This is a genomic window from Rhodococcus yunnanensis NBRC 103083, assembly GCF_001895005.1.
GTDB classification, from domain to species: Bacteria; Actinomycetota; Actinomycetes; order Mycobacteriales; family Mycobacteriaceae; genus Rhodococcoides; species Rhodococcoides yunnanense.
The window spans coordinates 115,343-173,013 of the sequence record NZ_BCXH01000001.1 but is presented as its reverse complement, the minus strand read 5'-3'; the positions used below and the strand labels follow the sequence as shown (position 1 = coordinate 173,013).

Annotated in this window: 52 protein-coding genes (2 of these 52 running past the window's edge); 19 read left to right on the top strand and 33 right to left on the bottom strand. The window is 61.9% G+C overall.

Going from position 1 to position 57,671, the window contains the following annotated elements; genetic code table 11:
* The 6 genes from RY1_RS00840 to RY1_RS00815 form a co-directional block, all read right to left on the bottom strand.
* Positions 1 to 45, bottom strand: the beginning of a protein-coding gene (locus tag RY1_RS00840) for an ABC transporter substrate-binding protein (RefSeq protein ID WP_072801635.1). Its footprint begins 1,542 nt before the window's first position; the window shows 45 of its 1,587 coding nt (coding positions 1-45); the start codon lies at positions 43 to 45; its stop codon lies beyond the left edge, outside the window.
* Between the two features lie 50 nt (positions 46 to 95).
* Complete coding sequence (locus RY1_RS00835) at positions 96 to 1,553, bottom strand: ABC transporter substrate-binding protein (protein ID WP_306305343.1); 1,458 nt, start codon at positions 1,551 to 1,553, stop codon at positions 96 to 98.
* 207 nt (positions 1,554 to 1,760) lie between these two features.
* The gene (locus RY1_RS00830; protein WP_072801634.1) at positions 1,761 to 2,663 is read right to left on the bottom strand and encodes an ABC transporter permease; all 903 of its coding nucleotides are present in this window, start codon (positions 2,661 to 2,663) and stop codon (positions 1,761 to 1,763) included.
* Positions 2,660 to 3,634, bottom strand: a complete 975-nt coding sequence (locus tag RY1_RS00825) for an ABC transporter permease (protein ID WP_245819446.1) — start codon at positions 3,632 to 3,634, stop codon at positions 2,660 to 2,662. Before RY1_RS00825 ends, RY1_RS00830 begins: the two co-directional genes overlap by 4 nt.
* A gap of 312 nt (positions 3,635 to 3,946) precedes the next feature.
* Complete coding sequence (locus tag RY1_RS00820; protein WP_072801632.1) at positions 3,947 to 5,146, bottom strand: serine hydrolase domain-containing protein; 1,200 nt, start codon at positions 5,144 to 5,146, stop codon at positions 3,947 to 3,949.
* Positions 5,146 to 5,916, bottom strand: coding sequence for an SDR family NAD(P)-dependent oxidoreductase (locus RY1_RS00815; protein WP_072801631.1), 771 nt, complete (start codon positions 5,914 to 5,916; stop codon positions 5,146 to 5,148). The genes RY1_RS00820 and RY1_RS00815 overlap by 1 nt, the downstream gene beginning before the upstream one ends.
* A 214-nt stretch (positions 5,917 to 6,130) precedes the next feature.
* On the opposite strand from RY1_RS00815, the gene RY1_RS00810 reads away from it, so the two are divergent.
* From RY1_RS00810 to RY1_RS00790, 5 genes are all read left to right on the top strand, one after another.
* Positions 6,131 to 7,090 (top strand): PDR/VanB family oxidoreductase, encoded by a 960-nt coding sequence (locus RY1_RS00810; protein WP_072801630.1) that lies wholly within the window; start codon positions 6,131 to 6,133, stop codon positions 7,088 to 7,090.
* Between the two features lie 152 nt (positions 7,091 to 7,242).
* On the top strand, positions 7,243 to 8,508 hold the full coding sequence (locus RY1_RS00805) for a cytochrome P450 (RefSeq protein ID WP_072801629.1): 1,266 nt from the start codon (positions 7,243 to 7,245) through the stop codon (positions 8,506 to 8,508).
* 77 nt (positions 8,509 to 8,585) lie between these two features.
* Entirely contained in the window at positions 8,586 to 9,320 is a 735-nt protein-coding gene (locus RY1_RS00800; protein ID WP_072801628.1) for a FadR/GntR family transcriptional regulator, read from the top strand.
* 101 nt (positions 9,321 to 9,421) lie between these two features.
* Positions 9,422 to 10,135: an SDR family oxidoreductase gene (locus RY1_RS00795; RefSeq protein ID WP_072801627.1), complete on the top strand. Its 714-nt coding sequence runs from the start codon at positions 9,422 to 9,424 to the stop codon at positions 10,133 to 10,135.
* On the top strand, positions 10,132 to 10,920 hold the full coding sequence (locus RY1_RS00790) for a crotonase/enoyl-CoA hydratase family protein (protein WP_072801626.1): 789 nt from the start codon (positions 10,132 to 10,134) through the stop codon (positions 10,918 to 10,920). Before RY1_RS00795 ends, RY1_RS00790 begins: the two co-directional genes overlap by 4 nt.
* Before the next feature lie 69 nt (positions 10,921 to 10,989).
* Here RY1_RS00790 and RY1_RS00785 read toward each other — a convergent pair whose 3' ends face one another.
* A complete protein-coding gene (locus tag RY1_RS00785; RefSeq protein ID WP_084727072.1) occupies positions 10,990 to 11,982 on the bottom strand; it encodes an SMP-30/gluconolactonase/LRE family protein in 993 nt (330 codons plus the stop codon).
* A gap of 402 nt (positions 11,983 to 12,384) precedes the next feature.
* On the opposite strand from RY1_RS00785, the gene RY1_RS00780 reads away from it, so the two are divergent.
* From RY1_RS00780 to RY1_RS00770, 3 genes are read left to right on the top strand one after another with little or no spacing between them, the layout of a single operon-like run.
* Positions 12,385 to 12,684, top strand: coding sequence for a 2Fe-2S iron-sulfur cluster-binding protein (locus tag RY1_RS00780; protein WP_072801624.1), 300 nt, complete (start codon positions 12,385 to 12,387; stop codon positions 12,682 to 12,684).
* A complete protein-coding gene (locus RY1_RS00775; protein ID WP_072801623.1) occupies positions 12,681 to 13,958 on the top strand; it encodes an NAD(P)/FAD-dependent oxidoreductase in 1,278 nt (425 codons plus the stop codon). The genes RY1_RS00780 and RY1_RS00775 overlap by 4 nt, the downstream gene beginning before the upstream one ends.
* Entirely contained in the window at positions 13,955 to 14,491 is a 537-nt protein-coding gene (locus RY1_RS00770; protein WP_072801622.1) for an HtaA domain-containing protein, read from the top strand. Before RY1_RS00775 ends, RY1_RS00770 begins: the two co-directional genes overlap by 4 nt.
* Before the next feature lie 161 nt (positions 14,492 to 14,652).
* Here RY1_RS00770 and RY1_RS00765 read toward each other — a convergent pair whose 3' ends face one another.
* The 5 genes from RY1_RS00765 to RY1_RS00745 all read right to left on the bottom strand — a co-directional run bounded on the left by RY1_RS00765 (position 14,653) and on the right by RY1_RS00745 (position 20,607).
* Positions 14,653 to 15,873, bottom strand: a complete 1,221-nt coding sequence (locus RY1_RS00765; RefSeq protein ID WP_072801621.1) for an ABC transporter substrate-binding protein — start codon at positions 15,871 to 15,873, stop codon at positions 14,653 to 14,655.
* 100 nt (positions 15,874 to 15,973) lie between these two features.
* Positions 15,974 to 16,699: an ABC transporter ATP-binding protein gene (locus RY1_RS00760; RefSeq protein ID WP_072801620.1), complete on the bottom strand. Its 726-nt coding sequence runs from the start codon at positions 16,697 to 16,699 to the stop codon at positions 15,974 to 15,976.
* Positions 16,696 to 18,492 (bottom strand): branched-chain amino acid ABC transporter ATP-binding protein/permease, encoded by a 1,797-nt coding sequence (locus RY1_RS00755; RefSeq protein ID WP_072802205.1) that lies wholly within the window; start codon positions 18,490 to 18,492, stop codon positions 16,696 to 16,698. The genes RY1_RS00760 and RY1_RS00755 overlap by 4 nt, the downstream gene beginning before the upstream one ends.
* A gap of 2 nt (positions 18,493 to 18,494) precedes the next feature.
* Positions 18,495 to 19,364, bottom strand: coding sequence for a branched-chain amino acid ABC transporter permease (locus RY1_RS00750; protein ID WP_072801619.1), 870 nt, complete (start codon positions 19,362 to 19,364; stop codon positions 18,495 to 18,497).
* A 13-nt stretch (positions 19,365 to 19,377) separates the two neighbouring features.
* Entirely contained in the window at positions 19,378 to 20,607 is a 1,230-nt protein-coding gene (locus RY1_RS00745; protein WP_072801618.1) for an ABC transporter substrate-binding protein, read from the bottom strand.
* Positions 20,608 to 20,811: 204 nt separating this feature from the next.
* Here RY1_RS00745 and RY1_RS00740 point away from each other — a divergent pair, with 204 nt between their 5' ends.
* Positions 20,812 to 21,942: a helix-turn-helix domain-containing protein gene (locus RY1_RS00740; protein WP_169914534.1), complete on the top strand. Its 1,131-nt coding sequence runs from the start codon at positions 20,812 to 20,814 to the stop codon at positions 21,940 to 21,942.
* Positions 21,943 to 22,043: 101 nt separating this feature from the next.
* On the top strand, positions 22,044 to 23,681 hold the full coding sequence (locus RY1_RS00735; protein ID WP_072801616.1) for a flavin-containing monooxygenase: 1,638 nt from the start codon (positions 22,044 to 22,046) through the stop codon (positions 23,679 to 23,681).
* A 124-nt stretch (positions 23,682 to 23,805) separates the two neighbouring features.
* On the opposite strand, the gene RY1_RS00730 is transcribed toward RY1_RS00735, so the two are convergent.
* The 10 genes from RY1_RS00730 to RY1_RS00685 form a co-directional block, all read right to left on the bottom strand.
* Positions 23,806 to 24,579, bottom strand: coding sequence for a hypothetical protein (locus RY1_RS00730; protein WP_072801615.1), 774 nt, complete (start codon positions 24,577 to 24,579; stop codon positions 23,806 to 23,808).
* A 45-nt stretch (positions 24,580 to 24,624) separates the two neighbouring features.
* Positions 24,625 to 25,539, bottom strand: a complete 915-nt coding sequence (locus RY1_RS00725) for an SDR family NAD(P)-dependent oxidoreductase (RefSeq protein ID WP_169914532.1) — start codon at positions 25,537 to 25,539, stop codon at positions 24,625 to 24,627.
* A gap of 139 nt (positions 25,540 to 25,678) precedes the next feature.
* Positions 25,679 to 26,671, bottom strand: a complete 993-nt coding sequence (locus RY1_RS00720) for a phosphotriesterase family protein (protein ID WP_072801613.1) — start codon at positions 26,669 to 26,671, stop codon at positions 25,679 to 25,681.
* Complete coding sequence (locus tag RY1_RS00715; RefSeq protein WP_072801612.1) at positions 26,668 to 27,645, bottom strand: oxygenase MpaB family protein; 978 nt, start codon at positions 27,643 to 27,645, stop codon at positions 26,668 to 26,670. The genes RY1_RS00720 and RY1_RS00715 overlap by 4 nt, the downstream gene beginning before the upstream one ends.
* A 10-nt stretch (positions 27,646 to 27,655) precedes the next feature.
* Entirely contained in the window at positions 27,656 to 28,453 is a 798-nt protein-coding gene (locus RY1_RS00710) for a coniferyl-alcohol dehydrogenase (RefSeq protein WP_072802204.1), read from the bottom strand.
* Between the two features lie 37 nt (positions 28,454 to 28,490).
* Positions 28,491 to 29,444, bottom strand: a complete 954-nt coding sequence (locus RY1_RS00705; RefSeq protein ID WP_072801611.1) for a C-terminal binding protein — start codon at positions 29,442 to 29,444, stop codon at positions 28,491 to 28,493.
* A 54-nt stretch (positions 29,445 to 29,498) separates the two neighbouring features.
* Positions 29,499 to 30,317 (bottom strand): HpcH/HpaI aldolase family protein, encoded by an 819-nt coding sequence (locus RY1_RS00700; protein WP_072801610.1) that lies wholly within the window; start codon positions 30,315 to 30,317, stop codon positions 29,499 to 29,501.
* Positions 30,314 to 31,543 carry an NAD(P)/FAD-dependent oxidoreductase gene (locus RY1_RS00695; RefSeq protein ID WP_072801609.1) on the bottom strand — a complete coding sequence of 410 codons (1,230 nt, stop codon included), beginning with the start codon at positions 31,541 to 31,543 and terminating at the stop codon, positions 30,314 to 30,316. Before RY1_RS00695 ends, RY1_RS00700 begins: the two co-directional genes overlap by 4 nt.
* Positions 31,543 to 31,734: a ferredoxin gene (locus RY1_RS00690; RefSeq protein ID WP_072801608.1), complete on the bottom strand. Its 192-nt coding sequence runs from the start codon at positions 31,732 to 31,734 to the stop codon at positions 31,543 to 31,545. Before RY1_RS00690 ends, RY1_RS00695 begins: the two co-directional genes overlap by 1 nt.
* Positions 31,731 to 33,029 (bottom strand): cytochrome P450, encoded by a 1,299-nt coding sequence (locus tag RY1_RS00685; RefSeq protein WP_072801607.1) that lies wholly within the window; start codon positions 33,027 to 33,029, stop codon positions 31,731 to 31,733. The genes RY1_RS00690 and RY1_RS00685 overlap by 4 nt, the downstream gene beginning before the upstream one ends.
* 133 nt (positions 33,030 to 33,162) lie before the next feature.
* On the opposite strand from RY1_RS00685, the gene RY1_RS00680 reads away from it, so the two are divergent.
* The 3 genes from RY1_RS00680 to RY1_RS00670 all read left to right on the top strand — a co-directional run bounded on the left by RY1_RS00680 (position 33,163) and on the right by RY1_RS00670 (position 37,913).
* A complete protein-coding gene (locus RY1_RS00680; RefSeq protein WP_072801606.1) occupies positions 33,163 to 33,756 on the top strand; it encodes a TetR/AcrR family transcriptional regulator in 594 nt (197 codons plus the stop codon).
* A 678-nt stretch (positions 33,757 to 34,434) separates the two neighbouring features.
* Positions 34,435 to 35,454 (top strand): porin PorA family protein, encoded by a 1,020-nt coding sequence (locus RY1_RS00675; protein WP_139279687.1) that lies wholly within the window; start codon positions 34,435 to 34,437, stop codon positions 35,452 to 35,454.
* 206 nt (positions 35,455 to 35,660) lie between these two features.
* Positions 35,661 to 37,913, top strand: coding sequence for an MMPL family transporter (locus tag RY1_RS00670; RefSeq protein ID WP_072801604.1), 2,253 nt, complete (start codon positions 35,661 to 35,663; stop codon positions 37,911 to 37,913).
* Positions 37,914 to 37,994: 81 nt separating this feature from the next.
* Here RY1_RS00670 and RY1_RS00665 read toward each other — a convergent pair whose 3' ends face one another.
* Positions 37,995 to 38,984, bottom strand: a complete 990-nt coding sequence (locus RY1_RS00665) for a helix-turn-helix domain-containing protein (RefSeq protein ID WP_072801603.1) — start codon at positions 38,982 to 38,984, stop codon at positions 37,995 to 37,997.
* Between the two features lie 131 nt (positions 38,985 to 39,115).
* Here RY1_RS00665 and RY1_RS00660 point away from each other — a divergent pair, with 131 nt between their 5' ends.
* The gene (locus RY1_RS00660; RefSeq protein ID WP_072801602.1) at positions 39,116 to 40,069 is read left to right on the top strand and encodes an alpha/beta hydrolase; all 954 of its coding nucleotides are present in this window, start codon (positions 39,116 to 39,118) and stop codon (positions 40,067 to 40,069) included.
* 180 nt (positions 40,070 to 40,249) lie between these two features.
* Entirely contained in the window at positions 40,250 to 41,167 is a 918-nt protein-coding gene (locus RY1_RS00655) for an SMP-30/gluconolactonase/LRE family protein (protein ID WP_218019761.1), read from the top strand.
* 222 nt (positions 41,168 to 41,389) lie between these two features.
* On the opposite strand, the gene RY1_RS00650 is transcribed toward RY1_RS00655, so the two are convergent.
* A complete protein-coding gene (locus RY1_RS00650; protein WP_072801601.1) occupies positions 41,390 to 43,186 on the bottom strand; it encodes a flavin-containing monooxygenase in 1,797 nt (598 codons plus the stop codon).
* 400 nt (positions 43,187 to 43,586) lie between these two features.
* Here RY1_RS00650 and RY1_RS00645 point away from each other — a divergent pair, with 400 nt between their 5' ends.
* Positions 43,587 to 44,585 carry an NAD(P)H-dependent flavin oxidoreductase gene (locus RY1_RS00645; RefSeq protein ID WP_072801600.1) on the top strand — a complete coding sequence of 333 codons (999 nt, stop codon included), beginning with the start codon at positions 43,587 to 43,589 and terminating at the stop codon, positions 44,583 to 44,585.
* Between the two features lie 105 nt (positions 44,586 to 44,690).
* Here the strand turns inward: RY1_RS00645 and RY1_RS00640 are convergent, their stop codons facing one another.
* Positions 44,691 to 45,746: a phosphotransferase gene (locus RY1_RS00640; RefSeq protein ID WP_072802202.1), complete on the bottom strand. Its 1,056-nt coding sequence runs from the start codon at positions 45,744 to 45,746 to the stop codon at positions 44,691 to 44,693.
* A gap of 288 nt (positions 45,747 to 46,034) precedes the next feature.
* Between RY1_RS00640 and RY1_RS00635 the strand changes: the two genes are divergently transcribed.
* The gene (locus tag RY1_RS00635) at positions 46,035 to 47,165 is read left to right on the top strand and encodes a TIGR03857 family LLM class F420-dependent oxidoreductase (protein WP_084727157.1); all 1,131 of its coding nucleotides are present in this window, start codon (positions 46,035 to 46,037) and stop codon (positions 47,163 to 47,165) included.
* A 66-nt stretch (positions 47,166 to 47,231) separates the two neighbouring features.
* On the opposite strand, the gene RY1_RS00630 is transcribed toward RY1_RS00635, so the two are convergent.
* The 6 genes from RY1_RS00630 to RY1_RS00605 form a co-directional block, all read right to left on the bottom strand.
* Entirely contained in the window at positions 47,232 to 47,801 is a 570-nt protein-coding gene (locus RY1_RS00630; protein ID WP_072801598.1) for an NADPH-dependent FMN reductase, read from the bottom strand.
* A gap of 72 nt (positions 47,802 to 47,873) precedes the next feature.
* On the bottom strand, positions 47,874 to 49,166 hold the full coding sequence (locus RY1_RS00625; protein WP_084727054.1) for an MFS transporter: 1,293 nt from the start codon (positions 49,164 to 49,166) through the stop codon (positions 47,874 to 47,876).
* Positions 49,167 to 49,196: 30 nt separating this feature from the next.
* Positions 49,197 to 50,375, bottom strand: coding sequence for a flavin reductase (locus RY1_RS00620; protein ID WP_139279686.1), 1,179 nt, complete (start codon positions 50,373 to 50,375; stop codon positions 49,197 to 49,199).
* The gene (locus tag RY1_RS00615) at positions 50,372 to 51,361 is read right to left on the bottom strand and encodes a dipeptidase (protein ID WP_072801596.1); all 990 of its coding nucleotides are present in this window, start codon (positions 51,359 to 51,361) and stop codon (positions 50,372 to 50,374) included. The genes RY1_RS00620 and RY1_RS00615 overlap by 4 nt, the downstream gene beginning before the upstream one ends.
* Positions 51,358 to 52,551: an LLM class flavin-dependent oxidoreductase gene (locus RY1_RS00610; RefSeq protein WP_072801595.1), complete on the bottom strand. Its 1,194-nt coding sequence runs from the start codon at positions 52,549 to 52,551 to the stop codon at positions 51,358 to 51,360. Before RY1_RS00610 ends, RY1_RS00615 begins: the two co-directional genes overlap by 4 nt.
* Positions 52,548 to 53,387, bottom strand: a complete 840-nt coding sequence (locus tag RY1_RS00605; RefSeq protein ID WP_169914530.1) for an alpha/beta fold hydrolase — start codon at positions 53,385 to 53,387, stop codon at positions 52,548 to 52,550. Before RY1_RS00605 ends, RY1_RS00610 begins: the two co-directional genes overlap by 4 nt.
* 398 nt (positions 53,388 to 53,785) lie before the next feature.
* On the opposite strand from RY1_RS00605, the gene RY1_RS00600 reads away from it, so the two are divergent.
* Positions 53,786 to 55,267 (top strand): PucR family transcriptional regulator, encoded by a 1,482-nt coding sequence (locus RY1_RS00600; RefSeq protein ID WP_072801593.1) that lies wholly within the window; start codon positions 53,786 to 53,788, stop codon positions 55,265 to 55,267.
* A 28-nt stretch (positions 55,268 to 55,295) separates the two neighbouring features.
* On the opposite strand, the gene pxpA is transcribed toward RY1_RS00600, so the two are convergent.
* Positions 55,296 to 56,021, bottom strand: coding sequence for a 5-oxoprolinase subunit PxpA (gene pxpA / locus RY1_RS00595; protein WP_072801592.1), 726 nt, complete (start codon positions 56,019 to 56,021; stop codon positions 55,296 to 55,298).
* Entirely contained in the window at positions 56,021 to 57,505 is a 1,485-nt protein-coding gene (locus RY1_RS00590; RefSeq protein ID WP_245819444.1) for an amidase, read from the bottom strand. The genes pxpA and RY1_RS00590 overlap by 1 nt, the downstream gene beginning before the upstream one ends.
* A gap of 145 nt (positions 57,506 to 57,650) precedes the next feature.
* On the opposite strand from RY1_RS00590, the gene RY1_RS00585 reads away from it, so the two are divergent.
* Positions 57,651 to 57,671 carry the start of a FadR/GntR family transcriptional regulator gene (locus RY1_RS00585; protein ID WP_072801590.1) on the top strand. The gene runs 759 nt beyond the window's last position, so the window shows 21 of its 780 coding nt (coding positions 1-21); it begins with the start codon at positions 57,651 to 57,653; its stop codon lies off the right edge, out of view.

Below are 57,671 nucleotides of genomic sequence, written 5' to 3'. Positions count from 1 at the left end.
CGCGGCCGCGACCAAGACGATCAGGGGTCCAATACGTCGAGACACGGTCGACCTTTCGAGACTCGGGAACAGTGATTCAGTCGATTGCAGAAGTTCTACTTCTGGGTGATCCACAGCTCTTCGGGCAGCAAGGACCCGTATCCGTACAGCTGTATTCCGTGCACGTTCGTGTTGGCGATCGTCGCCGGCGGAACGCGTGAGTACCACACACCGACGACGGTATCGACGAACCGCTGCTGGACGATGTCGTAGGCGGCTTTACGCTCTTCTTGGGATTCGGACACGCGTCCTGCATCGAGGGCGTCGGTCAGCTCCTGGTCGTCGACGCCAGTGAAGTTCTGCAACGCAGCACCGTTGAACATGTTCCACAGATCGGAGTCCGGATCCTGAACCATGGCGGCCGTGACCATCATGTCGAAGTCATGAGCAGCCTGAATCTGCTGACCCGCGGTCGATTCCACGACATCTACCTTGACGTCGACGTTGTCGAAAGCACTGAGCTGGGCCTGCACTGCCTCTGCGGCAGGTTTGACGGCTTGGAACGCGGTGAAGGTGAACGAGACCGGTTTGCCCTCGGCAGCGAGCTCGTCGAACAACCGCTGCGCTTCTTCCTTGTCGGTGTTCTGCAACGAGATGTCGCTGTAGAACGGTGACGACTCGGGGAACAGAGTCTGCGGAATCTCGGCCTTGCCGTTCGTGATTGCCACGTTCAACGCGTCGACGTCGACCGCCAGAGCTACTGCGCGTCGGGCACGCTCGTCGTCGAACGGGGCACGCCGGAAGTTGAATGCGAGGTACTGGCCACCGCCCATCGGAGCGATGTCCGTCGTCAGATCAGCGTCCTCTGCCTTGGCGAGGGTCTCCCAACTGGTTTCCACCGTCAGGTCGACGCCGCCGGTGGTGAGGGTGTTGTACCGCTGGTTCGTGTCGGCCGACGAGCGAAGGGTGAGGGTGTCCAGATACGGTTTCGGCGCGTCCCAGTAGGTCGGGTTCTTGGCGAGCTCGATGGTGTTCTGACGGGTCCAGCTGGTCAGTGTGAACGGGCCTGCGCCGATCGGAGCCGCGTCGAACGCAGCTCGATCCTGTGCCAACGCGGCCGGTGAGGCGATCCAGTTCAGGATGCTGCTCGACACGATCTGGCCGAAGTGCGGATTCGGTTCGACGAGAGTGACCTTCAGGGTCGTCGGGTCGAGAACAGTGTTGTCGGCGATCTGGACGGCATAGCGCTGCGACGTCGTTCCCAGACCTGGTTCACGCGTGCGGTCCCAGTTGAATTTCACCGCGGCAGCATCGAGTGGGCTTCCGTCGGAGAACTTCAGATCCGGCTGCAGTTTCAGAGTGAACGTCTTGCCGCCGTCGGTGGTCGAAAAGTCCTCGGCCATCTTGTATTCGATCTCGAAGGTCTCGGTGTCGTTGACCATCAACGTGCCGTACAGCGCGTTTCCGAGGAAGCCGTAGTTGGCCCAGTTGTTCGCCAGTGCCGCCGGGTCGAGACTGCGGGGTTCACTGACCTGGTAGATACGTCCTACCCCACCGGCGACGGGATCGCCCACATCCGCACCGGAGCCCGATGTCGAACTACCTGCAGTTCCTCCTCCGGCACCGCCACACGCTGTCAGTACAAGTGTTGCCGAAACGACTGCGGTGAGTAAGAGCATCAAGCGTTTGTGGCGAAACATGAAAACCTTTCGGATGAGGTCCGAATTCGCGCGACAGCGGGAATAGGGATTGTTCGGCTGAATGGACTGCACATTCGAAAATCAGTCCTGCATCGTTCGATCGAACTTCGAACGCAGGTGGTCACCGACCTGATTGAGCGCAAATACCGTGAAGAAGATTGCCACGGCGGGTACGAATACCAAGTGCGGGTAGTCCGCAATCGCGTCTTTCCCATCACCGATCATTCCTCCCCAGCTGGGCTGCGGCGGTGGGATTCCCAACCCGAGGAAACTGAGCGATCCTTCCGCGACGATCAATCCGGCCATGATGATCGGCAAGTACGCGGACAGCGGCGCAATGACGTTGGGCAAGATCTCCTTGAACAATATCCGCGAATGACCTGCACCCATATTGCGCGCTGCTCTGACGAATTCACGAGAAGACCATGCCATCGTGTTGGCTCGAGCGAGGCGAATGAACCCTGGAATCACCACCAGGGTGAGGCCGAAGAGGATTGTACTGATGCTCGGCGTCAGAATCGATGACAGCGCCAGCAGCAGGATCAGCGGGGGGAACGCGAGCATTGCATCCGCCAGCAGTGTCACGAACCACCCGAAGCGCTTGCCGAAGTATCCGCCGACGAGGCCGACGAACGACCCGATGACAAAACCGATCAGTCCGGCACAAGCGCCGACCACCAGCGAGACGCGAGCACCGTAGATGATCCGGGACATCATCGACCGACCGAGCGTGTCGGTACCGAGTAGCAGGTCGAACGACCCGAACGACGGCGAGAGTCTCGGTGCAGCAACGGGTGTCACATACGACGCCAAGGGCAGGACATTGGCCAGCAACGCTGCCCCGACGATGGCCACCAACCAGCCGATCGACAACCATACGAGAATGGAGCGCTTCTTCTTGACCGGCGCGACGAGAGCTGCGGCGGGCTTGGGCTCGCCGACGTCCTCGGCACCGGTTCGGTCATGAATTATGGTGTCGGTCATGCTCCTGCCACTTTTCTGACTCTCGGGTCGATCAGTCCGTAACTGAGGTCGACGAAGGTGTTGATGGCGACGTACACGATCGCGATGAAGACCACGATTCCCTGAACCATGATCACGTCGCGAGCGGTGATCGACGAGGAGATGAGTTGCCCCAAACCAGGTAGCCCGAACAATGATTCGACGATCACGGTGCCACCGATCAGGCGGCCGAGGCTGATTCCTGCAACCGTGATCAAGGAGAAGGACGACGGCCGGAGCGCGTGCCGGAACATGACGTATGTCGGCGACATTCCCTTGGCGCGTGCCGAGGCGATGTAGTCCTCACGGAGCGTGCTGATCAGGTCGTTACGCAGGAGTCGGTGGAACCCTGCAATTTCCGCCAACGCGATGGCAAGCGCAGGCAGAAATGCGCTCTGCAGGTTCGGCCCTATTCCTTCGCTGATCGGCGCCCAGCCCGATACAGGGTAGAGCTGCAATTTGATTGCCAGAAAGTAGATCAAGATCGGACCTGCGATGAATGCGGGGACGGACAGGAACACCGCAGAAAACGCGTTCATGACTCGGTCGACCGTGCCGCCCGGACGCGACGCCGATGCCACTGCCATGAGAACTGCCACCGCGAGTGCAATGATGAGTCCCATCGCAGCCAGCTGCACGGTGACCGGAAGACGTTCGATGATGGCCGTCGTCACCGACTGGCCCGTCAACGGCGACGTGCCGAAATCACCCTGTACCGCAGCAACGATCCAGTTGTAGAACTGCGTCCACAACGGGACATCGAGTCCCATCTTCGATTCGAGCGCAGCAACCGCGTCCGGGGTTGCGTTCTCTCCCAGAATGACTTGAGCAACCGAACCAGGCGCGAAGCTCAACAGGACGACAACGGCGAGTGCAACCAAGAGAACGACCAGTAGACCGCGGCCCAGATGTTTCGAGACGTTGAGAATCATCCAACTCCGCTTTCGTGTCATACATGGACAGCAGAAAGCCGCGAAGCGCCCGGCTGTCGTGAAGTGCGAACAAGCCCATCAATTAAGACGATGGAAATGATTGAGATGTTTGTCGCTATTGCACGATTATGGCGTACGTCACCCGACTTCGTCTACCCGGAAAGCGAACGCTCGGAACTAAGTGTCCGAATTGTTGCTTTTGAGAATCTGCGAATTAAGCTGAGGCTTACCTGAACACCGTGGGCGAGGTCGAATCTCGTTGGCTAGGCAAGGCGTCCACATAACGGGTTCGGGCAGCGACGATTTCGCCTGCTACGGACTGTTCACGAAGGCTTATGATCGCTGTTGCTGACTGCTGTGCGATTCGACGATGCGCTCGACTGCGGCGACGATCGCGGCGAATGGATGTTCACCCATGACGCTGCCATCGGTGAACAACCGGTTATGCGTGAGTCCGACGGCGTAGCCCTTGTCGATGTCAGCGAATCCGATCGAGTTACCGAGGCCTGCGTGGCACAGCACGCCTGGTCCGTCACCGAACACTGTTCCGCCATGCCAGAATCCGCCTGCTCCGAGTGGCGGCGACCATCGGTTTCCTCCGACGAGAACCATATCCGGAATCTCGCTCATGTCTCGCGGGCGCAACAGATCACGCACGCGGGCCGGCGAGAGCAGACGTCGTCCGCCCAACTCTCCCTCGCCCGCAAGAAGTGCGAACAAGCGGACGACGGCGGACGCCGAGGCGATCCCGCCGGTACCAGGCAGGCAACCCTGCCACACGTCGTGACGGTTGTGCACCGGCGCATCGAGTCCTATGGCAGCGGGTTTGGCCGCAACGCTGACCTCGGTCGCGCCCTCGACTGCCACTCCCCCTGGGCCCTCGAGGTCGGAGACGAGAACCCCGACACGCGGAATGTCCTCGGGACGGATCCCCATCCAGAAGTCGTCGATCCCGATCGGGGCGAAGATCTCTTCTCGGACGAATCGTCCGAAGGGACGCCCCTGTGGATCTGTGCGGCGCACGACCTCGCCGACCAACCAACCGAAGACGATGGCCTGATAGGCATTGACCGTCCCGGGTTCGAAGTAGGGCCGGAAGTCCTCGATCTGGTCGATCATCCAGTCCCAGTCGCACATCAGCTCCGGCGTGACGGTCGGCGGCATCTGAGGGATACCCGACTGGTGAGCGAGGACGTGGCCGAGTGTGATTCGGTCCTTGCCGTGTCGCGCGAACTCGGGCCAGTACGCAGCAATCGGCTCGTCGGGATCGATCAGGCCACGTTCGATCTGAACGTGCGCGGACACCGCGGTCGCCGCCTTCGTGACCGAGAAGATCGGAAACAACGTGCGCGCGTCGACCTGCCTGCCACCGGGGTCGGCGATTCCCGCGCTCGCCTCGGCGACAAGATCGCCGCCGACCGTCACGGCCACCTGAATTCCGCGCTCACCCAGCTCGATCGAGCGGCCGAGCGCGTCACGAAGAAGCGCCGACGAGGAGGATCTGGACGTCTCCTCTTTCTGCGTCGACGCCATCAGTCCCTCAGGCTGAGTCCGCCGTCGACGTTCCACGACTGCCCATTGACCCACTCGCCGTCGTCGGACAGCAGATATGTGACGATCGCGGCGATGTCCGACGGTGCACCGAGTCTCGGGCTACGGATCCGGCTCATGATCTCCGCGTGCAGCTCGTGATGGTTCATGCGTTTCTGCGTCTCGCCGATGACCATTCCCGGCATGACGCTGTTGCAGCGAACTCCCTCGCGGCCCCACACAGTTGCCACATGGCGGCTGAGGGCGTTCACACCCGCTTTGGACGCCGAGTAGGCGACTCGATTGTTGAGCCCGTTGAAGGCAGCGCCGGACGAGGTGTTCACGATCGAGCCTCCACCGGACTCGAGCATCAGAGGCAACGCGACTTTGATAGTGCGTGCATATCCGAGCAGATTGACGTCGAGAACCCTCTTCCAGATCTCCATGTCGGTGTCGATGGCGGTCAGGTCGTTCTTGAACACAGCGGGCGTCATTTCTGCGCCGACGTTGAAAAGGCCGTCCACGCCGCCGAGGAATCCAGCGGATTCGGTGATGAAGGCCTCGACCGAACGGTCGTCGGACAGGTCGAACTCGATTGCGGTCGCTTTGCCGCCCGCGGCGACGAGACGATCGGCAGTCTCACGAGCGCGTTCGAGGTTGACGTCACCGATGGCGACGGCTGCGCCCGCCTCCGTCAGTCGCTCCGCCGTCGCGGCGCCGATACCGGTCGCTCCGCCTGCCACGATCACTCTCTTGCCGGTCAGACCCTGCATTTTTCCTCCATGTTTCGTCCGCCGCACGACTGCCGCGACTCGATGCTCACAAATAAACTAGACTTCCGGTATCGAAATTAGATCGACGTTCGGACTCGGCCTCACGCTTCCAGGAGTACCGTAGCGCTGCGATTCCAATCATTTCTATCATCAAAATATTACGAGCACCTCGGATGTCCCGATTCGACATGTGTCCCGAAGGAAGGAAGAACACGTGGCCTCGACCGAAACCCGCTACGACACGCTTCGAGTGACACAGGCAGAACTCGTCGCGGACGCGATCGTCCTGGCACGTTTCGAATCCCCGACTGCAGCTCCCTTGCCGCCGTGGGAACCCGGTTCGCATATCGAGATCGTGCTCCCTTCCGGGCTTGTACGCCACTATTCACTGTGCAGCGATCCCGATGACCCCTCGCACTACGAGATTGCCGTGCTGCGTGAACCTGCTGGACGTGGCGGTTCGGCAGAATTCCATGATGGCGTGAGCGTGGGATCGGACATCTCGGTGGGTCTGCCTCGTAACAACTTCACCCTGGAGCCCGCCACCGAGTATTTGTTCATCGCCGGCGGGGTGGGAATCACCCCGATGCTTCCGATGATTCGCCGCGCAGATGCCACGGGAACTCCATGGCGCCTGGTGTACGGCGGACGCACACGAGCCTCCATGGCGTTTCTCGACTCCGTCGTGGCCCTCGGTTCCGATCGCGTCAGCGTGTTCGCCGACGACGTCGAGGGGCGTCCGAATTTCGCTGCGGAAATGGGACGACTGGGCGCAGGCGCCGCCGTGTACGCGTGCGGTCCGACGCCGATGCTCGATCTGTTGACCGAGCTGCACATCACCCAGGGCGTTGCCGCAGAACTGCACATCGAGCGTTTCGTCGGTGAGTCGGCGGGAGATATCACCGGCGAGACGTTCGAGGTTGTCGCCACGCGATCCGGCGTCTCGGTCACCGTCGGCACCGACGAGTCGATTCTGACTGCACTGCGCCCGCTCGTATCCCATATTCCATTCTCGTGCGAGGACGGATACTGCGGCACGTGTGAGACCGCAGTCATCGAGGGCACGGTCGACCACCGTGACTCCTACCTCGACGACGACGAGCGCGCGGCAGGCGACACCATGATGATCTGCGTGAGCCGCTGCACCGGATCACGCCTCGTCCTCGACCTGTGACGGAACGGCGCGGAAATTCTGAATCTTCGCAGTAAATGATTTACACTGAAAGAGATCGCCCGCTGTGATTGGAGTCATACAGTAGGCGAGCTGGACAGTAGGCGAACAAGTCACCATGCTTCACCATAGAACCCAGTAGGGAGATCGAGCGCATGAGTATCGATGTCAGCACGGATCTGAGTGCCATCGACGAGCTGTTGATGGACCCGGACTGGTACGGGTCGCTGGATTACCTCAGCGCCTTCAAGGAGCTGCGCGATTCCGATCCCGTGCGCCTGGTCAACGCCTCGAACTACGGGCGCCCGTTCTGGGTCGTCTCCAAGTACGAGGACGTCAAGTGGGGATTGCAGAACTCGCAGCTGCTGAGCAACCGCGAGGGGGCCCGGATGCCCCGCGTTCCGTCCCGCACCACGGCCGAACGCCGTATGGAAATGGGTTACGACACTCGACTGGACTACCTCGACGACCCACTGCACTCGGTGTATCGACGCCCGTTGAACAAGCACTTCAGCGTTCCCGCCGTCAAGCGCCTCGGCACCGACATCGCCTCGTACGTCAACGAGATCATCGACAAGATCGACGACAACGTCGATTTCAACTTCGTCGACGACGTTGCCGCTGCGCTGCCTGTCATGGTGGTCGGACGGTTGCTCGGGGTGCCGCGAGAAGAGTGGGACTATCTGCAGTTGACCGCGTCACGCGTCATCGAGTCGCACGACGCTCGGTTCATGGTCGACAACGACCCCTTGACGACATTCAGGAACGCCTACCAGGAATTGCTCGAATACGGCGAGCGACTCGTCGCCGATCGACGTGCGAACCCGAAGGACGACTTCGCAACGATACTGAGCCAGATGAAGGCCGATCACGAGCTGCTGAGCCCACGCGAAGCACGCCAGGTCGTCGTGGCGCTCATCCTCGGCGGCTTCGACACCACCCGCCATGCGCTGAGTGTGGGCACCTGGCAGCTGTTGTCCAATCCCAGCCAGCGTCAGGCGATCCTCGACGACCCGTCACTGGTGATGGGCGCCGTCGACGAATCGATTCGATTCGCCAGCCCGGCACGCAGCCTGACGCGTGTCGCCAACGAGGACTTCGATTTGCGCGACAAGCGAATCCGCTCCGGTGATTGGGTGTCGCTTCTGGTGATTTCCGCGAACCGCGACGAGACGCAGTTCGAACGCCCGCTCGAGTTCGACGTCACTCGCACTTCCAACGAGTACTTGTCCTTCGGTGAGGGAATCCACAAGTGCTTGGGCCGCAACTTGATCCGCCTCGAACTCGCCGCGTGCTACCCGATCCTGTTCTCACGCATGCCCGAGCTGAGGCTCACCGGCGAACCCCGCTGGCTCCGTGATACGGCCGTGTCGGGTTTTGCGAACGTCCCGCTGCACTCGGGCAAGATCGTCAGGACCTAGGGCGCGGCACCGGGGCAGAACCAGAGCCGATGTCCAAACCGAACGGGCACACCGGGATCCCCCCTCGCGTACCTCGCATGGCCGAACTAGTGGCCGCTCAACTACGAAAACGCATCATCGGCGGGGACTTGCACGACGGTGACGAACTCCCACGCGAAGCGGATCTCGTGGAGGAATTCTCGGTCAGCCGTCCAAGTCTTCGCGAAGCTGTCCGCATTCTCGAAACCGAGGGCTTGCTCCGCATCCGGCGGGGCAAGCTCGGTGGTGCAGTAGTACAGGCCCCGACTTCCGAGAGTGCCGCCTACCACCTTGGACTCACGCTGCAATCGCGCGCTGCCACTGTCGCCGACGTCGCAGCCGCGCGTGAGATTCTCGAACCCATGTGTGCGGGTCTCGTCGCCGGGCTGGTCGGACCCGCCCGACAGGACGCAATCGACACGCTCGACGCACTCGTCGACGACAACACCGTCGAGATCGGCAAGAGTTACGAATTCACCTCGTGTGCACTCCAGTTCCACAAAGCCATAGTCGAACTGTGCGGCAACACCTCGATCTCGATCGTCACCAGCGCACTTGAGTCGGTGTGGAGCTCTCAGGAGCGTCAATGGGCAGTCCGACGTTCGGCCGGTGGAAACTACCCCGATGCCCGATATCAACGTGGTGTGGTCAAGGCACATCGACGCGTTGTGTCGTTGATCGCCGCGGGCGACGCCTTGGGCGCGATCGAGGCAATGCGTGAGCATTTGCAGAAGTCGCAGCCGTATGTCGGCGATCAAGGAGCATCGGTCGAGGTTCTGGAAAGCGACATCTGACCGCTACCTCAGGCGACCACCTTGTCCGCCTACACAACCCTTATCATCTATATATATAGTCTAATTCATCATCACTTCCCACACTCTCAAGGAGGCCGCGCATGAGCCGACGCGCTATTGTCGCCGGCGCCACCGGTGGTATCGGGGGCGCATGCGCCCGCGCCCTACACGCCGAAGGCTACGAACTCGTCCTCAACGCTCGCCGCGAGGTCGAACTACAGACCATCGCCGATGAATTGGGAGCCACTGCCGTTGCAGGCGATTGCGCCGACGAGGCCGTCACCGCACGCGTCGTCGACGCGGCAGGCGAGATCGACGTCATCGTGCATTCGGTCGGTGTGCTCAATCCGCAGTCGTTGACAGAGCAGAGCCTCGCGGACTTCGACAACGTCATCCGGGTCAATCTGCGATCGGCCTACGTGTTGGTGCGAGCGAGCCTGCCTGCGCTGCGTCCGGGCGGACGGATCATTCTGATCTCGTCGATCGCGCCCAAGCTTGCGATGCGTGGCACCGGCGCCTATGCCGCAGCGAAGTCCGGCATGAACACACTCGCAGCTGTATTGAGCAACGAACTCGAACGGGACGGGATCAACGTCCACGTCGTCTCGCCCGGCCCGGTCGAAACCGGCATGGTCGAGGACACCGTCAAGCCCTACGCGTCCCTCACCAGCGAGGATGTCGCCGAGGTGGTGCGCTGGCTCACTACGCTTCCGCCGTACGTGCAAGTCGGCGAGATCGACGTCCGCGCAGCGGCCAGAGGGCCATACGGACGAATCCCCGTCGGCGGCTCCTCCAACAACGAGGCATCGGCATGACCAACATCCCCGAGACGGGCGAGTTCGTTCGTTACGAGATCGCCGAGCACATCGTGACCATCACGATCGACCGTCCCAAGGCACGCAACGCTGTCGACGGCCCTGTGACGGACGGGCTCGAAGCGTCCATCGATGCGTTCGAGGCGGACGACGACGCCTGGGTCGCCATCATCACCGGCACTCCCCCGGTGTTCTGCGCAGGCGCCGATCTGCGTGCAGTCGGGCGCGGCGAAGCCGCACTCATGCAGACCGAGCGTGGTGGATTCGCCGGAATCGTCAAACGCGACCGGACCAAGCCCTTGATCGCTGCGGTCGAGGGCCCAGCCCTGGCCGGCGGTGCAGAGATTGCGCTCGCGTGCGATCTCATCGTTGCGGCAACGAACTCGACCTTCGGGATCCCGGAAGTCAAGCGTGGCCTCGTCGCCGCTGCGGGTGGCAACTTCCGCCTCGGACGAAAGATCCCGTTCAACCTCGCCATGGAAGCCGCATTGACCGGCGACCCGATCGATTGCGCGACCGCCGAGCGGCACGGGCTGGTCAACGTGTCGGCCGAACCCGGTCAGGTCCTCGAGGCCGCGCGCGCACTTGCCAGGCGAATCACTGCCAATGCACCCGTGGCGGTCCGCGCGACCAGGGCAATCGTCGTCCAGGGCACCTGGGCCGACGACTCGGTCGGTTGGAGACTGAGCCGCGAGGGCACTGATGCGGTCAACGCGACCGAAGATGTGCACGAGGGTGTCGCCGCATTCCTCGAAAAGCGTCCACCTCGGTGGACCGGCCGCTGATCCGATCGGTTTCGTGACATCCGAGCGGAACCCGCGTGTCGAAGATCGGTTCCGCTCGGACGTGTCAACTCACGGCCGCGTGGCTCCTCCGCTGTAACCGACATCGACAGACCAGATACTGCCCGCATTGTTCAGTACCGACTCGGCCTGGTCTTCGACGGCCGTACCCACCGTGACATAGAGAGTGCTTCGACCCGGTCCGCCGAGCAGACACGCTGAACCGAGGCCTTGTTGCAGCGGGATGAGCACCGAATCGGTGGCGATGCCCTCACCCGAGAACCGAACGACGCGCCCACTTCCCGGCATTGCGACCCACACTCCACCTTCGTCGTCGAGCGAAATACCGTCTGGCAGAGAAGGACATTCGACAAAGTCGCGACTCCCGCTCAGCTCACCGTCATTCGACCGATCCATCACGACGATCCGATTCGCGAATGCCTCGGCTGTGTAGACCTGACGGCCGTCGGCAGAAATCGCGATACCGTTTGCGCCCAACAGCGGCCTGGCGGAGTTCATTTCGGTGGCGTGTCCGGTGGAGTCGACAAGAATTATCGGAGACGGCACAGGATCGCCGCCGGCGAAGTAGTCGAATCCCAACTGCGTGACGTATGCGGATCCGTCGGCTGCGACGACCATGTCGTTGATCGGGAATGGCGCCACTCCGGTCAGATCCGCGTAGACCGAAAGCGACGTCGAATCCGGCCCATCGTGAACCAGCAACAACCGTTCGAACATCGATACGACGATCAGACGGCCATCAGGTAGCCACCCGTATCCGCCGAGCGCAATGGGCGCGCCGGCAGCGTCCGCCCGGCCGGACGCATCGATCGTGACAGTGACATTCCCCGACTCGTCGACGACTCTGAGCGTGCCTGTGTACATGTCGGTGAACCACATCCGACCGTTGTGCCACCGCGGGCACTCCGGCCACGAAAATCCTGTGGCCACCGAGCGCGCTTCGTGTTCTCTTTCCCCGCCTACCGCAATTTCGGATACGACAATCTCGGATTCGCCCAACGCAAGTCCTCCCTGGGATCGAACAGCAACCGTCAATGTAATCATTGAAAATATTAACAACGACCACTCGATTGGGTCGTCGATTCGACACAGCCACGACGCGCCGTCGGATCGGCACTCGCGCTCCGCCACCCGACAAGCCGGAGCCCGATCGACCGACAGTATGCTGAGGATCCACTCGAGGAGATTCCGATCGGATCTCACCGATCGTCGACAACCCGAGTGCCGAGCCGCTCCCGTGCTGCCGCCGAGCCGACCACTCGTCTTTAAACTCTCAATCTTTACAATCTATTGGAACCGACCTACGATGAGTCACGGGCAATACTCATCGCGCTTGCATCGACCATGAGCACGGTTGGCCGATTGCTCGCCCAGCCTGTCAGCGAGGGCTTGGCGAGTAAGTCGAGCACCGAGCCCAGTTTGAAACTGATATAGGAGGATCGTCTCGTGGTGAAGGTTCTGTTCAGAGTCGACGACCAGGTCGTGACCGTCGAGGGCGCACCAGGCGACTCCATAATGCAGGTCGCCACGCAGCACCAGCTACCGAGGATCGACGGCGAGTGCGGCGGTGAGCTGTCCTGCGCCACCTGCCACGTGTACCTCGAAGAACCGCAAGGGTTCAGCCCCGCGTCCGAGGAGGAAGAGGATCTCCTCGAACTTGCCGAGGACCGCACCGACGCCAGTCGACTCGGATGTCAGCTCACCCTGCGCGACACCATGACGGAAATCGAGGTCACAGTTCCGTGACAACCGCCTCGGACTCGGATCGGCAGCTCACCTTCGATGTCGTCATCGTCGGCGGAGGGCATGCAGGCGCACACGTCGCAGTAGAGCTCGTCAGCCACGGATTCGACGGCACGATCGCCATCGTCAATGCCGAGGACATTCCACCGTACGAGCGACCACCCCTGAGCAAGGCCTACCTCAAGGGTGAAGCAACTCAGGACAGTTTGCTCATCCGCGACGCGGAGTACTGGGTTGAGTCCGGCGTGAGCCTGCTTCTGGGGCAGAAAGTCGTCCGGATCGACCCAGCCACCAAGTCTGTCGGCACCGACGGAGGTCTGTCGATCACGTACTCGACGCTCGTGTGGGCTGCAGGTGGTTCCGCCCGCCGTCTGGGAATCGAGGGAGAAGACCTTGCCGGAGTGCACAATCTGCGCACTCTGGAGGATGCCCACGACATCAAGGGATCACTTGCCTCGGCCGAGCACTACGTCATCGTCGGTGGCGGTTTCGTCGGATTGGAGGCCGCCGCGGTGCTGAGCACTGCAGGCATCCGCGTGACGGTGCTCGAGGCCCAGGACAGGCTGCTGGCCAGGGTGACCGGTACCGCTGTATCCGAATACTTCCTCCGCAGGCACACCGAAGCCGGCGTCGACGTCCATCGCAACTCTCAGGTGACCCGGATCGACGGCCACAACGGGCAGGTCACCGGCGTCACCCTCGCAACCGGAGAGCAGATCTCCGCAGACCACGTCCTCGTGGCAGTCGGACTCGTGACCTCGGTCGCTCCCCTGCTCGACGCAGGCGCGGCCGGCATCGGCGCCGTGGATGTGGACGGTTTCGGCAGGACGAGCATCACGGACATCTTCGCCGCAGGTGACTGCGTCACCTTCCCCTACGACCGACACCCCGCAGGCAGGGTGCGTCTCGAGTCGATTCAGAATGCTGTCGAACAGGCCAAGGGTGTCGCGCAGTCGATCATCGGCAATGCTGTCGCGTACGACCCGCAGCCATGGTTCTGGTCCAATCAGTACGACATCAAATTCAAGACTGTCGGCCTGGCCCTCGGTTACGACGCCACAGTCGTGCGAGGTGACCCCAGTTCCGGAAGCTTCTCAGTGGTCTATCTGGACGGCAGCATCATCGTCGCGGTCGATACCCTCAACCACATGCGCGACTACGTCGGTGCCCGCACCGCCGTAGGTCGCCACGTCGACGTCGACAAACTCGCCGACGACGCACACAAGCTCAAAGACATCCTCGTCGAGGATCCAGCCACCACGGTCCCTGTCCCGTGACTGCCGGCGTCGGTGCTGGCGATTCGAGTCCCTCCGACCCGCTGCGCCCGTCCAACCCACTGCGCCTGTCCGACCCACTGTGGCCGTCCGAACAGACAACGCTGCATTGGGCTTTGCGTAGCAGCTTCACCGAGTATGTCGAGTCGATCGACGACGGCAAGATCACCCGCCGCGAAGTGGGTGTCGACGCCGAGTCACGGTTCGTCTTCGAGGGCGTAGCCACCACACACAACGCTGGACTGGCCTTCCGAGGATCCGCACACTTCTGGGCTCACTTCGGCGTGATGGACTTTCACCTCGGCGACATCGAAATTCTCTTCGACGACACCCCTCGCATCACCATCGCTGCGCAACCTCGCCGTGAGGGGCGTGCAACAATCGCGGAGCTGGTCGGACCTGCTGAGATCACCGATTCGTCCGTGACACTCGGTGCCCGGCTGACCGAGGCCGGCGTGAGCCTGCTCGGCGGCGTGTACGCCGTCGGCGAGCTCCTCGATCCAATTCACATCGTCCGCAACAGCCCTCCCGTGTAATTCTCGGCATCTACGGTTCGGCCCAGCGTTGCCCCTTCGACCCACGGACTTCCGTTCGGTCCAGGGATTTCCGTTCGACCCCAGTGCCTTTCGGATCAGTACGACTCTGGCGACGAGGATGTCATGTCCTCGTCGCCAGAGTCGTACCGAGATACTCGTGATCAGTTCGCGCTGGGCAGAAGGCTTCCCATGTCGTCACGTGGCCCGGCAGGCGCATAGGCGTACTGGCCGTAGACCACGTAGTGGTTGTCGCTGTCGATGCCGAACGACGGCCCTGGTGTCTGGAACCACAGCGGCGCGTCGGTCGTCTTCAGTTCGTATGCCGCTGCTGCCAGATCGTCCGGATCGGTCGATCCCGCCTTGTCGAACAGACCCTGCGTGAACGCCATGGCACTCCACCCTGCTCCCAGCACGCCCATCGGCAGCACCGGATCAGGCATCTCCGCCTTGAATCCGGTGACGAACTTGTCGAATGCCTCGGTGTCTCGCGTCGGGTCACCTGCGACTCCGTACGGCACCTCTTGCAGCGTCACGCCTTGCAGATTGCTTTGACCACCGGCAACCGATACCAGATCGTTCGCCGTGGTGACGACGTCCGTGTACGTCGGCACATCCCAACCGAGCTTGACTCGGTCCTTGAAGATCGCCCCCACCAGAGGACCCTGTATCCCTGGTACGACCAACACCTGCGGATTGCCGGCCTGCAGCTTCGACAACGCCGCTGTCGCATCGACTGTCGAGGCTTCGAGTGCTTGCGAATCGGTGATGGTGATCCCGGCAGCAGCTGCTTCCGACTCCAGCGTCTTCAGCGTGGACTGCCCGGCCTCGTTGTTGACCGTCACCACCGCGATGGAGGTCTTACCCTCGTCCTTCAGGTGTCCCAACAGCGCCGTGATGCTCTGTGCCGGAGTGTTCGACACACCGTAATTGAGCGGGTACTCCTCCGGCTTGTTACCTTCGGTCGAGGTACCGGTGCTCACCGTCGGAATGTTCGCGCGCGCATAGATCGGAAGCGTCGGAATGCTCGTCATGCTCGCTATCCCGGGAATGACGACATCCGGTGTGTCGTCACCGTTGACGATCGACTGCGCAGCGTTGACAGCTTTGGTCGGTTCGCTGCCATCGTCGATCGTGGTGACCTCGACCTGACGACCCAGGATTCCGCCATCGACGTTGATCTGCTTCACCGCGGCGGTCAGCGATGCCGTCACCGCGGCCGCGAACGGAGCCAGCGCACCACTGGTGGAGGTCACGTAGGTTACCCGGAACGGTTGCGACGCGTCGTCTCCCGACCCTGATCCGCCGCTGTCGTCCGAGCTGCATCCAGCGAGAGCGAACAGGCCGACTGTCAATACAGCTGCAGTGATTTTCTTGACTTGCATTTGTCGAACTCCAATGATCGAGGGAGGGACGTCGAGCACATCCCATGGACGAATGAATCGGACCGAACAGGCGGCACAACACAGTGATTCGAGAGGGCCCTCAGGTGGTGTAGACGAGCCCGGCCAATCGCTCGACGGTGAGACTGTCCGCCGGCTCCGAGAGCACGACCCGGCCTCCGTCGAGTACGACGACGTCGTCGGCGACTCCACCGAGCATGTCGGCCACGAGTTGTTCGACAAGAAGGATCGCGATTCCGTCCTTCTTCAAAGTGCCGATCAGATCGAACACGCCATCGATGACCGACGGTGCCAAACCGCTCGACGGTTCGTCGAGCATCAACACCTTCGGCCTGCTCATCAGTGCCTGCGCGATTGCCAGTGACTGTTGTTGTCCGCCACTGAGATCCCCTGCCATCTTCGTGCGGCGTTCGGCGAGCATCGGGAAGCGCTGGTACATCTCGTCGATGAGTGCCGCCGATTCCTTGCGGCTCGCGCCCTGCGAGAAGGTGCCGACTTTGAGGTTCTCCTCGACCGTGAGCGGACGAAACACCCGCTTGCCCTCCATGACGAGGGACAAACCGAGCTTCCCGCGGCGGTGTGGCGGAACCGTGGTGATGTCTCTGCCGCCGAGAAGAACTCTGCCCTGGGTAGGCCGGAGCAGGCCTGTGACGCCGAGCAGCAGGGTCGACTTGCCTGCACCGTTGCGTCCGACGAGTGCAAGAACACGCCCCGGCATCAAGTCCAGGCTCGCGTCCCACACAGCGGTCAGATCTCCGTAACCGACGCGGAGCGATTGGACCGACAGCAGCGGTTCGGTCGCGGTCATGATACCTCCGGCGTGGGTCTACGGCGACCGAGGTAGGTGGCTACCACCTCGGGATGGTCTCGAATCTCTTCGCTTGTCCCACTTGCCAATACAGCACCCAGATCCATCACGAAGACCTGATCTGCAAGGCCGAGAAGGAACGAGACGTTGTGCTCGACGATCACGATGGTCGCCCCGGCATCACGCGTACGGCGCAGCAGGTTGTCCAACTCACCGAGCGCCACGTCGTCGAGACCCGCAGCAGGTTCGTCGAGCAGAACCACATTGGGCTCTCGCGCCACGGCCCGAGCCACCTCCAACAGACGCCTGGTACCGAGCGGCAGACTCTGCGCATCCTGGTCGGCGAGGTGTAGCAATCCGGCGAAGGACAGGGCTGCTCTCGCGGCTTCCAGATCTGCGCGGTGAGCCGAACGGAACGACGGCAGACGAAGGATGGTGGACACGAGGCCGACCCGTCCCGCCGTGACACGGCCGGAGACAACAACCTCGAGGACTGTCATGCCTCGCGGAATCAGCGGGGTCTGGAACGTGCGGCTGACTCCTCGCCGCGCAACAGCGTGTGCCGGTTGGCCGCCGAGCGGTTTTCCTCCTAGTTCGACGGTGCCGTCCTCGACCGCGACGAATCCGGAGACAGCGTTGAGGAGAGTGGTCTTTCCGGCACCGTTGGCACCCATGACGGCCGTGATCTGCCCTGGTTCGGCAACGATTCCCGCACCGTCGAGCGCACGGACCCCACCGTAGGACTTGACGATCCCGTCGACCACGAGTTGTTCGCCCGGAATCGCGAGGGCAGGAGCGTCGCCCAGCAGCGCTGCTTCCACGGGCGAGGCGGGCGCAACCCGCCTGAGCAGCTTGCCGGTTCCGAGTCGCAGTACGCCGGCAAGGCCACTGGCGAACAGCACTCCCACCAGCAGCAGGAACACGCCGTAGACCAACAACGAGTATCGGTCGAACGCCGACGCCTGCAACGGTCCGAGAACCAGGATCAAGGCACCGAGCGGGGCGCCGTAGACACTGGACACACCACCCACCACAGATCCGGCAAGCACCGCGATTGCGAGCGACAGTGTGAACGTATCCGGCGAAACGAAACCGTTGAGTTGCGCCATCAGGCATCCGGCTGCACCTGCAGGCAGACTGCCCATGATGTAGGCGTACATCCTCTGGCGGTACACACTGAGGCCGAGCGAGGAGGCCAACTGAGGACTCTCGCGCATGGCGATCAGACCCGCACCTCGTCGCGACAGAATCTGATTCCGCATCACAACGAGCCAGATCAGCGCCACCACCATGGCGAAGATGTAGAAGCCTTCCCATTCGAGCTCGGAGCCGAACAGGGTTGCCGACTCCGGCATCACCAAGCCGATCAAGCCGCCGGTCTGCGATTCGAACACCTGAATCAAGCTCGGCACCAACAGCACCAAGAAGAAAGATGTAATCGCAAGCGACCAGTGGCTCAACCGGATCGAGGGAATTCCGGAAATGAATCCGACCACTGCCGCTGCGGCCACCGAGAGCACAAGCGCAAGCAGGATGTCGGTGTGGCCGTGCACGTTCAGTATCGCGGTCGTGTACGCACCCGCGGCAAGCATGGCGATCTGTCCGAAAGCCAGTTCACCGCCGTAGCCGAATGAAAAATTCAGGCCGGAAATGACGAGTGTGTAGATCGCCACCAGCGCAAGCTCGCGCTGGTCACCGTGGCCGGTGACCACGAGGGAACCGCCGATGAGCAGGGCCCCGATCAGCGGCGGAAGCCACCAGCCGAACCCTGGCCTGTGCAGACGAGAAAGCATGATCACACCGTCCGGAATTGTCGGCCACCGAGAATCCCGGCGGGCCGTAACAGGAGAATGGACAGAAGCACGACGAAGAGCACGACGAGTTCGTATTCGGCTCCGATGTAGCGACTCGTCAAGACCTGAATGACGCCGATGACGAGTCCTCCGACGAGAGCCCCCACGTAACTGCCCATCCCACCGACGGCGAGGCCGACGAACCCGAGGATGACCAGTGAATTTCCGAGGTTGATGTTCGCCGAAAGTTTGGCACCGATGAAAACACCTACCGCACAAGCGAATGCGCCTGCCAGTACGAATCCGGTCGTCTTGAAGCGAGGCGCGTCGACTCCGCGGGCCACGGCCAGATCTCCGTCCGCTGCAATTGCTCGTCCCGCCATCCCCCAGCTGGTGCGTCGTGCTGCGTAGTGCAGCGACAGGCCGACCACCAGGGCGAGGGTGATGAGCACCAGATCGATGACACTGACCGAGCCGCCGAGGATATGGAATATCTTGTCGGCGTTGGGAACCGATACGGGAGCCGGCGTGCTGCCCCAGATGACGAGTGCGAGACCGTTCAACGCAACCGAGAAACCGACCGTGGTGACCAGGACCGCGTATCCCGCGTTCGGACGCTTCCGGAGTGGCCGAATAGCGATGATCTCCTCCAGATAACCGAGGGCAGCACCGACTATCAACGTGCCGGCGACGATCACGACGAGCGGCAGGGACGTCTCCGACAGGCCCCAGTATCCGAGAAATGCTCCCAGCATGACGAATTGAGGCTGCGCGAAGTTGAACACGTCGGACGAGGTGAGCACGATGGTGAACGCAAGTCCGACGAGGGCGTACACAGCACCGGTCGCAAGACCGGCCCACAGTAGTGTCATGTTCTGTCCCTGTTCACTCGGCCGCGACGGTGAGACTGCCTGTGCTGTCCCGCGGGCCCGCCGGCGCATAGACGTAGGAGCCGTAGTCCACGTAGTGGTTGTCCGGCGACAATCCGAGCGACGGCCCGGGCGTTTGGAACCACAGCGGCGCATCCTCGGTCGTCAGGCTCTCGGCCGCTGACTTGAACTCGTCGGGGTCCGTGGATCCTGCTGCGTCGAAGGCGCCTTGAATCAACGACATCGCGCCCCAGCCTGCAGCCAACGCGCCCATCGGCAGGCCCGGCTTCGGATCCTGTTCCAGGTACGCGGGTAGGAATTTGCCGAACGCGTCGGTCGCCTGCAGAGGATCACCTACCACGGCGTAGTGAAGTTCCTGTTCGACAACGTTGTTCAGATTCTGCGATCCACCGGCCAGGGTGACGAGATCGGTAGAGGTGGTGGTGACATCGGTGATCGTGGGAATGTCCCAGCCAAGCTTGGTGCGGTCCTTGAAGACAGTTCCCGGCAGCGCACCGCCGAGTCCGATCACGACGAGAGCCTCAGGGTTGCTCGACTGCAGCTTCGAGAGCGCCGCGGTCGCGTCGACCGTAGAGGAGTCGAGGGACTGTGAATCGGTGATCGAGATCCCTTCGGCCTCAGCGTTCTGTTCCAATGTCGCAAGCGTCGAGCGGCCGGTTTCGTTGTTGGCAGCGACGACTGCGATCGAGGCAATGCCCTCCTCTTTCAGGTAGTCCGTCAGGCCCTTCATGCTCTGCGCGGGTGTATTGGAGACGCCGAAGTTGAGGGGGTACTTCTCGGGATCGTTACCTTCCGACGCTGTCGCGATGGACACCGTCGGAATGTCGGCCCGCGCGAAGATCGGCAAGACCGGAATTGTCGATGCACTGAAGTTCCCCGGAATGACGACGTCGGGCAACACGTCCTCGTTCACGATCGACTGTGCGGCATTGACGGCCTTGGTCGCCTCACCGCCGTCGTCGACGATGGTGACCTCTACCTGGCGACCGAGGATTCCGCCCTCGTCGTTGATGACGCCGGCCGCAGCCTTCACCGCAGCGGTGTGGGCTATTGCGAACGGTGCGAGCGGTCCGCTGACAGACGCGATGAAGGTAACTCTGAAGGGCTGCGCCGCGTCGCCGGGCGACTCGGTGTCGGACTCCTCGTCCGACGCACATCCGGTAAGCGCGACGGTGGTCGCAAACACGAGTGCGAGCAATCTGACGGCAGTGTTCTTGGCAGGCATGATGCTCCCAGATCTCAGAAGGACACACGTAGAACTTGATCTTTTGAATGATTGCGATATTTATAGCAGACCAAGTAGTAGGATGTGAAGCGCCTCACAATGAGTTTCCTCAGCCGGTATTGTCCGATAGCGACGATCGGCACGCGAGAAAGGATGCGGGACAATGGTGCAAAGTTCTACGATGTCGACACACGGTTCGACGTCGTGACCGTGCACAGCAGTCCCGCTGCGTACTCACTGATGGACACCGACCCGTTGGACACCGACCCGTTGGACACCGATCCGTTGAACACCGCATTTCGGCGTATAGACGAGTGCGCGTTGGAGCCGACGACGGACGTCAAGAAGGTCGTCGGGTGCGCGGCGGCGTCCCTCGGGTTCTCCGTGGGTGTCCAGGCCCCGTCCACCGGACGACTCGTAGTCGACCCGAACGGTTCGGTCGACACCACCGACACAGCCGAAATCGGCAGGCGCTACCTGGGTTCCGAGATATCGGTCTGGATCGCGTCCATCGATGCGCCAGCGGTGGACGCAAACCAGACCGATATCGAGCGAATCGTGGCCCATCTGGCGACCGTGGTACTCGTTGCGGAGGCGCGATGGGAGCCACGCGGCGCATCGGCCGATGTCAGGCTTCTGGTCAGTCCTGACGCCTCGGACCAGGAGCGAGCGAGCGCTCTGAGGCGACTCGGTCTCGGGTCCACCGGGGTACTGACCGCGTTGGCTCTGTTCGGCGACAGCGCGGGCGTCGACGAAGTGGTGCGTCAGATACGAGCGACCGGCTCAGGAGCGCATCACGCTCTCATCGATCGGGTGCACATCGTCATCGCAACCTCCTTCGACTCAGTGGACGAACTTGTCGTTCCGATCGGACTTCGCGGCGGTATCTCCCGTCCCACTTCACCTTCGGGACTTGCCGAAGCCTGGCGGCACAGTGTCAATGCGTTGCGGTTCGCGATACCGAGCGTGCGTTCGGACAAGCCGCCGGAGGGCGGCACATCCGTGATAGTTCCCTCGAGCAGGTTGGGCGCGTACGAAATTCTCGCCGAACAACTGACCGCGCGTGAACTCGCGAGCAATCCCGACGTCGTTCGGCTGGAAGAACTCTGCAAGCAAGTCGGATCCGACATCATCCCGACTCTGTTGGCAGTCGCTTCCCACGATTCTCTGCGCAAGGCCGCCCGCGTCGTACACATGCATCACAACTCGGTGGGCCATCGAGTCGAACGAGCCGAGAAGATTCTCGGTTTCTCGTGCACCGAACCGTACGGACGCTCACGTCTGTTGCTGACTCTGACGCTCCACCGACTTCTCGCATCCCACGCCCTCTTCTGAACAGCTCGCCGACTGGCGAGTTCTCTGCGCCGACTGCCCGCTGACGAATCGAGCCAGGTAGCCGAAGATCGAGAAAGAGGAACACCACTGAAGGAGAATTCGTGACCACGTCACCCGAAGCCGATCCGACTGTCGACGCCGTCATCATCGGTGCAGGTTTTGCAGGGATGTACGCGCTTCGTCGGTTTCGCGACGAGCTCGGCCTCGATGTCCGCGTGTTCGAGCGTGCCAGCGACGTCGGGGGCACCTGGTTCTGGAATCGATACCCGGGAGCCCGGTGCGATGTCGAGTCGATGTACTACTCGTACTCGTTCTCGGAGGAACTGGAGCAAGAGTGGGACTGGACCGAGCGCTACGCAACTCAGCCGGAAATCCTTGCCTACGCCAACCATGTCGCCGATCGTTTCGCCCTGCGAGAGACCATCACGTTCGACACCTCCGTCGATTCCGCCGAGTTCGACGAGAGCGAGAACACCTGGGTGGTTCGCACCGACACCGGCGAAACGGTGCGGGCGAGATTTCTGATCTCCGCCGTCGGCTGTCTGTCCTCCTCACGTGTCCCGGACATCGCGGGATCGGCTGATTTCACAGGCGAACTACTGCACACGGGGCGGTGGCCGCACGATGGCGCCGACCTGGCAGGCAAGCGTGTCGCGGTGATAGGAACCGGGTCCTCCGGTGTGCAGGCGATCCCCGAGATTGCACGGACAGCAGGACATCTCACGGTCTTTCAGCGGACACCACACTTTGTCATTCCTGCGGGGAACCGCCCCTTGGCTCCAGCTCACGTCGCGAACATCAAGTCGGATTATCAGACGCTGCGCGAGGAGTGCAGGCACTCGTACGGAGGCACCATCGTCGAACTGCCGATCGGCAGCGCCCTCGAATTCGACGAGTCCGCCAGGCGCGCAGAAATGGATCGTCGATGGTCCGTGGGCGGCACGGACGTCATGGCCACCTTCACCGATACCAGTGTGAACTTGGATGCCAATACGATTCTTGCCGACTATGCACGTGAGCAAATTCTGGCGTACGTCGACGAACCCGAACTTGCGGCGCACCTGACCCCGAGGGACTACCCCATCGGCGCCAAGCGCATCTGCCTCGGGACCGACTACTACACGACGTTCAATCGAGAGAATGTCACGCTCGTCGATGTCCGTGACACCCCGATCACAAGGCTCACACAGGCCGGCATCGTCGCCGGTGAGCAGGAATACGAGTTCGATGTCATCGTCTTCGCCACCGGTTACGACGCCATGACGGGTGCTGTGCTCGCGATCGACATCAAGGGTGTCGGTGGTGAATCTCTGCGGGATGCATGGGCCGCCGGACCGAGAACTCTGCTCGGCCTGTCGACTGCGGGCTTTCCCAACCTTTTCTTCATCACCGGCCCAGGCAGTCCCTCTGTCCTTGTGAACGTCATCGTGTCCATCGAGCAACACGTCGACTGGATTCACGACCTGATCGCTCACGTCGCGCGCAACGACATTGCACGAGTCGAAGCACAGCCGCAGGCTCAGGACGATTGGGTGGACCACGTGAACGAACGATCGAAGAGGTCGTTCCTCACCAAGGTCGCAAACTGGTACCAAGGCGCGAACGTCCCGGGGAAGCCTCGGGTCTTCATGCCCTACGTCGGCGGAATGGGCCCCTACCGACAGTCGTGTGACGAGGTAGCAGCCGCCGGTTATGCGGGGTTCACCCTGACACCGGCACTCCAGTCCGCGCCCGCGTGAGAGCACGGCCCAGAACACCGGCGAACACCTGACGCACCAGATCAGCACATCATGAAAAGAGCCCCCATGCGGCGCTGTTCGCAGCCGCATGGGGGCCCGGATCGGGTAGGTCGGATCCTCGGGATCAGACCTCGCGGAAGAGACTTCCGCCGACCTCGGCCATCGAGACATTGCCTGCGACGTCGGCGCTCATCGCCTTGGCCTCCGGGCCACCGGGCTCGAACGTGTTCGCGAACGCATCGTCGAGATCGGCGAGATACATCAGGTCGATGATGCACAGGTCGGTGGTCGATGTTCCCGATGCCTCTGCTGCCAACTTGTTGAACTCGGGAGCGATGTGCAGCTGGTGGTAGCCCGCCTGCCCGACATACGCCTTGCGGTGGTCGTTGCCGTGCCGAATCCACCAGTCGTTGAACTCTTCGATCGACAGGTGATCCTTGCGGTCGAGTATCAGGAGCATCGAGTACGGTCCGCCGCCCGGGATCACCAGGTTGGCCACTCCGAACAGAGTGAGCGAGGCCGAACGATCCACGACGTCGTCGAGCGAATCGAGCGCACCTGTGCTCGCGGCGAGCAAGCTTTCGAAGTCGGTGTCTTTCGGGTCGAAGTTCTCCAGATCCAGCGAGACATATCCATCCCACGAGGTCACTTCGACCCCCGCCGGACGGAATCGACCGCTTACGTCTTCCTGACGCTCCTCGACCTGCACGCCTGCGCGCGCCGACAGCGAACCGATGCTCACACCCGACGGCCTCTCACTGCGCCACGTGGTGAGTGCCTGCTCGAAGGCCTCCTTCGAGGCCGACGACTTCTTACGGAGAACGAAAAGGATGCGCGGGCGATGCGGGTATCGGTTGCCGAGAACGGGATTCAACTCTGTCGGAATGTTCAGTGACATGGAAACGACCTCTACGTGTGATCGGGTTGGGTGATGGAAGTACCGCTACTGCTGACCACTGGCCAAGCCCGCGTGGTCGCCGTACACATGCGATGCTTCGAGTCCTTCGAGCGTCGGAACTCGCAATACGTACAGCTCGTCGCGCACGACACGTTCTGCCTGCGCGACGATCTCCGACTCGTCGTAGTGGACGGAGAAGAAGCGTCCGGACACCGCGTCCGCCTTGCCGGACGACAAGAAGGAGCACAGTTCGGCCGTCCGCTCCGGCGGGTACCACCCACTCTCCTCCAGCTCGTGGCCCGCCGGGTAGAGCCACGGGAGACCTTCGGGCGGATCGGCGGCCAGCTCTGCACGCGAGGAATACATCGATCCCGTCAGCGCGGACACGACATTGCCCGGTGTGATCGTGAAGATCGACACTCCGGTGCCCTCCAATTCGAGGGCAACCTGCTCCGAGAAACGCAGCAGACCGGTCTTCGACACACCGTACGGCACGATGAACGGCATCCCGATCATGCCGGCCCCGCTCGACACATTGATGATCCGACCACGCCCGGCGGCAACCATGCTCGGCAGCACCAACCTGGTCGCGAGCATCGCGCCGATCAAGTTGATGTTCACGCCACGGACGATCGCCTCGGGCTCCAGGTCGACAAAACGGCCGTTGGTGCCGGGAACACCGCCGCCCGCGACATTGGCCAGGATGGACGGCGGACCGAAACTCGTCTCGGTGAATTCGACGAGAGCCCGCACCGAATCGACGTCGCCGATATCGGCTGTCGTCGACACGGCATGTCCGCCTGCGGCTTCTATGATCGAAACAGTCTCGGCGACCTGGTCGGGCGAGCGCGCCGTGACGACAACCGACGCACCTTCCGCGCCGAGGCGAATCGCGACAGCCCGTCCGATACCTCGACCGGCTCCGGTCACGATGGCAACTTCGCCTTCGAGTTGGTTCATGTGTTCCTCTTCCACTGTGCTGGTGCTGCTTTCACCTGAACCGATCAGCCTTGCCATCATGAGACAAGGGACTGATCACCAGGGATAGACCTCTGTCGCGTGCCGACTCAGGGAACCGAGAAACTGTTCACCGACTGCGTCAACGTGCGATGTTGACGAACAGCGATGCGGGTGCAGTCACCATCATCTTCTCTATCTCGGCCTCGGGCAGACCCTTTGCCCGTAGAGCGGGCAGGATGATATCGCTGATGCGGGTGGGAACCCATGACTTCAAGGCCTCGACCTTGTCGAGCGCACCCGGCTCGGACCAATCGGAGTAGAGCACGACGTCGTGCGAGAGCACGATGCGATGAGCCCGGCCCTCCCCCGCCAGCGTGACGAGTGCATCGATGCGCTCTTCCTCCGACGCCGTACCCGGTATGAGGTACAGGCCGAACCTGTCACTGCCGACGATTGCACCCGCGTCGATGATTTCGCGCAGATAGTCGAGATCGGTGGTGTCACCGCTGTGCCCGACCACAATCGTCCGTACATCGGCACCCTCCCCGGTCAGTATCTCCAGAGCTTTCGCCGACTGCCGGTCCGCGGGATGCGTGTGCACTGTGATGGGCGCGCCGGTCTCTGCCGAGGCTTTTCCAGCCGCACGAAAGATACGTTCGATGTTCGGCGTGAACCCGGCTTTGTCGACGGCAACCTTGATCGACTGTGCCCGGACTCCCGAGTTTCCGACTCCAACGGTCAAGTCCCGCAGAAACATCCGCGTGAGAATGTCGTCGGAACTGTTGGTGAACCTGGAGGTCGACGCGATGTGGTGAGGCAGATAGTCGAAGGTGTAGATGCCGGTCGAGACGATGATGTTGAGGTCGACCCGGTCGTTGACCTCCTTGAGGAAGTCCATGTCCCTGCCGTGGAGGATTGCAGTGCAGTCCAGCACGGAGTCGATCCCCCGGTCACGAACCGCCTGCAATTTCTGCACGACGTCATCGACGACTGCGCTGCGTTCACCACCCCACGCGAGCTCGGGGTAGAACCGTGCGAACTCGGAATCGGTGAAGAGGATGTGTTCGTGTGCGAGCGTCTGACCGAGGGCGTCGAGGGCTACGGGCCCACGGACCGTGTCGACGGAACTCATGACTGGCCTTTCTCTGCCGTTTCGGCATGTGCGTCCACCGGTGTTGCTGCATCTGCCGTCGCTGCCGGCGTTGCGTGCGCTGCTGGATCCTTGTGCTCTTTGAGGTGCGTCCCGAGGGTTTGGATGGACCACCCGTTCGGATAGATCTTGTCCCTCAGGTCGGACAGCGTCGTCGAGGTGTACGAGTCGGGCTTCGGGTCACTCTTGCCGAGCGACTTCACGAATGCCGTGGACAAGCCCTTCCGCAACCGAGAGGGAACAGGCAGACCACATGCCCTCAGTATTCGCGGGTCGACCTGGGCGGTCAGAATCGGATTGATGATTCGCTTGAGCGGCCCCGGCACGAGGGTAGGCATGAATGTCATCAGCGCATCGGTCAGTGCCTTGTTCTGGGGTTCGAACGTGGCCTGGGTGTCCAGGTAGTGATTCCAGAACGCTCGAACACCGTCCATGGTGTCCGGCATCGGATCGTGCGAGCCGAATGCCCGGGCTTCGAGCGTGTAGTGCCTGAGCACTCCCTCGCGCTCGATGTCGGTGACTGGGCGCCATCCGAAACGCTCGGCCAGGTCGAGCGACGTCGCCGGCACGTCACACCCGACTGCGACGAAGTCCTGGGGGTGGATGTCGTACTGACGGTGCATGGCGTTGACGCGTCGTGCCGCCTCTCGCCCGTCACCTGTGTTGAGCCCGTTCTGCATCACTGCCGCGTTGAACGTGGCGGTGTCGACGTATCGCTTCGCCGTGTGGTGCTCCAGCTGCCTCGAGGCACTGAGAATTCGAGACATTCGAGGAGCCGAGTAGGTGAACAGAAGACCTGCGACACCCTGAACGACCATGACGGACTGGAAGTCGGTGTAGAACAGCTCCGTTATCTCACGAAAGTCGGTCTGCGGGTCGAGCGTCTCGATCTTGCGCAACCGCACGAACTTGTCGTCGGTGCCGAGCCACGTCTTCGCTTGTTTCGATGAGCTCATCAGGCTTCTCCTACTCGTTCCAGAGGGCGCCGGACACGGACAGGCTCGCCCAGAAGCCGCCGTCCACGGCGATGTCGGCGCCGTTGACGTAGGACGCGCTGTCACTGCCCAGGAACAGTATCGGGCCCACCTGCTCCTCCGCGGTCGAGCGTCGACCGCTGGGAAAGGTGACCGGATCGATCGACGCCGAGGTGAACGCGTCCTCGATCGCCTCCAGCATCGGTGTCTGCACCGCGCCTGGACTGACCGTGTTGATTCGGATCCCGCCCGTGATCAGCGTTGCCGACTGCACCATCGTCCACATGTTGAGCGCTTCTTTGCCGAACGAATAGGCATGTCCTGCAGCCTCTTCGTTCTTCTCGTACCAGGCCGCACCATCGGAGAACGTTTTCTGGGAGACAAAGTCGATCAGCAGCTCGCGTTTCTTACGCCAGCCGTATCCACCGTCGGAGGAGACGTTGACAATGGCGCCGCCCTCGGACATGTTCGCGACGACCAATTCGGTCAGCAGGCGAGTTCCGAGATAGTTCACCTGCAGGATCTCGATCGCCGGGAGCATCGGCACCGCGCCTGCGCAGTTGAACAGTGCGTCGACGTGGCCGCCGATCCCGCTCACCGCGGCCTCGATCGAGGCAGGGTCGGTGAGATCGAGCGTCTGGAACGACGCGACGTCGACCTCCGGCTTACGTCGACCGGCGCCGTGTACTTCTGCACCGAGGTCGACGAGGGCTTTCGCCACCGCGGCGCCGATACCGGACGACGCTCCGGTCACTATCACTCGCTTGTTCTCGTAATCGGGGAAATTCATCGATCGGCTCGTCTCCATGGTCTCGGTGATGCAGGGCTCAGATGCGGTTGACGGGATACGTGGGCGCCTCCCCCTTGAGCACCCGAGTCACCTCGTCCAACGATTTCGTGAAGGTCTCGCCCATCGATTCGGTGCTGAAATGTGCCGCGTGTGGGCTCAACAGAACGTTGTCGAATTCGAGCAGACGACTGGTGGTCGGTAGCGGCTCGATCTCGAACGTGTCGATGCCCGCTCCCGACAGGTGTCCCGATGCCAGCGCATCGGCAAGTGCGTCCTCGTCGATCAGGCCGCCACGCGAGACATTGACGACGACAGCGCCTTTCGGCATCGTCGCAATGGCCGCGGCGTCGATGAGGTGGCGGTTCTCGTCGGTCAACGGGATGTGAATGGACAACACGTTCGACGTGGCGATCACCTCGTCGAGCGGCAACCAGGTGACACCGCGCTCGGCAGCGGCATCCGCGTCGATGAACGGGTCGTAACCGACTACCTCGTAGCCCGCGGCAGCGACCACGCGCGCCACATGGCTACCGATTCGGCCGAGTCCGAGAATGCCCACCCGCTGGGACTCGGGTCGGCGCAGTGTCATCCCGATCTTGAAGTTCATCGGCACGCCCGCGCGGACATCCTGGTCCCAACGCTTCAACTGACGGGTCAGCGAGAAAATCATCGCGAGGGCATGGGTTGCCACCTCGCGATAGTTGGCGTCGGGAACGTTGGTGACGTGGATTCCCTTGGCAGTGGCAGCAGGAATGTCGATGAAGTCGACTCCGATGCCCATCCTGTGAATCACCTTGGCTTCGGCCAACTCTGCGATCAGCGGCTCGCGGATGTTCTCGACCCCCACGATCAGGGCATCGGCATCGCGCGCCACGGACAGGATGCCTTCTGCGGTGGTGTCGGGTGCGTTGACGACCTCGGCAAGGGCGAGCAGGTCGCCTGCGACCCGCGGGTCGAGCTTCATGTTCGGATTGGTCAGAACGACTTTCATGAAATCTCCGTCGAATAGTTGAGTCGTGTGCGGTGGGCTTGTCCAACGAGAGGACTAGGTCAACTCCGAGCCGAGTTGCGCCAGACCTGCGGCGCCCGCGGTGAGCCATCCGGTGTCGGTGCCGAGTACGTGCAGTGTCATTCCCGCCTTCGCCATTCCACGCGCGTGATCGGGCGAGAAGACAGCTCCAGCAAGGATTTTGCCGCTCCGTGCGGCGGCACCGGCGATCGTGCCGGTCGCTTCGCGAAGCAACGGCGAAGCAAGTCCTGCTTGCAGGTCCCCGTCGGTCATCGCGCCCACTCCGAGCGCCAGATCGACCGGCCCGATGAACAGCCCGTCGATACCGACGACCGCGGCGATCTCCTCGACAGCTGCCAGGCCTGCGGCCGTCTCGATCATCACGAACACCACCGGGCCGTCCGCGGCGTCGAAGACGTTACCGGGAGCAGGCCGAAGCGGGCCGTACGACCTGTTTCCGAGTGGCGGGTAACGAGTTGCAGCTCGGGCGATCTCGGCTTCCTCAGCGCTGTTCACCATCGGCACCACGACACCCGCCGCGCCGAGATCGAGCGCGCGCATGATGATCCATGGGTCCGACGACGGAACCCGAACCAAAGTGGCCTTCGAGTGGATGGCGGCCGCCCGAAGAAGCGGTCCTACGGTGGCGAGGTCGTGCGGTCCGTGCTGGCAGTCGAAGATCAGAAAATCGACGGCCGTCTTGGCGAGAACCTCGACGGTCGCCGGGTCGGTCGTGATGACCCACGGTCCGACCGTTGCAGCCTTGCTCGCCAGTGCAACTCGCAGAGGATTGACAGGTGAACTGGATGCGGTAGGTGTCGACGACTCGTAGGGCAAGGTGTTCTCGCGGGTCATACTTCACTCCTGGATGCGAATTGTTCGATCGCGGACGTCCACGATCCTGGCTGCCCCACGGATTCGCGCAGCGACAGTACTGCTTTGGTGCGGCGGATGCCGCAGGCGCCGATGAGACGGTCGCCTTTTCGATAGAGAGCCAGCAGCTTTCCACCGTCGTCGAGTGTCGAGTCGAGATAGATCTCGTCGTGATCGATGCTCGATCCGATGAACTGCAGCTTGAAACCGAACTGATCGGACCACACCCACGGAACGGTGTCGTACGGTTCGCTCGCGCCGAGCAACGTACGGGCGGCGTGCTCACCGCTGGTGATTGCGTTCTCCCAGTGTTCGACGCGACGGAACTCGCCTAATCGCGCGTTGGGCCACTTCGCCACATCTCCCGCGGCAACGATCCCGGGCACGACTTGAAGTGTGCTGTCGCACACGACACCGTTGTCGAGAGGCAGTCCGGAAGATTCGAGCCACGCGGTAGCCGGAACGGCGCCCGCGGACAGTACGACGATGTTGGCGTCGACAACCGATTCGTCGTCGAGCCGAAGTCCGGTCACCGCCTCGTCGCCCAGGACTGCCGAAACCGAATGGCCTGCTCGGAGGTCCACACCGTGGCGGACGTACAACCTGCTGAGTTCGGCGCCGACAGCAGAGCCGAGGGAGCGTTCGAAGGGGACCTCGGACACCTCGATCACGGTAACCGGGATCCCCAGTGCCACACAGGTCGAGGCGATCTCGGCGCCGATGAATCCTGCGCCGACGAGCGCGACGCGAGGCGAATCCGCGGTCAGCGCGGTACGGAAGGCGTCGGCGTCGGTGACCGTACGGATGGTGTGGACACCGACCTTGTCGAATCCAGGAAGGACACGAGCCGAGACACCCGTAGCAACGACCAAACCGTCGTAGGAGACCGTGCGCCCGTCGGTGAGGGTGACCGCGCGTGCCGTGGTGTCGAGGCTGGACGCGCCAACGCCGAGAATCCATTCCGCATCCGCGACGTCGTCCGAACCGAGGTCGGAGTGCCCGTCCGTGGTACTGAGGAACTTCTTCGACAGTGGCGGACGATCGTACGGACGATGTACTTCCTCGCCGATGATGCTCAGCCGTCCGGTGAAGCCTTCGGTTCGAAGCGTCCGCGCGGCCGACAACCCGGCGAGTGATGCTCCCACGATGACTACGTGCTCGAGCGAAGGCGTGGCGTCACCACCGGGGTTCAGAGTCGACTGGCCCATCAATCCTCGATTACGAGGGCGCGTTTGGGACAGATCTTGACCGCAGCTTCGTAGGATGCACGCAGTTCCTCGCGGGGATTCTCATCGAGCACGATGAGGTTGTCGTCGTCGTCGATCTCGAAGATCTCCGGGGCGGCCGACGCACAGACGCCGTTGCCCTCGCACAGATCCCACAGCACTTTTGTTTTCATCGCTGATCCTCGTTGTCGTTGCCCTGCACCGGGGTGCGCCCCGCAGGTCGCTGCTCCACCCCGTCTGCATCGCGGTAGCTCTTGATCGTGACGGGCAGGTAGTCCCACCCTTGTTGGAACGTCGACTTGGTCCGGCGTGCGTTGGCTTCGTCTATCTCGTAGTCCGACACCGCAGCCAGGAACTCCTCGATCATTATCCGACCCTCCATCCGCGCGAGGTGGGTTCCCATGCAGAAGTGATCGCCTTGGCCGAAGGCCAATGTCCGTTCGATCGGTCGGTCCCACCTGAACTCGTCGGGATCGGTGAAGACCCGCGGATCACGTCCTGCTGATGCGGTGAGAAATCCGACGCGTTGACCCGGCTCCAGAACCTGACCGAGGACCTCGACTCGTTCGGTCACCGTCCGGTGGAAGGACTGCGCCGGACCACAGAACCGAGCTGCTTCCTCGAATGCTTTCGATGCGTTCGACGCCAGATCCGAACGGACGGCAGCAAGCTGATCGGGGTGCACCGCGAGCTCCCACAGTCCGTGGGCCGTAACCTTGGGGACGGTCTCGACCCCACCGACGAGCGGCGTCATCAGCTGGTTGGTGATCTCCACATCGGTCATCTCGCGACCCTGAAATCCGGTCTTGATCGCCTTGTCGATGAACGGAAGCGATCCGTCTGCCCCGGCTGCGCGACGACCGGCGACCGTAGACACCAACAGCCCGTACAACTCCCCCATGCCCGTGGCGTCGAATTCACGCGTCGGGTCACCTGTCTGATCCGATGCGTCGTTGACCAGCTCACGCACACGCGGCCCCATCGATTCGTCGATGCCTGCAATACGGCACATCGTCCGAGTCGACCAACGCCCCAGCGCTTCGGTGAGGTTGAAATAGCCCTGGGCGAGGACATCGGGAAGCTCGCTTCGCACCATGTCGCGGAACCAATCCTCCAGCTTGCGGACCGAGCCCGGCCGGAAGGGCTGATTGACCAGGCCGCGTAGTGCGCCCTGGTCGGGCGAGTCGACGTTCGGAAAACCAGGAAGCTGGGCTACTCGGTTCGGTGGAACGTTTCCGTTATTTGTCACCAGCAGCTGCGAGGTGCGCATGTGGGTGACCTCGCGACCGTACAACGGCAACGTGGTGTCGGCCATCGTGATCCAGATGTCTTCGAAGCGGGAGATGAACCACATGTCGTACTTCTCGATGTAGTAGATCGGGTGCTCGTCCCGCAGCCAGCGGTAGAACTCCCAAGGATCGGTTCGGGCCTCGAGCGAGGCGGGATCGAAACTCTCGATCGTGGTCATGTCACTCCTCAAAGACACACTACTGCGTTCGCTGAACGTGTTCATTGAACATGTTCATTAGAACGTAATCGGGCTCACAATCTCCGTCAAGTGCGGCTCCCCTAACAACCCGGCACCAGCTAGCATCTGCACAGTGGGAACACGAGAAGAGAACAGTGAGGCCAGACGCGAGGCCGTACTTCGCGCTACTGGAACTCTGCTGGACGAAGTAGGAGTTGCGGCTCTGACCATCCGCGAGGTTGCTCTTCGCGCAGGGGTGGCGCAGGGAACCGTCTTTCTGTACGCCGACAACAAGGCCCACCTCGTCAACCAGGTTTTCGGGCAACGTATCGCCGACAAGTGGCACGCACTGTTCACGGAGTCGGAAGGCAAGCGACCACTGGATCGTGTCGAACACTTCTACCTGGGTTGCGTCGACATCTTCTACGCCGATCTCGCGAACGTCCAGGCACTGTACCGAGCCCTTGCATCGCACGACGGTGGCCGACTCGACAGCGTCGATCGGGTACTGGAGCGGGTTCATTCGACCCTGAAAGATGCAGCCCTGCAAGGAGATCTGGTTCCCGACTCGGACGTGGATGTTCTTGCACTGTCGTATCAGGGGCTGTACTCCAACATAATTCAGCTTGCCGCGGTGGACACCCCCCATGCCGAAGCCAAACGAATCATCGGCGAGTCCATGCGGCAACTCCGCAACGGAGTGGCCACCACGAAGAGCGGGCGGTAGCCGCACGAGGCTCAGCCCTCGAGCGGCACCACACCCCCACGACGACTCCACTTCCGAACTCCTGACCAGGCCGTTCCCGTCGGCCACGTGTTGCCTGCATGCATCCCGGATCAGCACCCGGACATGGACGCCTCGAAATGATTGTAATACTTACTATCTCACGTTCTGCGTGGAGAGTCTCGAGATTGCCTCACAACCATCCGAGCGACGACTCCCCAGGCGGCACTGAAGGGGCAAGGCGCCTGGGATCGCATCAGGCAGCAGTATCAGTGCACCGAATCGGTGGTCTCCTTTTCCGGGTCGGTCTCGTTTTCACGGTCGATCTCGTTTTCAGCCAGCAGTGTCGGAAATGGCGTCGACGGGCATATTCCCGCTGAACATGGATTGTAAAGAACACCACCAGTAACAAGAAAAAAGACGGTCCTTTCAATTTCGAGATTTCTCTCGACATCAACTTGGTTCGCGCTTATAGTCCATCAAGTCGTTGCTTCCGAGAAATGGTTCAGCTGCTATTTCGGCCGATTCAATTCGGACAGTCAATGACGTCTTACAGTCAATTGCGCAGTTACGCAGTGACACTTCACAATCACACCGTCGCGAGCATCCGTCAGCACGTGGATCGATTGCTCGAATCGATGCGATCACTCCACCGACCACTATGATTGAGGATTGAACAAGATGAAAGCCGGAAAGCTGACGGGATCGATTTTCTTCATTCTTGGATTACTGCTCGTCGCGGTGGCCGCAATACTCCGATTTTCGGTGGCCCCTGGCCTTACCGAATTGTCCGACAGATTCAATAGAGAGATTATCCTCGTCGGGACATTGAGTATCCCCAACCCGGACCCGGCTGCGGGCGGGGCCATGATCACCCTTCCCGTCGAGGCGGCTACGACATCGTCCGTGCGGTCGTTGTCCGACGACTCCGGCGTCGTCTCGTTCGACACCCAGACCTATTTGACTCCGCGTGCAGTCGACTCTCAGCCGATTTCGAACACCTCGTTCACCTACGCCGTGAACCGCAGCACTTTCGAGCAGACCGACCCGCCCGCGGGGATGTCCGTCATCGATCAGAAGGGTGGAGTCACCGTCAACTTTCCGCCCAACTCGAACCACGAGAACCTGACGACGTACAACGCCGTGGTACAGGAGGCGCAACCGCTCGAGTACCAGGGCACCAAGTCGAAGAGCGGTCGAACACTCGATATCTACACCACCGATGCTTCGGGACCGGTGCGCAATCCCGACGTTCTGCATGTCCTGCAGGAAAATCTCGGACCCCGGTTCGGAACCGACGGCACTACCGCGCCGAAACTCGCACTGCTCGCCCTCGGGATCCCAGCAGTGCTCCTCGACTCCGCACCCGAGCAGGTGCCCGTCTCGTTCTCGCAGGCCGACAAGACCGAGATCTGGGTCGATCCCACGCTGGGCAGCATTGTCAATCAAATCGGCACGACGACCGTGACCACAGTCTTCGAACTGCCGGGACAGGATATTCCGGTACCCGCGTCGATCACGAAGCTGGAGATGGACAGGTCGGTTGTTTCGTCCAGCATCTCGGATCTGGACGAGTCCGACTCCCAGCTACCGCTGGTCACGACGTGGATTCCAGTGGCGTTACTGGTACTCGGAATCGTGTTTGCCATCCTGGCCGTGCGACTTCTGACTCGCCCGACACGACCGACCTCGGCCACCTGACCCAGCCCGAACTCCTGAATCGACATCACGCCGCAGCCCATCGGGTCTGCGGCGTGATGTCGTTGTTCTACGTACATCGATGTCGGTAGTGACTACTGACACGGTGCCTACGCCTGGTAGTGACTACCGATTTGGCCTACGCTTCCTCTTGTGCCGGTGCAGCCCATCGGCGCGCAGACAAGAGATTGCGAACGAGAGGCATCACCATGGCGTGGCATCTATTCAGGTTGGGCAGGTGGTCCTTCGTACACCGCAAGCTCGTTGCGGCGATCTGGGTCGGGCTCCTGCTCATCGGTATTGCGGGTGCATCGACCCTGGACACGAAGACAGATGACGGGTTCTCTCTCACCGGCATCGAGTCGACCGAGGCCTTCGACCTCATTGCCGATCGCAGCGGCCAAACCGCGGACGGTGCAACCGCACGGATGGTCTTCGAAGCGCCCGAGGGGCAGTCACTCACCACCCCTGAAAATCAGCAAGCGATCACCGAGGCGCTCGCCGCTACCCGGACCGATCACGTGCAATCGGTCACCGACCCGTTCACCACGGGCACGGTCTCGGACAACGGCCGCGCCGCCTACGCCACGATCACCTACAACATTCCTGTCACCGACATAGTCGAGACCGACACCGCCGCTCTCGAGAGCGGCAAAGACCTCGCTACCGAGGCCGGCATCAACAGCGCCGTCGGCGGCAGTGCCACCGCACCCGAGCAAGAGGTCCCCCTCGGTGAGCTCATCGGCATCGGTGTTGCGGTCATCGTCCTCGCCATCACCTTCGGCTCACTCGTCGCCGCCGGGATGCCGCTACTCACGGCTTTGATCGGGGTGGGTATCGGAATCCTCGGCATCACCGTGCTCAGCGCGTTCGTCACCTTGAGCTCGGTCACCTCCGCACTCGGAACCATGCTCGGCCTTGCGGTCGGTATCGACTACGCCTTGTTCATCATGTCGCGCTACCAAAGCGAGGTGAAACACGGACGCCCGCTCGACGAAGCTGCAGGTAAAGCCGTCGGAACAGCCGGTGGCGCAGTCATCTTCGCCGGTCTGACCGTCATCATCGCCCTTGCAGGCCTGTCCGTGTGTGGCATCGGCTTCCTCACCCAGATGGGTCTCGGCGGCGCCTTCATGGTCCTCATTGCGGTCCTCGTAGCCCTCACCCTGCTGCCTGCGATCCTGGGTTTCGCCGGCACGAAGGTCCTCGGCGGAAAGATCAAGGGCCTCGAGGGTCGCGACCCCGAAGACACGAACGTTCGCTCCAACGGCCAACGGTGGGTCGAGGCAGTGAGCAAGAACAAGGTCGCCGCGCTCATTGCGGGACTCCTGGTGGCCGGGGTGGTCTCGCTTCCGATCGCGTCGATGGAACTTGCCCTGCCCGACGACGGAGTCGCACCGTCGGGCACCGACAGCCGCGTCGCCTTCGACACCATTGCCGACAACTTCGGTGCAGGCGCCAACGGTCCACTCGTCGTGGTCATCGACACCGCCGATGCTGCCAACCCGGTCGCTGCGGTCAACACCGCCGTACAGCAATTGCGGTCACTCGACAGCGACGTCGCCGCAATCGTTGCACCAGTTCCCGAGGCACTCGCGCCGCAACTCGACGCGGTCGGTTTCACCACGGTCCAGATCGTTCCTGTCAGTGGCCCTTCGGATACCGCCACCAAGGAACTCGTGTCGAACATCCGCGACACCTTGTCGGACCTCCCTGCCGATACCGGCGCTCGGGCGCTCGTCACCGGACAGACAGCAGTAGGCGTCGACATCGCCGACGAACTCACCAGCGTGTTCCCGATCTACCTCGCCGTCGTCGTCGGACTTGCCTTCATTCTCCTCATGTTGGTCTTCCGCTCGATCCTGGTCCCGTTGAAGGCCGCTTTCGGTTTCCTTCTGTCGGTGGGAATCTCACTCGGCGCGACTGTTGCGGTCTTCCAGTGGGGTTGGCTGGCCGATCTCATCGGAGTCGATACGACCTCCCCAGTCGTGTTCATCCTCCCGCTGCTGCTCACCGGCATCCTCTTCGGTCTGGCCATGGACTACGAGGTTTTCCTCGTCAGCCGCATGCGTGAGGCCTACGTTCACGGAACCGAAGCAAAGCAGGCAGTGATCGTCGGATTCCAGCACAGCGCACGCGTCGTCGTCGCTGCCGCGGTCATCATGTTCGGAGTCTTCGCCGGATTCGCACTCACCGACCAGGTGATCATCAAGACGATCGGCTTCGCGCTGGCCATCGGTATCCTCGCCGACGCATTCCTCGTACGCATGATGATCGTCCCCGCCATCATGGCCATCGTCGGCGACAAGATGTGGTGGCTACCCAAGTGGCTCGATCGCCTGCTGCCCAACCTCGACATCGAAGGTGAGGCGTTGACCGACAAACTCGACACCCCGGAACTCGCCATGGCAGGAGCGTCGCATTCCGCAGGTCATCCGCTGCAGTCAGCTCGGCACGAAGCCTGACACAGAATGCGAGTGAACCCGGCCACGATGATCGTGGCCGGGTTCGTTCGCATTTCGCGATGTAGGAATCCGCTGCGTTACCTACGCCACCGAACCGCGCAGGTAACGCAGTAGCAGAGCAAGGCGTAGGCGCTCCTTGCCCTCCACGGTCGTGAGGCAGAAACCCATCCGGTCGCCTATCTGCGCGAGGCGACTCGCGACGGTGCTGTGGTGTCGGTACACCGCCGCTGCTGTGTGCCGCACCGAGTCGGAGGCACAGAACGCCGTGAGAATGTCCATGGTGTCCGGCCCACCGGCCGCCGCCTCGATGAGATCCAGCGTCACCACGTCGGGAACGTCGTCGATGTCTTCGAGCCGCAGTCGCTCGATGATCGGCGCGAGTGAACCCAAGTCCTTCCAGTACACGATCCGACGTGCCGCGCGTGCCATTCGCATCGCCGTGCGAGCACGACGCCACGCCGTCGGCCCGTCCAGAACCGCCATTGCCGGGCTGACCCCTGCCCGCACGTCCGATCCGAGATCGAGACTTGCACTGGCCGTCAACACTGCGTGCAGAGAACCTATGTCGGCATATCGGCCCCGCAACGATTCTGCAATTTCGACGACCGCGTCTCGGCCGACATCGAGCGCGACAACGCTGACCAGTGCGTCGGGGTCGAAGCCCAGCAAGCTCGAGGCGCGTGAACGATCGGCCGCAGAGGACGCCTCCGACAGGTACGTCCGAACCAACTCGGCATCCGACGGTCCCACGAGAGAACCGTCGTGGCGCCACAGAATCGACGCCGACATCGCCAACCGTTCCACGAGGATGTCGTCGAGAGGAGCGATGCTGTCCACCCTCGACAACCAAGCTCCAGTCCCATCGGCCAGCACATGGACGATTGCCTTTTCCGGCGCCGGGCAGTCGTCCGTGACCAGCCCTACGGGGCACTCTGCCAGCCGAGACGCCTCGGCCACGAGAGTCTCGAGACTCACACGACGTGTCGTCAACTGATCGAAGAACCCGATGACACGCACGGCATTCTCGGCAACCGCGTCCAGTTGGGTCAATCTGAGCAGTAGGCCCTCCATCACCACAGGCTACGACAATCGCCAGATGGCGGGCCCAGAGTGCCCATTTCCCGACACATGACGGCTGTCGCCCTGCGCCGACGCTGACGGATACTTCCAGGGACACACAGTCCGCACCCCGAGGAGCCACGATGACTTATTCGATCGACCCCGAGATCGCCCCATGGGTTTCGATGATCCCGTCGCACGATCCCACCGACTACGTCGGCTTGCGCAAGCTGCAGGACAGCATCACCGCGCAGTTGTCGATCGCGGCGAACGACAACATCGATATTCGCGACATCACGGTGCTCGGACCCGATTCGGCCCCGGACGTCCCCGTCCGTATCTACACCCCGCGCAATGCAGACGGAGTACTTCCGTGCCTTGTCTACATTCACGGCGGCGCCTACATCGCGGGCAACGTGCAGATGTTCGACGGCGACTGCAGCAGAATTGCCGATACGGTTGGCGCAGTTGTCATTTCCGTCGACTACAGACTCGCACCGGAGAATCCATTCCCTGCCCCGGTCGAAGACTGTTATGCAGCTCTGCTCTGGGCTTCGAAGTCTGCCGACGAGCTGCGTATCGACGTCACGCGTCTGGCGGTCGGCGGAGGCAGTGCAGGTGGGGGTCTGGCAGCAGCAGTGGCCTTGATCGCCCGTGATCGCGGCGGGCCTGCCCTGTGCTTCCAGTACCTGGGCATTCCGCAGCTCGACGATCGCCTCGACACTCCTTCGATGCGCGACTACACCGACACACCGATGCTGACCAGGCAGGGCACCGAGTTCAGCTGGGACTCTTACCTGGGCGCCGCCGGGATCAGAGGAACCGACTCCGTGTCACCGTACGCAGCAGCTGCCCGAGCGACGGATCTGACCGGACTGCCTCCGGCGTACGTCACGGCGTGCCAGTTCGATCCGCTTCGTGACGAGGGCATCGACTACGCACAGCGGTTGGCTCACGCGAACGTCCCGACCGAGCTGGCGCTGTATCCAGGAACGTTCCACGGGTCGACTCTCGTACAGCAGGCGGCGGTGTCGAAGCGGCAGGAAGACGATCTCACCGCAGCTCTGCGCCGGGCGTTCGGCATTCCCCCTCGGTAGCTCGCCGCACCCGACAGTCGCCAGCACGGGGTGCCGCCCGCGAAAACCGAGAAGTATCACCGATTGGGAGACATCCCTGTTGACGCGGGCGATCGGTAAAGGCACACTAAGTGTGTCAAAGATCTCAATGATCACCTGGATTCAGTTAGCACATGCGCCTAACTGCCCACAGTCAACGAAATGAGCGTGCCGATGTTCGAATCATCCGATATCCGGGCTATATCAACGGAATTGAATTTTCCCGAGGGCCCTGTCGTCGGCCCCGATGGTTCGGTGTTCGTCTGCGAGGTCAACGGTGGCGCGGTGGTGCGCGTGAGTCAGGACGGAGTCAGGACTGTAGTTGCGCCCATTGGACGCGGAGCCAACGGCGCTGCGTTCGGTCCTGACGGCGCGCTCTACGTCGGTAGCAGTGGCGGTTTCACATTTGCCGAAACCGGCGAGGGCACCGTAGGGCCTGTCGCGATCGCTGAGGGCAACGAGGGCGGATTCATCCACCGGGTGGACACGGTCACCGGCGAGTACGAAGAACTCTTCACCGAGTGCGACGGTCAACGCCTGAGGTCCTTGAACGACATCGTCTTCGATGCCCACGGCAGCGCGTACATCGCCGACACCGTCAACGGAGCCGTGTACTACTTCGATCCCCTGGCAAAGACGATTCAGGTCGCCACGTCCAACATCGTCACCCCCAACGGCCTCGGCTTGTCACCGGATGGCACGCGCCTGTACTCGTCCGAGACGTTCACGGGTCGGCTGCGTGCATTCGAAGTTGTCGGACCTGGCAAGCTCGTCGACCTACCCGACCTGTTTCACCATGCTGAAATAGGCAAGGAAGACGCCTGGTTCTGGGATGGCCTCGCTGTCGACGGCGCAGGCAACATCGCCGTCGCCGACCTCCTCGGTGGCGGGATTCGCGTAATCAGCCCCGAGGGAACCGAACTCGGGTTTCTCCCCGTGCCGTTGACGGACCCCTCGGTCACATGCGCGGCGTTCGGCGGACCCGATGGAAACACCATCTACATCACCTCCGGTGGGCGCGGGACACTCTACGCCGCGCAGTGGCCATGGCCCGGTCATCGGTTGAACTACCAACCCTGATCTCGGCTGCGGTCGGTTTCTCCGAATTCCAACCTGGACAATCGGTTTCGCATATCGCCTTCGGCCCTGCACTGACGAGTGCAGGGCCGTTTCGTGCGTTGTGGCGCCGATCCGGCCCGACCGAAACAATGGCGTCACAACAACGAATCGAGACAACAACGAATCGAGCGAGTGCGCAGTGCGCACTCGCTCGATTCGAACTCGGCCGATCTGTTGTGAGAATTACGAAATAGGGCCCAACACTTCTGCCAGACCATTTTCTCGCCATTCACTGAGCACCCGCCGGAATGCGAAGGGACCCGGGTCGTATGTCACCTTCAACGGAATCGGCATGCCCTCCTGGTTGTAGTAACCCGGTGTGCACTCGTTGAAGAACACCGAGGAGTCGTGTGCACTCGTCTGAATGGTCTCGACCCATCTGGCCTCGGCATCTGCAGTCGGCTCCAGAACGCGGACACCCAGTTCGCGGGCCTTCGCGATGACGGCAGCAAGGTGTTCTGCCTGGTCCTGCAAGATATGAGTGAAGTTGACGGAGTTGGCATTCTGCACGGGACCGAGGTGGAACTGGTTGGGAAACCCGTGCGACATGAATCCGTGCAAGGTACGTGGCCCGTATGCCCACGATTCCAACAGCACCTTTCCGTCGCGTCCGTGCACCGGCAGATCGCCTGACATCACTCCGGAGACGCCACTGAAGAAACCGGTTGCGAAAATGACGCAATCGACTTCGTATTCGGTGTCGCCGACGACGATTGCGTTCTCGGTCATGCGGGTGATCCCACCGTGATCCGCCGTATCCACGAGAGTGACGTTGTCGCGGTTGTACGTTTGGAGATACAGATCGCTGAAGGTAGGCCGCTTGCACATGTAGCGGTACCACGGCTTGAGCTTCTCTGCCGTCTCCGGATCGGTCACGACCTCATCGATGCGGGCGCGGATCCCGGCCATCTTCGTGGCGTCGACGATTTCTTCGATTCGCTCCCGCTCATCCGTCGGAAGCGCCGAGTCGATCCGTCCCGTGACAACTTTCCTCTGTAGCTCCGCTGTGGAGGTCCACCCGTCAGCAGTCATATCGACCTCGACCGGTTCACCTGACACCACCGCGAGGAAGTTGTCCATCCGCTCCTTCTGCCAACCTGGCTTCAGCGACGCAGCCCATTCAGGATCTGTCGGTCGCTGACCGCGGACATCCACGGTCGATGGAGTGCGCTGGAAGACCAACAGTTGCTGCGCGTCCCGACCGACGAACGGGATGACCTGGATACCGGTCGCACCAGTGCCGACAACCGCGACCTTCTTGTCGGCGAGCCCGGTGAGCCCGCCGAACTGGTCGCCGCCCGTGTAACCGTAGTCCCACCTACTCGTGTGAAAGGTGTGGCCCTTGAAGTTCTCGATGCCGGGGATTCCTGGCAACTTCGGCTGCGTGAGCGTCCCCGAGGAAGTGAGAACGAATCGGGCTCGCATTCGATCGCCACGATCGGTGCTGACCAGCCAGTTCTCCTCCTTCTCGTCCCATGTGAGCTCGGTGACTCGGGTGTGGAACAGAGCCTCCCGATAGAGATCGAACTTCTTTGCAATGCCCATGGCGTGCTGGCGGATCTCCTCCCCCGGCGCGTATCGCATGCTGGGAACGGTTCCGACATCCTCGAGCAACGGCATGTAGGAGTACGACTCGATATCACAGTGGATTCCGGGGTACCTGTTCCAGTACCACGTGCCGCCGAAGTCGCCCGCCTCGTCCAACATACGGATCGACTCGATACCCGCTTTTCTCAGGTGCGCCGCGACTACGAGCCCACCGAACCCGCCTCCGACGACCAGCACCTCCACCGAATCGGTCTTGGGCTCGCGCTCGACTTGCTCGGTGTACGGATCTTTGGCGTAATAGCCGAACTCGCCTTTCGTGGCGCGGTATTGCCCCAAGCCGTCACTGCGAATCCGGCGATCTCGTTCGTGTTTGTACTTCTCGCGCAAGCCCTCCAGCGTGTAACCGTCGAACTCGGTTTCGGTGATGGTCATGTACCACTCTCGCTTCTGTCGTGTCTATCAAGCAATGCGCTCTGCGGTTGCCCCGGTTCGGTCCGGGGCAACCGTTACAGCGTCGAATGCGATCGACCTGGAACCGAACTCGCATGCCCGGTGTGCAAGTTCGGGGACGATCGATACGCCGCGGACCCTGAGCATCGAAGAGGATCGTGTACCAGGCTCGATGAGAATCATCTAAATGATAGATGGTTCAGCACAAGTTGCAACCGAATTGGCCAATTCGACGGTTTATTTTTTTGCCCGCCCCAGCGACGATGAAAACCGTTGATCCGGTCGCAATCATTAACATGATATCTTCTCCGTGACAAGTGCGACTGCTTCCGGTGATGGACACGCACCGGTGCGGTCAGATGTTCAACCGACGGGAGACCCGATGACACACACCGAGCCGACACTGAGAACACCTTTCACCGAGGTGTTCGGCGTCGAGCATCCGATCGTTCAAGGCGGAATGCAGTGGGTCGGACGCGCGGAGCTTGCCGCGGCCGTCTCCGAGGCAGGCGGACTAGGCATGATCACGGCGTTGACGCAGCCGACTCCAGCCGCCCTCGTCGCCGAAATCGAGAGGGCCCGTACGTTGACGGACAAACCTTTCGGCGTGAACCTGACGATTCTTCCGTCCATCACCCCACCGCCGTACGACGAATATCGTCGAGCGGTTGTCGAGTCCGGCATCACCATTGTCGAGACGGCCGGGTCCAACCCGGAGCCGCACATGGACTTCTTCAAGCAGCACGGGGTCAAGGTGCTTCACAAGTGCACGAGCGTCAGGCACGCTGTCAAAGCCGAGAAGGTCGGCGTCGACGGTGTCAGCATCGACGGGTTCGAATGCGCAGGCCACCCGGGCGAGGACGACATTCCTGGCCTCGTTCTGATCCCAGCGGCAGCCCGACAGCTGACGATTCCGATGATCGCATCGGGCGGTTTCGCCGACGGCCTGGGTCTTGCAGCCGCACTCGTCCTCGGTGCCGACGGCATCAACATGGGCACCCGGTTCATGTGCACAACCGAGTCACCGATCCACGAGAAGATCAAACAGCGAATCGTCGAAGCGGGCGAGCGGGACACCGAGTTGATCTTCCGACCACTGCGTAACACGTCACGAGTGGCATCGAACGATGTGAGCAAAGAGGTCGTCGGCATCCTGGACCGGGGCGGCGAATTCGGTGACGTCCGCGAACTCGTCGCTGGCGCCCGTGGACGTACCGTCTACGAGACCGGAGATATCAACGCGGGTATCTGGACTGTCGGAATGGTGCAAGGACTCATTCACGACATTCCGAGCGCGGGTGAGGTAGTCGTCCGCACAGTACGCGAGGCTCAGGAAGCTCTGGAGAGAACAGCCAATCGATTCGCTCAACCAGTCGCCTGATACGCCACGATCGCGCAGGCAATTCTGCGCCGTCGAACAGGTATACATAGATTTGTCCCCGGCCAAGACGACTCCTGGCCGGGGACAACTACGTACAGCAGTTACCTACGCTCGAACAGCGCTCAGCTCGGAGAGCGCATCGAGGTCGAGAATGTGCTGACCGGCTCGGCGAATCATCGAAGCGAAAACCTGATCGCCTCGGGCGGTTTGCTTGACGGACATTGCCGCCCCGACCCCGACGAAGTACCCCTGGAACGAGAACCTCACGTAGTCCCGCCAGCAATCGTCCAAGGAGTAGTCGAGCACGCCGAGCGCACGAAGCCCGTCGTGATAGCGCGCTACCAGTTCCCGTTCATGAGCTCGCCGTAGCTCTGTGGTCAATGCGCCGCTGATGAAGAACGAAAGATCGAGTACACCTGGACCGCGTTGCACGGTCTGCCAGTCGAGCACTGCGACGGGCACCGATCCAGCGTTGGCGCCGAAAAGTAGGTTGTCGGGGCGAAAGTCACCGTGCTGCAGTGTCCACGGCGCCCGCCGCTGAAGCTCGAGATAGCCTGCCGCGTTCTGATAGAAGACGTCGCCCACCTTCAGCAGTTCCTCGTCGATCTCGCCGTCGAAGCGTGCCCGAACTCGGTCCATCACCTTGGGCCAGTACGCCAACTCGGCTGCGCCGAAGCTGCGAACCGTGGGGAGCCAAGGCAATTCTTTCAGCTGGGGCGCACCCCATACCGGCGCGTGCAACTTGACGGCTTCATCGACTACGAGCTCGGCCTCGGCAATGGTGCAACCCACGAGCTGATCCCCGATGGTGCAGGGCGAGAGATCCTCGAGCAACAATGCGAACTCTGTTGCATCGTCGGTGATCTCCGCATGGAAGCAACGAGGAGAGCGCACCTTGACCGACTCCATCAGATCCTGATAAAAGCGAACTTCCCGTAGGTAGTTCTGCTCGCTCCGACCGGTCGAGGAGCTGGATTCGTCACGTGACGTGATTTTCAGGACCAACGAGTCCGCGCGGACACCATCTCGATCGAACGAGATTCGATATGTATCAGCAACCTGCCCAGCACCAACCCCTTCATAGCTGAGGTTCGAAACGCTGCCGGACTCGAGATCGAGGCTGCGCTCGAGCCACTGGGTGTCGACATCTGTGATTCTCATGTACTGATACTCGATTCGTGGTGGTGAGACTCCCCGCCGACCGAACCGGTCGCCGTTGCATCCCGACAGACTCGAGTAGCATTCGGCCACGTTGACTGGCCATACCAGTCACCACTTCGGACCCTTGCCACCGGAGATGTGATCATTGTCGCTTCTAGAGTATCATCGTAATCTATACAACCGAACACCCTGGAACCCATCGAGGCCGGCATTGGATGCGCTGCGCACCGCCGCAACGTCATTGCCGGTCGTGCCGTCGAAATGAATGAGCTCGCAAAGGATTTGAACATGGAGCAGTTGTCTCTACCCGAGATCGGTTTCTACGCTCTGGCCGGCGGCGCTACCGAACCCAGAGACCTGATCGAGGAGGCCCGTGTCGCCGAGGCTCTCGGAATCGGGAGCGCATTCGTTTCGGAACGCCTGAATTTGAAGGAAGCTGCAACCATCAGCGGGGCACTCGGGGCCGTATCGACGACACTCGGAATCGCCACCGGGGTCACCAATCAAAACTTCCGTGCCCCCACCGTCACCGCAGCGCACGCGACCACGATGCAAGCGCTGACACATGGGCGCTACACACTCGGAATCGGACGAGGGATCGTCTCCAGTCTGCGTGGACTCGGACTGGAGCCTCCGACCACTGCACAACTCGAAGATTTCGCAGGCGTTGCACGGCGCGTACTCGACGGTGAACCGGTCCTCGATCACGACGGTCCAGCGGGAACCTGGCCCAGGCTGCTCATCCAGCCCAAGCCCAAATGGAAGACCCCCCTGCTGATCACGGCCTTCGGGCCTCAGACGCTGAAGCTCGCCGCACGGGCTTTCGACGCGATCGTGCTCCATACGTTCTTCAGCGACGAAACGACGGCCAAGTGCGTCAAGACCGTACGCGACGAGTGCGAGAGGATCGGTCGTGACCCTTCGGAGGTTCGGATCTGGTCGTGTTACGCCACGGTGCTCAGCGATCTGCCCGAGGACGCCGTGTTGATGAAGACGGTCGGTCGCCTGTCCGGATACCTGCAGGGGTACGGCGATCTCATGGTCAAGACCAACGGGTGGGACCCGAGTGTTCTCGAACGATTCAGAGCCGACGACACGGTTCGCTCCATTCGCGGTGCGATCGACACGATTGCCACCCCTGACCAACTGCGGCACATTCAGACTTTGATTCCTGCCGAGTGGCTGAGTGCGGCCGCAGTGGGCACGGCGCAGACATGCGCCGAACTCGTGGATCGCCAGTTCGATCTCGGGGTCGACGGCGTCATCATGCACGGAAGCAGTCCCACCGAACTGAGTCCGATCATCGCTGCGTACAAGGAATTACGACGTCCGGAGCTGCACCACGGCCTGTCCAACAACCCCGGTGCAACGCGTAGCAAGCAGGCCTCGCCGTTGGAGAGTTCGACGTCGACCGTCTGACGAGAAGTCCGCGTGAGCGGAATTCCGCGCAGGCGACGCTCGTCGCCTGCGCGGAACACTTCGGTGTCAAGCCTGCTGCAATTGTCTCCGTTGCGCGAAGGTCTTCAGCTGGTCTGCCATCATCGACATCGATTCCAGGACAGCAGCATCGACGACCTGGCCCCCTTCGAACAGAGACTTGTCAGAGGTGTTGAGTGCGATGCCGAGAGGTGTGGGCCAGCCGCGAAGGGCATGCGTGATCTGCCGAAGGGTGGACAGCGTGTTGACGGCGCCCTGCCATCCGAATGCGGTCGCGACACACCCGACAGCCAACCCGTCGAAATAGACTCTCTCGTCCGTTCGCAGTGCTTCCGTGTAGTCGAGAGCGTTTTTCACCAACCCGGAGATGGATCCGTGATATCCCGGTGATCCGATCACGATGGCGTCGGCTCGTCGAAACGCAGCGACCAACTTCGCCGCCGCTGGATCCAGTTCTCTGCCTGGTTCGTACGGCGCCAACACCAGATCGGGTCCCGCGAACATCTCTGTCTGGCAGCCGGAATCGGACGCATGCGCCAGAACCCCACGTACAACCAGCTCGGTGGAGGATCCGAGACGCGTCGATCCGCCGATTCCGAGAACGTATGGTGTGGCCATCTTTCTTCTCCTCATGGGTATGCGTGCGGGCGCAGCTTGACTACAGCGCAGCTTGACTACAGCGCAGCTTGACTACAGCGCAGCTTTGTGTGTTTCCTTCATCGGGACGACGATCACCAAGCACAACACTGCCGCGACGACGCCAAGGAAGGCCGGCGCAAAATCGATTCCCGTCGACGAGATGAGAAGCGTCGCCAGGAGAGGCGCGGTACCGCCGAACAGTGTGTTCGAGAAATTCCACCCGATGGACATGGCGGAGAACCGCACGTTCGTCGGGAACATCTCGGCAAGGGTCGCGGGCATGACACCCGCGACGGCAGCCAGAAGCACAGCAATGACGATCTGTCCTCCGTACACGGCCGGGAGCGAGCCGGTTGCCAGCAATGCGATCAGCGGCACCGATCCCACCATGAATCCGATCGCCGCTGTCATCAGCACCGGGCGACGACCGACGCGGTCGGACAGCCGTCCGAAGAACGGAATGCACAGAACGAACACACCGAGACAGACCAGATTCGACAGCTGCGCATGGAATGTCGCCACGCCGACGACTTTCCGCAGAAATGTCGGAACGTAGGTCAGGAACATGTAGTACCCGATCACGAGCAGACTGATCAGGAACACCGACCTGACCGTCGCGAGCAACGATGTCGCAGCCAGCACCTTGAGCGGATTCGGGCGATCCACGCCCGTCGTGTTACCTCGATCGAATTCTGGGGACTCGGGTACGCCGATGCGGATGTACAGAGCAACGAGTCCGGTGACGGCGCCGAGAAGGAACGGCAAGCGCCATGCCCAAGATTCGATCTGGGCGTCGGTGAAGGCCAGCGAGAGCGCGATGCTCACCAGACTTGCCAGCAGGAATCCGGCACCGGAACTGACCTGCTGGAAGCTACCGAGAAGTCCTCGTTTGTCCTTCGGAGCATGTTCTACGATGAATGTCGCCGATCCGGCAGTCTCACCCGCAGTCGACATTCCCTGGCCGATTCTGATGAGTGTCAAGAGCAGCGGCGCGGCCACACCGATATCGCGGTAGGTCGGCAACAGTCCGATCAGAACCGTACACACCGCCATCAGGACGATCGACCAGATCAGTACGCTTCGCCTGCCGTACTTGTCACCGAAGTACCCGAACACCACAGCGCCGACCGGACGAGCAAGAAATCCGACTGCGAAGACACCGAAAGTGAGCATCAGTCCACTGGTCGATCCCGACTCGGGAAAGAACAGCTTGGCCATCGTCACTGCAGAGAACGCGTAGATCACGCTGTCGTACTGCTCGAGGACATTGCCGATTGCGCCGGCAGCCGTAGCACGTGTGGAGTTCGTCGACTTCGAATTGGAGATGCGAGCATCAGTGGTCATGTGCTTGTCGCTTCTATGGGGAGGAATGGATCAGGTGGTATTCATCTGGGCTGCTGCGCGGGTGAGAATGGCCTTCAGCGCAGGCAGATCCGAGACAGTGATGTCCTGTGCGAGCGAGTGCACAGCCAATTGAACGAGTGGTTCGGACCCGACTCCCGGCACCGGGACACAGATCATCCGTACCGATGCGGAGTCGATGAGATCCTCGTCCGGCGGATCGTAGAAGTAACCGAGTGATGCTATGCCGGAACGTAATTGGCGGTCCAACGTCGGCGTGACCGGTCCGCGGGTATACGCCTCGATCAACCGATCCACCGCGGAGTGCGTCGGCCCCGACAGCGCTATGGACCATCCTCTGGCACTCGCCCGCGCAACGCGCGCCAGCATTTCTTCGCGCTCGATGTTCGACGGTGGTTCGGCAAGCTCGTCGAACCATGCCTCGCGATTCCGATCGTCCGCGCCGGCCAGGAACAACGTGCCGTACGGAGGAACGAAGGGAAAGCGCCTGCCGACCACGGTCGTCGCCACCGCGCCGCGAGGAGCTGCACTGGCGATGATGCTCATCGAACTGCCGGTGCGGGCCATTGCGATCACTTCGATGCCGGCTTCGTCGGCAGCAGCCTCCATGATCTTCGCGCCCCGCCCGGCGAGTGCGATGTGCTCGCTCAGACCTGGCGAACTCGGCAGAATCGACACCCGCGGATCGAATCCGCCACGGCCGCCTCGGAAGAAGAGCAGAGGCAGACCGGTAGCGTTGGTCTCGACTTCGAGCACTCGGCACACCAGGAGTTTCCGGTTTCCGGTGTCGTGGACCTGGATTGCGCGGCAGTCGATCCATCCGGAACTTCCGGAAATGATCGGGGATCCGGATACCGAAGGCACCCAATCGATGTCCGCGAGATTGTCCGAGTTCTCCGTCCGAAATACCCGAGACGCCTCGTCGTGACCGGTGCCGATGATATTGACACAGAATCGATCGTTGTCCGTGAGTCGAAGGTAGCCCGCCGCCGTTGGATCGAGTTGTATCCCGATCAGCGGAGGATCCGTCGACAGCACTGCGAGAACCGGGCTGACGACACCGATCGGCCGGTCCAGCGCATCACGACTGGTTACTACCGCGACACCGGTCGGGTAGTGTGCCATCACCTCCTCGAACCGGTGACCGTCGACCTCGGGTATTCGATCCTCGGCCTTATCGACCGAGGTCACTGCGTCCACACAGTTCCGTACAGCCGGACCCAATTCTCCCCCATGATCTTTCGTACCTCATGATCGGCGTAACCACGCTCACGCAACCCGTGGGCGACGGCCGGCATGTCGCTGGCCGTGTCCAGTCCACTGATCGCCGGATCCGGACGCGGCACCGCCGGTGGATCGCCTGGGATCTTCCCGTGCAGTCGGCGCAGGTAGTGCCAGTACTCCATGTCGTGGCCCTCACAGAAGTCACTTGCGATGCCCACGTGATCGATTCCCGCGAGCTCGACCAAGTTCTCGATGGCGTCGAGGAAATCCTCGATGGTCGAGTCGAACTCACGCGGCAGGAACCGAGGAAATGCGTTCGCACCGATGACACCGCCGTTGTCGACCAACGCGCGAATCAGATCGTCCGGCTTGTTACGCGCACCCTCCTTGAACGACCTTCTGTTCGAATGCGTCACTGCTACAGGCGATGTGGAGAGCTCGATCGCTTCCATCGAGCTACGGTCACCGACATGCGACAGGTCGATCAGCATGCCGAGTTCGTTGAGTTTGCGAACCGTACCCACACCGAACTTACTGAGCCCGTCGTCGGCCCTCTCGTAGCATCCGTTGGCCACGAGATTGCGCAGATTGTAGGCGAGCTGCACGATACGGACACCGACCTCGGCAAAGATTTCGAGCCGTTCGTAGTCGTTCTCGATCGGTGCCAGATTCTGCCACCCCAGGATGATGCCGGCTCGGCCGGACCTCTGCGCCTCGGCGATATCCTCGACCGTCCGAATCTGGACGATCTCATCACTTCTCTGCCGAAATCTCTTGAGCCATTTCGACACCTCGTCGGCGGAGTCCTCGAAGCCCTCCCAGATCGCCACCGTCGCGTTGGTAACAGTGACACCGCCCTTTCGCAGGTTGGTGAAGATATCCGGGTCGTCCCAGTTACTGGGGTTGCATCCGTCTACGACGACATCGGGCAGATCGACTGCTGCGGAGCTCACGCGCCGACCCCAGCCGCTACCGGCACGGAGCCGAAGTGCGGCAACACGTCGCGGCCGATGCGCTCGACCTGCTCTCGGTTCTCACGATGCGACGCGGGAATGTGCAGGTTGATCAGGACGTGCTCGAGTCCGGGCAGTTCGTCCTGCAACGTGCCGACGCGGTCCACGAACTGTTCGGCAGTCCCGGCGAACCAGGCGCCGGACTCCAGGACCTCGTCGAACGACATGATTCGCGCGTTGCCCGGCACGGTGTCGCCGTTGCTCTCGTGCAGTGCGATGAGTTCCTTGCTGAACGGGTTCACACCGAGCGGCGCTCCGAACTTGCTGTACTCGTCGTAGATCGGCCGGAGCGCTTCTCGCGCTTGCTCTTCGGTGTCCGCGAGGTAGCAGCGGAATCCCACCGCGAGGTTCTCCCCCAGTTCCAAGTCACGTCCGACTTTGCGGTTGGCCTCCTGGTAGATCGTGGCGAACTTACCTGCGAACGGCGTCGGCATGCCGGCGATCATTCCCTTGATTCCGTTGCGGGCCATGAATTCGACGCCGCGCGGATTGCCGCTGGTGGTGGGCTGCCAGATGTCCACCGGGTGATTCGGGCGTGGGACCAACGTCAGCTCCTCGACCGGGCGGAAACGGTGGGTTGCACCGGCAGGGGGAAGATCGTAGAAGCGGCCGTGATGGCTCCACGACTCCTCGGCGAAGGCCTTGACGAGAATCTCGACCTGCTCCTCGAACAGCGCTCGACGATCGTCGTCCACGAGTCCCACGGTCTGCGGGTTCATTCCGACCAGTTCGCGTTCGTGGTATCCGCGGCCGACCCCGAAGATGAGGCGCCCGTTCGTGAGCTTGTCGACGACCGCGTAGTCCTCGGCAAGACGGATGGGATGCCAGGTCGGGAGTACGTTGAAGCCGCATCCGAACTTGATGTCCTTCGTGTGCTGAGCAAGCCACAGACTGAGCAACGGAATATTCGGGATGCACTCGAAACCCTCGTGCTGGTAGTGGTGCTCTGCCATCCAGAAGGTCGAGAAGCCGAGACGCTCGCTGAGCTGGGCCAGAGTCAACGCCTCGTCGAAGGCCGACATCAAACGTTCTGGTGGGTACCGACGGTCGAACGGCATGGGCCCGTCGAACCCGATGTTGTCTCCGTCGATGACGCTACCTACGTAGAGAACTCCGAAATTCTTGATCATGATTCATCGCCTTTCGATTCACGCGTGTCTGCTGATCCGCGCAGCAGGAAGTTCACCAGGGCCGCCGAGAAGGCGTCCGGTTGTTCGATGTGGGGGAAATGTCCGGCTTCTGGAATCTCGAGGAAAGCTGCACCGGGGATGTCGGCAGTAAGTCGCATCATCGATTCGACAGGCGTTCGAGTGTCCTCGGACGCTCCCAGCACGAGAGTCGGTACTGCCAGCTCGGACAAACGAGCCTGCAGCCTGCAGCCGTAGAGCACGTCCATCAGTTCGAAGAATGCGGTGGCTCCGAGTTTTTCGAAGGCACCGATCAGCTCGGCTCGTCGGCTCGGACTCGGCTCGGAGTGCAACATCCCGTCCACGACCGTTGCGGCCAGCCCGGACATCCCGCCCTCGTCGAAGAGCGATGTCATTCCCTCCATTCGCGCGTCGGCCACGTCGACCGGAAGCTCGGCGAACGTATCCGCGAGCACCAACGACCGCACGCGTTCAGGGAAGTTCAGCGCTAGAGCAAGTGCTTCGGTGCCGCCGAGCGACAGACCGCAGATGTCGGCCTGACCGATATCCAACCCGTCCATCACTGCGACGACATCTGCTACCAACTCGTCGAACGCAGCCACCGGAACGAACGGCGACTCTCCATGGCCCCGTCGATCCACTGCAACGACCTGCCGCCCCGACTGCGCCGCGGCCACGATCTGAGGAAGCCAGTCGGCACCGCTCAGCCCAAGACCGTTGAGTAGCAGCAGGGCAGGATTGCCAGGATGGCCGGCAACCACCATTGCCGTTCGCCCCACCCACACACGTTCGACGTTGACCGTCCTTGAATCAGTCACTGCACACTTCCGTCCTCGTTGTTCGAACTCGATGTCGACTAGGACTCGACTTCGAGCTGTCAACACCTGGAAGAAGCTATGCCGGTGAACAACGCGGCCACAATCGACACTCTGTCGATAGGGAATCCAGCATCTGCACACCATGGCAGCGAGTTCGTCCCGATATCGAGCTGACCAGGGTGGACTGGAGACTTGCTGACTGTCGATGACACGTGGTGAAACGCAGTCTTAACACGACGGACATGGTCCTTCGCAGAACGCGGACCTGGGTGAACGTCCTTACACGCCGTCCGCGCACACGGTCGAACCCAATTCCAAGCGCGACCGAGTCGCGTCCACAGTGACGCTGTGTCACTATCGAGAAAGTCTCTTCGCCATAGTGAACAGGAAGTTGTCCTTTGGAGTTCGTCAGCCTTCGTGTCCTGCTGGAACGGGGCGATCTGGACCTCGACCTCGTCTCGAAGGATTCGGACCTCTCGGTTCCGGTCCGCTGGATCGCCTTCACCGAGCTACTCGATCCAACGCCGTACTTGAACGGGGGCGAGTTCGTTCTGACGTCGGGAAAGGCAATCCCGGTTCACGACACAGCAGAGACGAACCTCTACGTCGACCGGCTCGTCACTGCCGGAGCCGTCGCGCTGGGTCTCGGAGTGGACCGCGTGCACGAGGAGGTCCCTCCCTCGATAATCGAGGCGGGCAACCGTGTGCATCTGCCGGTCATTTCGATCCCTCGCTCCACATCGTTCGCCACCGTGGGGCGTGCGGTCACGGAAATGGTGGCCGCAGCCGAGCGCACTGCCGTCCAGCTCCCCTACGACGCGCAGCGTCGCCTGCTCGCCTGCGCGCGCAGATCCAACGGCATCACGGCGGTGATCGACGAGCTGGCCGCACTCCTGAAAGGTTCGGCCGCGCTCATCGACCCGTCCGGAAATATCGTTCACTCCACCACCTCGGTGGATCAGCGATTCATCACTGCGGCGCGAGAGGAGATCGAGGCGCTGCGCCCCAAAGGACTCGCCGCGTCCGCCACCCTCGATGTCGACGGCTTGAACGTGGCTCTGCATCCGGTGGGTATCAACGGTGCACCGCGGTCGTACCTCGCCACGGGATGGCCGGAAACGACACGAATATTGTCGCGGACGGTCGTTCCCACCGCGCTCACACTCACCACACTCCTTGCCGAACAGGAGAACATCGCCCGTTCGATTTCCACCAAGGTGCACGACCATGTCGCCAGACTCGTCCTGCAGTCGCGAACCGGTGCTGCCGCCGCGGTGGCCGACGTCGCCGATCTGCTCACCGGATCGCCGTTGGCACGCAGAACGATTCGAGTAGTGCTGGCGAAAAGCGAGGGGCTCGGCCGAGCACCTCTGGAGGATCTCGACCTCACCCAGTGCTACAGCACGTCGACGGAGTCGGAAGTCATTGTGCTGCTGCCGGTCTCCGCCAATTACGATCGGGTGTCCGATGCGTTGGCAGCAGCAGGGGCCGCCGTCGGAATCAGTCGCGAAGTCGCATTCGACGATGCCTCGACTGGCGTGGAACAGGCGCGGCGTGCCGCAGGGCCGCTCGGACGAGTTCGAACGTACGACGAACTCATGCGCAAGGACGTCAGCACGCTGGTGGACCGCGACCTACTTCGCGCGTGGTCCCGCGAGCTTCTCGCCCCCTTGACCGAAGGTGGCACCGAGCTGGAGGAAACGTTACGCGCGTACCTCGCCAATCACGGATTGGCGCAACCCACGGCGGCGCAGCTGGGTACACACCGTCACACGGTGCGCTCGCGAATCACCAAGATCGAGTCGCTTCTCGGTTTGAGTCTGAGCTCGCCGAACGACCGGTCCAATGTTCACATAGCACTCAACAACGTCCACGGGTGACGACCGGAGGCACACCGCGGTGCGTGCGTCATTCCACGGCGATCTCGGCGCGTACGTCTCGCACTATTCGAGCCGAGTCCACAGCAGTGCGCGAGTCCGAGTGAATACAGATGCTGTCGAATTCCACCGACAACATTCCCCCGTCGACAGTGTCGATCGTGCCCGACGTCAACGCACTGCGTACCCGCGCTTCGATCTGCGACGGCGACACGGGTTCCTTTCGCTGTCCGATCGCCAAGGTGCCGTCCGCGCGATAGTCGATATCGACGTACAACTCACGTACGAACGGGACTTCGCGTTCTGCTGCAGCGCGCTCGTGCGCTGAACCTGCCATGCCCAGAACAGGAACCTGGTACAGCTCGGCAACCTCGCACAGCGCCCGTGCCCCTTCCAGGTCGGTCGCCAACATTCCGTACAGAGCCCCGTGCGGTTTGATGTGGTTGAGGCTGCCTCCCAGTGAGGCGAGGAACCCGGTGAGTGCACCCACCTGATACAGAATCAGATCTCGAATCTCGCGGGGGCTCAATACCATTGCCCGACGTCCGAATCCGATGGGATCAGGCAGACCGGGGTGCGCGCCCGTAGGAATCCCTGCCGAGACAGCAGCATCGACGGTGTTCCACATCACTCCCGGATCCCCGGCGTGGTATCCGCACGCGATGTTGGCGATGTCGATCAGTTCGAGGAGTTCGTCGTCGTGCCCGAACGAGTGAATTCCGTACGATTCTCCGAGGTCGGAGTTGAGGGTGATCATCACTGCAGCGATGCGGGCCGACGAGCGGCGACGACCGACTCGACCCCGTGCGCCAACCCGAGCAACGTCGATTCGGAGTGCGGGATGCCCATCAGCTCCAGGCCGACAGGAAGCCCACCCGGAGTGAAACCGGCAGGCACCGTCACCGCCGGAAACAGCAGTTGCGAAGCGATGACGGTGTTGGTCGGGAAGGTCAAACACGTCCACCGGTCCGACATCACATCGGTGTGCCGAGGTGCTGCGATCTGCACATCGGGGAAGCAGATCGCGTCGAGTCGGTGCTCGACCATGAGTGCGATGACCTGCTGTTGGAATCTTTCCTGCGCCTGCAGTCGGCCGAGGTACTCCGGGTCGCCTTCCGGCGACGCCGGACTGTCCACGATTGCCTCGAACAGGTCGAGCTTGTGGTGGTACCGCTTGCTCTCGTGGATCTCCTCGATCGAGTTGGCCTCGAGACCGTGGCGTGTTGCGAGGAAATCGTTCATGTCCTTGTGTGCCCGTGACGTGTACACCGATGTGTACGACACCGTGTCCCACAATCCATCGATGTCCACATCGACGAATGTCGCACCGCGACTCGCCATCTCCGTCAGCGCGGATTCGACGACGTCGTTGACCTCTTTGCATTCCGGATCCGAGTTGTCGCCGAATGCCGCGCGCAGGACTCCGATACGGCTGTCCCCGAGTGCAATCGAGTCGAGCGAGTCGACGTACTTGCCGCCGAACCCTCCGACCACGAACGACGCGGTATAGGGGTCGGCAGGATCGAAACCGACGAGAACGTCGAGCACACGTGCCGCATCCTCGACCGTTCTGGTCATCGGCCCTGCTGTGTCCTGAGTCTTGACCAATGACGACATTCCGGTGCGACTGATCAGGCCTGGAGTCACCCGCACCCCGACAAGATTGCAGAAGGAAGCGGGAAGCCTGATCGAGCCACCGGTGTCCTCACCGATGCCGACGAGCGCCAGATCCGCAGCCACGGCGGCGGCGGTGCCGCTGCTGGACCCACCCGGGTCACGATCGAGCGCGTACGGGTTCTTGGTCACGCCGGTCAACGACGACGTCGAGAACCAGGATGTCGCGAAATCCGGCATCGTCGTCTTACCGAGCACGATCGCCCCGGCCGCAATCAATCGAGCCAGCGCGGTGGCATCGGCATCGGGCACGTTGTTCGCGCCCACCTCGCTTCCGAACGTCGTCCGCAGTCCCGCCGTCTCGATCTGATCCTTCACGACGATCGGCACACCGTGGAGGGATCCGACCAGCTGTCCCGATGTGCGTAACTCGACGTCCAATTCGTCGGCACGCTCGAGGAGACCGTCGGCGACGGTGATCACGGAATTGAGGTGCGGACCGGATCGATCGACCGCCTCGATGCGATCCAAGTAGTACTGCACAACTTCGCGGACGGTGAGCGATCCGTCCTGGTACGCGCTGTGGGCGGCAGCAACGGTCAACTCGGCGAGATCGGTGATCGGCATGGACATCCTTCGTCAGTGCGGCTGAGTGCTGATCGCGAACATCTGACTATTCGAGAAAGTCTGCTGTTCAGCGTCAATGTTTGACATTGAACATTAAGACCTGTGTCCCTGCAACTCGGGTCCGTGAGCTGGTAGAAATGTCCTCATGGAGAATCCGAGGCCCCGC

Excerpts from the sequence above, each read along its gene's own strand:
- pxpA (WP_072801592.1), bottom strand. The coding sequence starts at position 56,021 with ATGATCACCCTCAACTCCGACCTCGGAGAATCGTACGGAATTCACTCG.
- RY1_RS00715 (WP_072801612.1), bottom strand. The coding sequence starts at position 27,645 with ATGAGCTCATCGAAACAAGCGAAGACGTGGCTCGGCACCGACGACAAG.
- RY1_RS00700 (WP_072801610.1), bottom strand. The coding sequence starts at position 30,317 with ATGACCCGCGAGAACACCTTGCCCTACGAGTCGTCGACACCTACCGCA.
- RY1_RS00690 (WP_072801608.1), bottom strand. The coding sequence starts at position 31,734 with ATGAAAACAAAAGTGCTGTGGGATCTGTGCGAGGGCAACGGCGTCTGT.
- RY1_RS00640 (WP_072802202.1), bottom strand. The coding sequence starts at position 45,746 with ATGAGAATCACAGATGTCGACACCCAGTGGCTCGAGCGCAGCCTCGAT.
- RY1_RS00625 (WP_084727054.1), bottom strand. The coding sequence starts at position 49,166 with ATGACCACTGATGCTCGCATCTCCAATTCGAAGTCGACGAACTCCACA.
- RY1_RS00760 (WP_072801620.1), bottom strand. The coding sequence starts at position 16,699 with ATGACCGCGACCGAACCGCTGCTGTCGGTCCAATCGCTCCGCGTCGGT.
- RY1_RS00665 (WP_072801603.1), bottom strand. The coding sequence starts at position 38,984 with ATGGAGGGCCTACTGCTCAGATTGACCCAACTGGACGCGGTTGCCGAG.
- RY1_RS00670 (WP_072801604.1), top strand. The coding sequence starts at position 35,661 with ATGGCGTGGCATCTATTCAGGTTGGGCAGGTGGTCCTTCGTACACCGC.
- RY1_RS00655 (WP_218019761.1), top strand. The coding sequence starts at position 40,250 with ATGAGCGTGCCGATGTTCGAATCATCCGATATCCGGGCTATATCAACG.
- RY1_RS00725 (WP_169914532.1), bottom strand. The coding sequence starts at position 25,539 with ATGAACCAACTCGAAGGCGAAGTTGCCATCGTGACCGGAGCCGGTCGA.
- RY1_RS00830 (WP_072801634.1), bottom strand. The coding sequence starts at position 2,663 with ATGACCGACACCATAATTCATGACCGAACCGGTGCCGAGGACGTCGGC.
- RY1_RS00660 (WP_072801602.1), top strand. The coding sequence starts at position 39,116 with ATGACTTATTCGATCGACCCCGAGATCGCCCCATGGGTTTCGATGATC.
- RY1_RS00815 (WP_072801631.1), bottom strand. The coding sequence starts at position 5,916 with ATGCAGGGTCTGACCGGCAAGAGAGTGATCGTGGCAGGCGGAGCGACC.
- RY1_RS00705 (WP_072801611.1), bottom strand. The coding sequence starts at position 29,444 with ATGAAAGTCGTTCTGACCAATCCGAACATGAAGCTCGACCCGCGGGTC.
- RY1_RS00685 (WP_072801607.1), bottom strand. The coding sequence starts at position 33,029 with ATGACCACGATCGAGAGTTTCGATCCCGCCTCGCTCGAGGCCCGAACC.
- RY1_RS00630 (WP_072801598.1), bottom strand. The coding sequence starts at position 47,801 with ATGGCCACACCATACGTTCTCGGAATCGGCGGATCGACGCGTCTCGGA.
- RY1_RS00825 (WP_245819446.1), bottom strand. The coding sequence starts at position 3,634 with ATGACACGAAAGCGGAGTTGGATGATTCTCAACGTCTCGAAACATCTG.
- RY1_RS00800 (WP_072801628.1), top strand. The coding sequence starts at position 8,586 with ATGGCCGAACTAGTGGCCGCTCAACTACGAAAACGCATCATCGGCGGG.
- RY1_RS00730 (WP_072801615.1), bottom strand. The coding sequence starts at position 24,579 with ATGTCACTGAACATTCCGACAGAGTTGAATCCCGTTCTCGGCAACCGA.
- RY1_RS00695 (WP_072801609.1), bottom strand. The coding sequence starts at position 31,543 with ATGGGCCAGTCGACTCTGAACCCCGGTGGTGACGCCACGCCTTCGCTC.
- RY1_RS00610 (WP_072801595.1), bottom strand. The coding sequence starts at position 52,551 with ATGATCAAGAATTTCGGAGTTCTCTACGTAGGTAGCGTCATCGACGGA.
- RY1_RS00645 (WP_072801600.1), top strand. The coding sequence starts at position 43,587 with ATGACACACACCGAGCCGACACTGAGAACACCTTTCACCGAGGTGTTC.
- RY1_RS00820 (WP_072801632.1), bottom strand. The coding sequence starts at position 5,146 with ATGGCGTCGACGCAGAAAGAGGAGACGTCCAGATCCTCCTCGTCGGCG.
- RY1_RS00785 (WP_084727072.1), bottom strand. The coding sequence starts at position 11,982 with ATGATTACATTGACGGTTGCTGTTCGATCCCAGGGAGGACTTGCGTTG.
- RY1_RS00650 (WP_072801601.1), bottom strand. The coding sequence starts at position 43,186 with ATGACCATCACCGAAACCGAGTTCGACGGTTACACGCTGGAGGGCTTG.
- RY1_RS00720 (WP_072801613.1), bottom strand. The coding sequence starts at position 26,671 with ATGAGTTCCGTCGACACGGTCCGTGGGCCCGTAGCCCTCGACGCCCTC.
- RY1_RS00790 (WP_072801626.1), top strand. The coding sequence starts at position 10,132 with ATGACCAACATCCCCGAGACGGGCGAGTTCGTTCGTTACGAGATCGCC.
- RY1_RS00805 (WP_072801629.1), top strand. The coding sequence starts at position 7,243 with ATGAGTATCGATGTCAGCACGGATCTGAGTGCCATCGACGAGCTGTTG.
- RY1_RS00635 (WP_084727157.1), top strand. The coding sequence starts at position 46,035 with ATGGAGCAGTTGTCTCTACCCGAGATCGGTTTCTACGCTCTGGCCGGC.
- RY1_RS00765 (WP_072801621.1), bottom strand. The coding sequence starts at position 15,873 with ATGCAAGTCAAGAAAATCACTGCAGCTGTATTGACAGTCGGCCTGTTC.
- RY1_RS00590 (WP_245819444.1), bottom strand. The coding sequence starts at position 57,505 with ATGCCGATCACCGATCTCGCCGAGTTGACCGTTGCTGCCGCCCACAGC.
- RY1_RS00675 (WP_139279687.1), top strand. The coding sequence starts at position 34,435 with ATGAAAGCCGGAAAGCTGACGGGATCGATTTTCTTCATTCTTGGATTA.
- RY1_RS00755 (WP_072802205.1), bottom strand. The coding sequence starts at position 18,492 with ATGCTTTCTCGTCTGCACAGGCCAGGGTTCGGCTGGTGGCTTCCGCCG.
- RY1_RS00795 (WP_072801627.1), top strand. The coding sequence starts at position 9,422 with ATGAGCCGACGCGCTATTGTCGCCGGCGCCACCGGTGGTATCGGGGGC.
- RY1_RS00745 (WP_072801618.1), bottom strand. The coding sequence starts at position 20,607 with ATGCCTGCCAAGAACACTGCCGTCAGATTGCTCGCACTCGTGTTTGCG.
- RY1_RS00750 (WP_072801619.1), bottom strand. The coding sequence starts at position 19,364 with ATGACACTACTGTGGGCCGGTCTTGCGACCGGTGCTGTGTACGCCCTC.
- RY1_RS00710 (WP_072802204.1), bottom strand. The coding sequence starts at position 28,453 with ATGAATTTCCCCGATTACGAGAACAAGCGAGTGATAGTGACCGGAGCG.